General features: G+C 34.7%; 55 protein-coding genes and 1 other RNA gene (2 of these 56 running past the window's edge). 42 read left to right on the top strand and 14 right to left on the bottom strand.

Going from position 1 to position 57,671, the window contains the following annotated elements; all coding sequences use genetic code 11:
* The 10 genes from AC0INN_RS07320 to AC0INN_RS07275 form a co-directional block, all read left to right on the top strand.
* On the top strand, window positions 1-75 hold the final stretch of the coding sequence (locus tag AC0INN_RS07320; RefSeq protein ID WP_306612520.1) for a hypothetical protein. The gene continues 993 nt to the left of window position 1, outside the view; the window shows 75 of its 1,068 coding nt (coding positions 994-1,068); the start codon falls outside the window, past its left edge; its stop codon occupies window positions 73-75.
* Between the two features lie 76 nt (window positions 76-151).
* Window positions 152-538, top strand: coding sequence for a hypothetical protein (locus tag AC0INN_RS07315; protein ID WP_172278454.1), 387 nt, complete (start codon window positions 152-154; stop codon window positions 536-538).
* Window positions 535-954, top strand: a complete 420-nt coding sequence (locus AC0INN_RS07310) for a hypothetical protein (protein WP_306612517.1) — start codon at window positions 535-537, stop codon at window positions 952-954. Before AC0INN_RS07315 ends, AC0INN_RS07310 begins: the two co-directional genes overlap by 4 nt.
* Window positions 955-1,017: 63 nt before the next feature.
* Window positions 1,018-2,196 (top strand): acetyl-CoA C-acyltransferase, encoded by a 1,179-nt coding sequence (locus AC0INN_RS07305; protein ID WP_273648185.1) that lies wholly within the window; start codon window positions 1,018-1,020, stop codon window positions 2,194-2,196.
* 199 nt (window positions 2,197-2,395) lie between these two features.
* Complete coding sequence (locus AC0INN_RS07300) at window positions 2,396-3,886, top strand: MFS transporter (protein ID WP_273648184.1); 1,491 nt, start codon at window positions 2,396-2,398, stop codon at window positions 3,884-3,886.
* 180 nt (window positions 3,887-4,066) lie between these two features.
* A complete protein-coding gene (locus AC0INN_RS07295) occupies window positions 4,067-6,232 on the top strand; it encodes a T9SS type A sorting domain-containing protein (RefSeq protein ID WP_273648183.1) in 2,166 nt (721 codons plus the stop codon).
* Window positions 6,233-6,409: 177 nt separating this feature from the next.
* On the top strand, window positions 6,410-7,336 hold the full coding sequence (locus AC0INN_RS07290; protein ID WP_273648182.1) for a mevalonate kinase family protein: 927 nt from the start codon (window positions 6,410-6,412) through the stop codon (window positions 7,334-7,336).
* A gap of 11 nt (window positions 7,337-7,347) precedes the next feature.
* The gene (locus tag AC0INN_RS07285; RefSeq protein ID WP_172278442.1) at window positions 7,348-8,277 is read left to right on the top strand and encodes a UbiA family prenyltransferase; all 930 of its coding nucleotides are present in this window, start codon (window positions 7,348-7,350) and stop codon (window positions 8,275-8,277) included.
* A 64-nt stretch (window positions 8,278-8,341) separates the two neighbouring features.
* The gene (locus AC0INN_RS07280; protein WP_273648181.1) at window positions 8,342-9,514 is read left to right on the top strand and encodes a proline dehydrogenase family protein; all 1,173 of its coding nucleotides are present in this window, start codon (window positions 8,342-8,344) and stop codon (window positions 9,512-9,514) included.
* 180 nt (window positions 9,515-9,694) lie between these two features.
* Window positions 9,695-10,714 carry a T9SS type A sorting domain-containing protein gene (locus AC0INN_RS07275; RefSeq protein ID WP_273648180.1) on the top strand — a complete coding sequence of 340 codons (1,020 nt, stop codon included), beginning with the start codon at window positions 9,695-9,697 and terminating at the stop codon, window positions 10,712-10,714.
* Window positions 10,715-10,769: 55 nt separating this feature from the next.
* Here AC0INN_RS07275 and AC0INN_RS07270 read toward each other — a convergent pair whose 3' ends face one another.
* The gene (locus AC0INN_RS07270; protein ID WP_306612511.1) at window positions 10,770-11,309 is read right to left on the bottom strand and encodes a helix-turn-helix transcriptional regulator; all 540 of its coding nucleotides are present in this window, start codon (window positions 11,307-11,309) and stop codon (window positions 10,770-10,772) included.
* Window positions 11,310-12,140: 831 nt separating this feature from the next.
* Between AC0INN_RS07270 and AC0INN_RS07265 the strand changes: the two genes are divergently transcribed.
* A complete protein-coding gene (locus AC0INN_RS07265) occupies window positions 12,141-13,250 on the top strand; it encodes a M14 family zinc carboxypeptidase (RefSeq protein ID WP_273648178.1) in 1,110 nt (369 codons plus the stop codon).
* A gap of 64 nt (window positions 13,251-13,314) precedes the next feature.
* On the opposite strand, the gene AC0INN_RS07260 is transcribed toward AC0INN_RS07265, so the two are convergent.
* Window positions 13,315-13,830: a DUF4920 domain-containing protein gene (locus tag AC0INN_RS07260; RefSeq protein WP_273648177.1), complete on the bottom strand. Its 516-nt coding sequence runs from the start codon at window positions 13,828-13,830 to the stop codon at window positions 13,315-13,317.
* A gap of 144 nt (window positions 13,831-13,974) precedes the next feature.
* On the opposite strand from AC0INN_RS07260, the gene AC0INN_RS07255 reads away from it, so the two are divergent.
* The 3 genes from AC0INN_RS07255 to AC0INN_RS07245 all read left to right on the top strand — a co-directional run bounded on the left by AC0INN_RS07255 (window position 13,975) and on the right by AC0INN_RS07245 (window position 17,925).
* Window positions 13,975-15,390, top strand: a complete 1,416-nt coding sequence (locus AC0INN_RS07255) for an APC family permease (RefSeq protein WP_273648176.1) — start codon at window positions 13,975-13,977, stop codon at window positions 15,388-15,390.
* A gap of 189 nt (window positions 15,391-15,579) precedes the next feature.
* Window positions 15,580-16,020, top strand: a complete 441-nt coding sequence (locus AC0INN_RS07250) for a GPW/gp25 family protein (protein ID WP_273648175.1) — start codon at window positions 15,580-15,582, stop codon at window positions 16,018-16,020.
* A 21-nt stretch (window positions 16,021-16,041) separates the two neighbouring features.
* Complete coding sequence (locus tag AC0INN_RS07245; RefSeq protein ID WP_172278428.1) at window positions 16,042-17,925, top strand: type VI secretion system baseplate subunit TssF; 1,884 nt, start codon at window positions 16,042-16,044, stop codon at window positions 17,923-17,925.
* Window positions 17,926-17,976: 51 nt separating this feature from the next.
* Here the strand turns inward: AC0INN_RS07245 and AC0INN_RS07240 are convergent, their stop codons facing one another.
* From AC0INN_RS07240 to AC0INN_RS07230, 3 genes are all read right to left on the bottom strand, one after another.
* Window positions 17,977-18,276, bottom strand: coding sequence for a putative quinol monooxygenase (locus AC0INN_RS07240; protein ID WP_273648173.1), 300 nt, complete (start codon window positions 18,274-18,276; stop codon window positions 17,977-17,979).
* A 19-nt stretch (window positions 18,277-18,295) separates the two neighbouring features.
* Complete coding sequence (locus AC0INN_RS07235; protein ID WP_273648172.1) at window positions 18,296-18,970, bottom strand: type 1 glutamine amidotransferase domain-containing protein; 675 nt, start codon at window positions 18,968-18,970, stop codon at window positions 18,296-18,298.
* A gap of 122 nt (window positions 18,971-19,092) precedes the next feature.
* The gene (locus tag AC0INN_RS07230) at window positions 19,093-19,668 is read right to left on the bottom strand and encodes a Crp/Fnr family transcriptional regulator (protein WP_172278422.1); all 576 of its coding nucleotides are present in this window, start codon (window positions 19,666-19,668) and stop codon (window positions 19,093-19,095) included.
* Window positions 19,669-19,822: 154 nt separating this feature from the next.
* Between AC0INN_RS07230 and uvrA the strand changes: the two genes are divergently transcribed.
* The 3 genes from uvrA to AC0INN_RS07215 all read left to right on the top strand — a co-directional run bounded on the left by uvrA (window position 19,823) and on the right by AC0INN_RS07215 (window position 23,657).
* Entirely contained in the window at window positions 19,823-22,651 is a 2,829-nt protein-coding gene (gene uvrA / locus AC0INN_RS07225; RefSeq protein WP_172278420.1) for an excinuclease ABC subunit UvrA, read from the top strand.
* Window positions 22,652-23,001: 350 nt separating this feature from the next.
* A complete protein-coding gene (locus tag AC0INN_RS07220; protein WP_273648171.1) occupies window positions 23,002-23,397 on the top strand; it encodes a hypothetical protein in 396 nt (131 codons plus the stop codon).
* A gap of 125 nt (window positions 23,398-23,522) precedes the next feature.
* Window positions 23,523-23,657, top strand: a complete 135-nt coding sequence (locus tag AC0INN_RS07215) for a bacteriocin-like protein (RefSeq protein ID WP_172278416.1) — start codon at window positions 23,523-23,525, stop codon at window positions 23,655-23,657.
* A 33-nt stretch (window positions 23,658-23,690) separates the two neighbouring features.
* Here AC0INN_RS07215 and AC0INN_RS07210 read toward each other — a convergent pair whose 3' ends face one another.
* Window positions 23,691-24,230: a hypothetical protein gene (locus AC0INN_RS07210; RefSeq protein ID WP_172278414.1), complete on the bottom strand. Its 540-nt coding sequence runs from the start codon at window positions 24,228-24,230 to the stop codon at window positions 23,691-23,693.
* 143 nt (window positions 24,231-24,373) lie between these two features.
* Between AC0INN_RS07210 and AC0INN_RS07205 the strand changes: the two genes are divergently transcribed.
* The 3 genes from AC0INN_RS07205 to AC0INN_RS07195 all read left to right on the top strand — a co-directional run bounded on the left by AC0INN_RS07205 (window position 24,374) and on the right by AC0INN_RS07195 (window position 25,779).
* Window positions 24,374-24,886 (top strand): DUF421 domain-containing protein, encoded by a 513-nt coding sequence (locus tag AC0INN_RS07205; protein WP_172278412.1) that lies wholly within the window; start codon window positions 24,374-24,376, stop codon window positions 24,884-24,886.
* A 4-nt stretch (window positions 24,887-24,890) separates the two neighbouring features.
* Window positions 24,891-25,391 (top strand): GNAT family N-acetyltransferase, encoded by a 501-nt coding sequence (locus AC0INN_RS07200; RefSeq protein ID WP_273648168.1) that lies wholly within the window; start codon window positions 24,891-24,893, stop codon window positions 25,389-25,391.
* Between the two features lie 148 nt (window positions 25,392-25,539).
* Window positions 25,540-25,779 carry a hypothetical protein gene (locus tag AC0INN_RS07195; RefSeq protein ID WP_172278408.1) on the top strand — a complete coding sequence of 80 codons (240 nt, stop codon included), beginning with the start codon at window positions 25,540-25,542 and terminating at the stop codon, window positions 25,777-25,779.
* A gap of 318 nt (window positions 25,780-26,097) precedes the next feature.
* Here the strand turns inward: AC0INN_RS07195 and AC0INN_RS07190 are convergent, their stop codons facing one another.
* On the bottom strand, window positions 26,098-26,412 hold the full coding sequence (locus AC0INN_RS07190) for a DUF4286 family protein (RefSeq protein WP_172278406.1): 315 nt from the start codon (window positions 26,410-26,412) through the stop codon (window positions 26,098-26,100).
* A gap of 148 nt (window positions 26,413-26,560) precedes the next feature.
* On the opposite strand from AC0INN_RS07190, the gene gyrA reads away from it, so the two are divergent.
* From gyrA to AC0INN_RS07160, 6 genes are all read left to right on the top strand, one after another.
* Window positions 26,561-29,161, top strand: coding sequence for a DNA gyrase subunit A (gyrA, locus tag AC0INN_RS07185; protein ID WP_273648167.1), 2,601 nt, complete (start codon window positions 26,561-26,563; stop codon window positions 29,159-29,161).
* Between the two features lie 24 nt (window positions 29,162-29,185).
* Window positions 29,186-30,211, top strand: a complete 1,026-nt coding sequence (locus AC0INN_RS07180) for a tetratricopeptide repeat protein (protein ID WP_172278402.1) — start codon at window positions 29,186-29,188, stop codon at window positions 30,209-30,211.
* A 170-nt stretch (window positions 30,212-30,381) separates the two neighbouring features.
* Window positions 30,382-31,218 carry a 1,4-dihydroxy-2-naphthoyl-CoA synthase gene (locus AC0INN_RS07175; RefSeq protein ID WP_172278400.1) on the top strand — a complete coding sequence of 279 codons (837 nt, stop codon included), beginning with the start codon at window positions 30,382-30,384 and terminating at the stop codon, window positions 31,216-31,218.
* Between the two features lie 67 nt (window positions 31,219-31,285).
* Window positions 31,286-32,215 carry a 1,4-dihydroxy-2-naphthoate octaprenyltransferase gene (menA, locus tag AC0INN_RS07170; protein WP_273648166.1) on the top strand — a complete coding sequence of 310 codons (930 nt, stop codon included), beginning with the start codon at window positions 31,286-31,288 and terminating at the stop codon, window positions 32,213-32,215.
* A 13-nt stretch (window positions 32,216-32,228) separates the two neighbouring features.
* The gene (locus tag AC0INN_RS07165) at window positions 32,229-32,678 is read left to right on the top strand and encodes an SRPBCC family protein (protein WP_273648165.1); all 450 of its coding nucleotides are present in this window, start codon (window positions 32,229-32,231) and stop codon (window positions 32,676-32,678) included.
* Between the two features lie 97 nt (window positions 32,679-32,775).
* On the top strand, window positions 32,776-33,462 hold the full coding sequence (locus AC0INN_RS07160; protein WP_273648164.1) for a metal-dependent hydrolase: 687 nt from the start codon (window positions 32,776-32,778) through the stop codon (window positions 33,460-33,462).
* A 15-nt stretch (window positions 33,463-33,477) separates the two neighbouring features.
* On the opposite strand, the gene ffs is transcribed toward AC0INN_RS07160, so the two are convergent.
* An RNA gene (gene ffs / locus AC0INN_RS07155) (signal recognition particle sRNA small type) lies at window positions 33,478-33,575 on the bottom strand.
* 132 nt (window positions 33,576-33,707) lie between these two features.
* Here ffs and AC0INN_RS07150 point away from each other — a divergent pair.
* The 11 genes from AC0INN_RS07150 to AC0INN_RS07100 all read left to right on the top strand — a co-directional run bounded on the left by AC0INN_RS07150 (window position 33,708) and on the right by AC0INN_RS07100 (window position 43,855).
* Window positions 33,708-34,286, top strand: coding sequence for a DUF4199 domain-containing protein (locus AC0INN_RS07150; protein ID WP_273648163.1), 579 nt, complete (start codon window positions 33,708-33,710; stop codon window positions 34,284-34,286).
* 17 nt (window positions 34,287-34,303) lie between these two features.
* A complete protein-coding gene (locus AC0INN_RS07145) occupies window positions 34,304-35,254 on the top strand; it encodes a glycosyltransferase family 2 protein (RefSeq protein WP_172278390.1) in 951 nt (316 codons plus the stop codon).
* 24 nt (window positions 35,255-35,278) lie between these two features.
* The gene (locus AC0INN_RS07140) at window positions 35,279-35,989 is read left to right on the top strand and encodes a DUF3667 domain-containing protein (RefSeq protein WP_306612498.1); all 711 of its coding nucleotides are present in this window, start codon (window positions 35,279-35,281) and stop codon (window positions 35,987-35,989) included.
* A gap of 6 nt (window positions 35,990-35,995) precedes the next feature.
* A complete protein-coding gene (locus tag AC0INN_RS07135) occupies window positions 35,996-36,694 on the top strand; it encodes a GIN domain-containing protein (protein WP_306612496.1) in 699 nt (232 codons plus the stop codon).
* A 190-nt stretch (window positions 36,695-36,884) separates the two neighbouring features.
* Window positions 36,885-38,600 (top strand): phospho-sugar mutase, encoded by a 1,716-nt coding sequence (locus tag AC0INN_RS07130; protein WP_273648160.1) that lies wholly within the window; start codon window positions 36,885-36,887, stop codon window positions 38,598-38,600.
* A gap of 136 nt (window positions 38,601-38,736) precedes the next feature.
* On the top strand, window positions 38,737-39,990 hold the full coding sequence (locus tag AC0INN_RS07125; protein ID WP_273648159.1) for a pyridoxal phosphate-dependent aminotransferase: 1,254 nt from the start codon (window positions 38,737-38,739) through the stop codon (window positions 39,988-39,990).
* 96 nt (window positions 39,991-40,086) lie between these two features.
* On the top strand, window positions 40,087-41,052 hold the full coding sequence (locus AC0INN_RS07120; RefSeq protein ID WP_273648158.1) for a phosphatase PAP2 family protein: 966 nt from the start codon (window positions 40,087-40,089) through the stop codon (window positions 41,050-41,052).
* Window positions 41,053-41,108: 56 nt separating this feature from the next.
* Complete coding sequence (kdsB, locus tag AC0INN_RS07115; RefSeq protein WP_273648157.1) at window positions 41,109-41,834, top strand: 3-deoxy-manno-octulosonate cytidylyltransferase; 726 nt, start codon at window positions 41,109-41,111, stop codon at window positions 41,832-41,834.
* A gap of 139 nt (window positions 41,835-41,973) precedes the next feature.
* Window positions 41,974-42,636, top strand: coding sequence for a histidine kinase (locus tag AC0INN_RS07110; RefSeq protein WP_273648156.1), 663 nt, complete (start codon window positions 41,974-41,976; stop codon window positions 42,634-42,636).
* Window positions 42,637-42,684: 48 nt separating this feature from the next.
* On the top strand, window positions 42,685-43,260 hold the full coding sequence (locus tag AC0INN_RS07105) for a glutathione peroxidase (protein WP_172278374.1): 576 nt from the start codon (window positions 42,685-42,687) through the stop codon (window positions 43,258-43,260).
* Window positions 43,261-43,339: 79 nt separating this feature from the next.
* Complete coding sequence (locus tag AC0INN_RS07100) at window positions 43,340-43,855, top strand: VOC family protein (RefSeq protein ID WP_306612490.1); 516 nt, start codon at window positions 43,340-43,342, stop codon at window positions 43,853-43,855.
* A 126-nt stretch (window positions 43,856-43,981) separates the two neighbouring features.
* On the opposite strand, the gene AC0INN_RS07095 is transcribed toward AC0INN_RS07100, so the two are convergent.
* Window positions 43,982-44,638, bottom strand: coding sequence for an NAD(P)H-binding protein (locus tag AC0INN_RS07095; protein ID WP_273648155.1), 657 nt, complete (start codon window positions 44,636-44,638; stop codon window positions 43,982-43,984).
* Window positions 44,639-44,941: 303 nt separating this feature from the next.
* Here AC0INN_RS07095 and AC0INN_RS07090 point away from each other — a divergent pair, with 303 nt between their 5' ends.
* On the top strand, window positions 44,942-45,295 hold the full coding sequence (locus tag AC0INN_RS07090) for an MmcQ/YjbR family DNA-binding protein (protein ID WP_273648154.1): 354 nt from the start codon (window positions 44,942-44,944) through the stop codon (window positions 45,293-45,295).
* A gap of 7 nt (window positions 45,296-45,302) precedes the next feature.
* Window positions 45,303-49,046: a DUF3857 domain-containing protein gene (locus tag AC0INN_RS07085; RefSeq protein ID WP_273648153.1), complete on the top strand. Its 3,744-nt coding sequence runs from the start codon at window positions 45,303-45,305 to the stop codon at window positions 49,044-49,046.
* A 36-nt stretch (window positions 49,047-49,082) separates the two neighbouring features.
* Here the strand turns inward: AC0INN_RS07085 and AC0INN_RS07080 are convergent, their stop codons facing one another.
* Window positions 49,083-50,009, bottom strand: coding sequence for a bifunctional riboflavin kinase/FAD synthetase (locus AC0INN_RS07080; RefSeq protein ID WP_273648152.1), 927 nt, complete (start codon window positions 50,007-50,009; stop codon window positions 49,083-49,085).
* Between the two features lie 321 nt (window positions 50,010-50,330).
* Here AC0INN_RS07080 and atpD point away from each other — a divergent pair, with 321 nt between their 5' ends.
* The 3 genes from atpD to AC0INN_RS07065 all read left to right on the top strand — a co-directional run bounded on the left by atpD (window position 50,331) and on the right by AC0INN_RS07065 (window position 53,108).
* Window positions 50,331-51,839, top strand: a complete 1,509-nt coding sequence (gene atpD / locus AC0INN_RS07075; RefSeq protein WP_172278364.1) for a F0F1 ATP synthase subunit beta — start codon at window positions 50,331-50,333, stop codon at window positions 51,837-51,839.
* 89 nt (window positions 51,840-51,928) lie between these two features.
* Window positions 51,929-52,210: a FoF1 ATP synthase subunit delta/epsilon gene (locus tag AC0INN_RS07070; protein ID WP_172278362.1), complete on the top strand. Its 282-nt coding sequence runs from the start codon at window positions 51,929-51,931 to the stop codon at window positions 52,208-52,210.
* 79 nt (window positions 52,211-52,289) lie between these two features.
* Window positions 52,290-53,108 (top strand): hypothetical protein, encoded by an 819-nt coding sequence (locus tag AC0INN_RS07065; RefSeq protein ID WP_306612486.1) that lies wholly within the window; start codon window positions 52,290-52,292, stop codon window positions 53,106-53,108.
* Between the two features lie 113 nt (window positions 53,109-53,221).
* On the opposite strand, the gene AC0INN_RS07060 is transcribed toward AC0INN_RS07065, so the two are convergent.
* From AC0INN_RS07060 to AC0INN_RS07045, 4 genes are all read right to left on the bottom strand, one after another.
* Window positions 53,222-55,411 carry a B12-binding domain-containing radical SAM protein gene (locus AC0INN_RS07060; RefSeq protein WP_273648149.1) on the bottom strand — a complete coding sequence of 730 codons (2,190 nt, stop codon included), beginning with the start codon at window positions 55,409-55,411 and terminating at the stop codon, window positions 53,222-53,224.
* 74 nt (window positions 55,412-55,485) lie between these two features.
* Entirely contained in the window at window positions 55,486-55,953 is a 468-nt protein-coding gene (locus AC0INN_RS07055) for a glucosaminidase domain-containing protein (protein ID WP_273648148.1), read from the bottom strand.
* A 130-nt stretch (window positions 55,954-56,083) separates the two neighbouring features.
* Window positions 56,084-57,355 (bottom strand): aminotransferase class I/II-fold pyridoxal phosphate-dependent enzyme, encoded by a 1,272-nt coding sequence (locus tag AC0INN_RS07050; protein ID WP_172279656.1) that lies wholly within the window; start codon window positions 57,353-57,355, stop codon window positions 56,084-56,086.
* 80 nt (window positions 57,356-57,435) lie between these two features.
* Window positions 57,436-57,671 carry the end of a PLP-dependent cysteine synthase family protein gene (locus AC0INN_RS07045; RefSeq protein WP_273648147.1) on the bottom strand. The gene runs 802 nt beyond the window's last position, so only the last 236 of its 1,038 coding nucleotides appear in the window; its start codon lies beyond the right edge, outside the window; it ends in the stop codon at window positions 57,436-57,438.

Below are 57,671 nucleotides of genomic sequence, written 5' to 3'. Positions count from 1 at the left end.
TTTAATGATGATGCCCTGATGAAAAACAAAAACGGAATACAAATAGGTTTAGAAATTTTCAATTTAATGTTTTGATTTTTAATAGGATATCATGATATTGAACACGCTTTTATAAGTGTGTTTTTTTTTGTATTTTGGCATTTTAAGAATTATGAAAAATATTCAGTTAATAGGATCATTATTAGTAATCGCAGGAAGCTTTTTACCGCTGGTTCATGTTCCTGTTATTGGAAACTGGAATTACTGGAAGCTGGATCACTCACTGGCAATAATTTGCTGGATTTTGGGTGTTTGTGCTCTTTTTGGAGTGGTCAATAATCGTTTTAAGATGGGGCAAATTCTAGGCTTTTTACTTATCCTTTTGTTTATATTTACGCTGGTTGCCATTAAAATGCAATCTTTGAATTATTTCAGTTTTCTTCCTTTTGCATCATGGAGAGAGACATTTGCGGGTGTGGTTAAGCTAAAATGGGGATGGATTATAGAGTTTTTAGGAGCATTTTTATTATTAATTAAAAAAAACACAACAAAAATATGAAACATCTCAACATTTTATTCATTTTGCTTTTTATCTTAAGTTTATCACAGGTAAGAGCCCAGCAAAATATTTTTCTGACTTCAGATCAACCTGCAAAATGTCAGAATATCAAAACAGGAAAATTCTTACGTGTGGATATGCCTATTGACGAATGGGTAATGACTGTACAAGACAATATTCAAACAGAATATTATAACAAAGGTAAAGACTATATAAAATCACGATTAGATTTCGTAGATGATTGTAATTATAAAGTTACGCTGATAGCCAAATCTGAAGAAAGCTACCCTATGAAGCTGGGAGAAGTGATGGTAAACAGGGTTTTAGAAACTGATCGTAATTTTATTAAAATTACTTCAGAATATAATAATAAAACGACAGAATTTATAATTAGTAAAGTCGAAGAAATGAACTAATTACTATCAAATAAAATGAAGCCGTAAGGTTACATATATCAATAAAAAAAATAAATCATACACATGAAAGAAGTATTCATCGTTTCCGCAGTAAGAACACCAATGGGGAGTTTTATGGGAAGTTTATCAACTGTTCCTGCTACAAAGCTGGGAACTGTTGCCGTAAAAGGAGCATTAGACAAAATTGGTCTTGATCCGAAATTGGTTCAGGAAATTTACATGGGGAACGTATTACAGGCAGGAGAAGGGCAGGCACCTGCCCGTCAGGTGGCATTAGGAGCAGGACTTTCTATCGAAACTCCGTCCACAACAGTAAATAAAGTTTGTGCTTCAGGAATGAAAGCCGTAACAATGGCGGCACAAGCTATTAAAGCAGGTGATGTAGATATAATCGTTGCCGGAGGAATGGAAAATATGTCTTCAGTACCTCATTATTATAACGCAAGAATAGCAACCAAGTTAGGCGATGTTAAAATGCAGGATGGAATGGTTTTAGACGGTCTGACAGATGTTTACAATAAAGTTCACATGGGTGTTTGCGCAGAAAAATGCGCAACAGATTATTCTATCTCAAGAGAGGAGCAAGACCAGTTTGCTATCGAATCTTATAAAAGATCAGCTAAAGCATGGAGTGAAGGTAAATTCAACGATGAGGTTGTATCTGTTGAGATTCCTCAAAGAAAAGGAGAACCTGTAATTTTTGCTGAAGATGAAGAGTATAAAGCTGTTAATTTTGACAGATTGCCAACACTTCCAACAGTATTTAAAAAAGAAGCAGGAACTGTAACTGCAGCTAATGCCTCAACTTTAAATGACGGTGCTTCAGCTTTGATTCTTGTGTCTAAAGAAAAAATGGAAGAATTAGGACTTAAGCCTTTAGCGAAGATCGTTTCTTACGCTGATGCAGCTCAGGAGCCTGAAAACTTTACAACAGCACCTGCTAAAGCTTTACCTATTGCGCTTAAAAAAGCGGGGTTAGAACTTACAGATATCGATTTCTTTGAATTTAATGAAGCATTTTCAGTCGTTGGTTTGGCTAATAATAAGATCTTAGGATTAGATTCCGCCAAAGTAAATGTAAATGGAGGGGCTGTCGCTTTAGGACATCCACTGGGAAGCTCTGGTTCAAGGATTATTGTTACTCTGATTAATGTTTTAAAACAAAACAATGCTAAATATGGGGCTGCTGCTATCTGTAATGGTGGTGGAGGTGCTTCAGCTATTGTTATTGAAAATATCTAGTATTCAAATTCTTTTTAAATATTTGAATTGGAGCTTTAAAGGCTCCAATTTTTGTTTTAAAACCTGTAATTATAATTCAAGACCTCTACATATCAATAGTATTTAAAGAATTGATAATATATCAGGATATTCTAATTAATAAAAAAAACTGCTGAATATTCAGCGGTTTTTCTATTTTTGTGCATCTAATATATTTGAAATGTCCGAAACAGAGAATCAACGACCAAAAAATATTAAGAATAATCCAAAGATAATGAAGGCTTGGGCAGTGTACGACTGGGCCAATTCTGTTTACTCTTTGGTTATTACCTCTACCATCTTTCCTATTTATTATTCTATTCTTACTACCGCATATGAAAAAAAGGAGTATGTAACTGAGACAAAACAATGGATTGATGTTCCTGTAAGGCATTTAATAAAGATTTTTGGAAAAGAATATCAACCTGATGCAGTGTATGGATATTCACTTACCATATCGTTCTTTATCGTAGTATTATTATCTCCATTTTTATCTTCTTTGGCAGATACGATCGGAAATAAAAAATCATTTTTGCAATTCTTCTGTTATCTTGGAGCTACTTCATGTATGGGATTGGCTATGTTTACAGGAATGCATAATGTATTTTTAGGATTACTTTTCAGTATTACAGCAAGTGTAGGATTTTGGGGAAGTCTGGTATTCTATAACTCATTTTTACCCGATATCGCAACTCCGGATAAGCAGGATGCTCTTTCAGCAAAAGGTTATGTCTACGGTTATATTGGTTCTGTAGTTTTAGTTGTTATTTGTTTAGTTCTGATTCAGGTTTTCGCTAAAGGTGCTGCCCAACAACTTTTATTTACAAGAATAAGTTTCTTATTAACGGGAGCATGGTGGTTTGGTTTTTCCCAGTATACTTTTAAACATTTGCCACAATTTGGAAATGTAAAAGATAACCTGCCAAAGGATCTGGTTTTATTAAATTATAAGAATATATTCAAAAAGCACGCAGAACAAGGAGGTTTTTTTGAGGTACTTAAAGATAATATGAGCTTTTATAAAGATATTGCCAAAGAAAGCTTTCATGAACTTTTTAAGGTAGGAAATGAGCTTTTTAAAGATAAAAATCTGAAATTTTTCCTTTCGAGTTTCTTTTTTTATAGTGTGGGAATGCAAACCATTTTCCTCATGGCTACGCTATTTGGTAAAAGTGAAATTAATCTCGCACAGGATAAGCTTATAGGGACTCTTCTGGTAATCCAGATCGAGGCAATTATAGGAGCTATAATTTTCTCCAGATTATCAAAGAGAATAGGAAATAAAAATGTAATTTCTATCGCTATTGTGTTATGGATTGTAGCCTGTCTATGGGCCTATTTCTTAAATAAAGAAAATCCAAATGTTGAATATCAATTTTATGGAGTTGCAGCAGTTGTAGGTTTAGTGATGGGCGGGCTTCAGGCCATGTCCAGATCAACATATTCAAAACTGTTACCTGAAGATTCAATGGAAAATACAACCTATTTTAGTTTTTATGATGTATTGGAAAAAATAGCCATTATTATCGGAACATTTATTTTCGCAACATTGATTGAGCATTTTAATAATATGCGTATTGCTGCCCTTTCAATGACTTTATTTTTTGGGGTTGGCCTTATACTGATTAGGTTCCTGAAGGTCAAAATGCTGAAAGATCGTGATACATTGTAGACGACATAAATAAAAAAGACGCTTATAAGCGTCTTTTTTATTAAAAAGGTCTAAAAAATGATAGAAGCATATTGTTAATTAATTAGCCTTTTTGTTATATTGTACTTATCATTTTAATAATTTTCATGACGATTAATCACTAGGTGTAGATTTTTTTGTTTATTTGTATAAAAATTAATAATGATAAAGAAAATTCTACTTTTTAGCATTTCGTTATGCTTTGTCTTAAATTTTGCTCAGAATTTAAGGCCTGTCTCGCAGAAAATATCAGAATATCATAAACAAGGTAAACACTTTGAGAAATATGATCTTTTCAATATTAATAGAACTTCACCTAAAATGGAGGAATATAAAAGGGCAGCCACAGATATTACTGCAATGACTATCCATTCTGTAAATCTAAAAAAGTTGGTCAGAGACAAGCCTGAATCTATTGAAATTTCATTTCCTTTCGAAGGAGATAAAAAGCTTACCGTAGAGCTTTACAAGCATCAGATTTTTACAGATAACTTTAAAGTAACCACCAATACAGGGGAAATTGTGCCATATAACCCTGGAGCGTATTACAGAGGTATCATTAAGGGAGATAATTCTTCGATCGTTGCTTTTAGCTTCTTTGAAGATGATGTAGTTGGAGTAGCTTCATCCTCTGAATTAGGAAATGTTATTGTCGGAAAAATAAAGAATTCGGAAGATTTTGTAAGCTATTCTGAGTCAAAACTTACAGACACGAATCCTTTTGTTTGTGGAGTAGACGAGTTAAAAGAAAATCAGGTTCAAAAGACATCATTTGATCCTGCTACTGTTAATAAAGCTGTTACTGAAAACTGTGTCCGGATTTATTATGAAGTTTGTTTTGCTCCTTATCAAAATAACGGCTCCAATACAACAACGGTAACGAATTGGCTTACGGCTGTTCATAACAATATCGCAACACTTTATAATAATGATGATATAAAAGTAGCCCTTAATGAAATTTTTATCTGGACTACTGCGGATCCTTATACAGGAACTCCTGGTGCTAATCTTAGCAGCTTCAGAACAAACAGGCCTACTTTTAATGGAGATCTTGCTCATTTAGTAAATGCTCCGGCTACAACGAGTATTGCCTATCTCAATTCACTTTGCACGGGAAACAAATATGCATATTCGGGCATCTCTCAGACCTATTCCAATGTTCCTGTTTATTCATGGACTATCCAAGCAATGACTCATGAAATGGGACATAGTTTAGGTTCTCCCCATACCCATGCTTGTGCATGGAATGGTAATGGAACAGCAATAGACGGATGTGGTGCACAAGCTGGGTATAGTGAAGGCTGCACAGGCCCGATTCCGGCCACCACGGTAAAGGGTACGATCATGAGTTATTGTCACCTGGTTTCAGGGGTGGGAATAAGTTTTAGTAATGGATTTGGTCCTCAGCCTGCAGCACTAATCAGGAATACCGTCGACTCCAAACCTTGTCTGGGAACCAACTGTACAACACCTTGTGCGCTTAGCATTACGGCTATGAATATTTCTAATGTTACTACAAATACAGCAAATGCTACTATTACGGATGGAACTTCTACTTCATGGAAGTATAAATTGACAACAATGGACGGGACAGTTGTAACATCAGGAAATACAACCACTCAAAATATTAATTTAGCGAACCTTCAACCGGCCACTTACTACAGACTTTTTGTAGGATCGGGTTGTTCGGGATCAAATGCTTTTCAAAGATCCCAGTTATTTCTAACAGATGCCAATTGGTGTGGAGGTATATTATTTACGGATACAGGAGGGGTGAATGGTGCTTATGGTAATAATGAAACTATTGTAAAAACTTTTTATCCGAGTTCCGGTTCGGCACTCAGCATGACTTTTACAGAACTTGAACTGGAAGAAGACTATGATTATATGTATATTTATAATGGTCCTTCAACGACTTCACCTTTGTTTGCTAATGGGACTTTAACTGGGAATACATTGCCGGGAGTATTTACTTCTACTCATGCTACAGGTGCTATTACTGTAAGGTTTGTATCGGATCCTGCTGAAACAGGAAGTGGTTGGAAAGCAGGTTTTTCATGTGCTGTTCTAGGTATTGAAGATGTAAGTACAAAAGACAATACCGTGAATATTTATCCTAACCCAGCAAAGAATATGATTGTCATTTCAGCCAAGGAAAACCTCAGATCCTATAAAATGTACGATGAAGCAGGAAGGTTAGTATTGTCATCCGATTCATTAAAGGGAAATAAATCAGAAGTTAATATTTCATCAATACAAACAGGAAATTATGTAGTTTCTGTAGAAACGGAAAAACAGACGGTAATAAAGAAATTAATAAAACAATAATACCCAATAAAAAAGCCTGATCAAATCAGGCTTTTTTATTGGGTTGATCAGGTTGGAAGTATGAATAAGGCTTATGGTTACAAATCCATTATTGTTCAAAAAATATTGTAATTCGGCCCGGATTTTGATTATATTCAGCAGAATAATCTTAAATTTGCAAAAAGATTTATTGTCAAGATGACGAACCCTCTATTTTACGCAAAAATAATTCTGTTTGGAGAATATGGGATGATAGAAGATTCCCAGGGGCTTGTGGTACCTTATAGTTTCTATAAAGGAGCTTTAAAATTCTCTGATCTGAATTCTGAATTTGAATTGAAATCAAATCAGCATCTGCAGAAATATTCTGATTTTCTTGCGGATCTTAATCTTTCTGATGACTTCCAACTTAATATAGAAAGTTTTAAAAAAGATATTTCAAATGGACTTTTCTTTGATTCTAATATTCCTCAGGGATATGGGGTAGGAAGTTCAGGGGCTTTAGTAGCTGCTATTTTTGAACGTTATTCTATGAATAAGCTTAACCCGGAGAATATTTCCAAAGAAAATCTTAAAAAACTGAAAGCTGTTTTTGGAGAAATGGAAAGCTATTTTCACGGCAAAAGCTCAGGAATGGATCCTTTAATCTGTTATATGAATCTTCCCATCCTTATCGAAAACAAAGAAAATCTCGATAGGGTTGCTATTCCTGAAGGGGAAGAAGGAAAAGGAGCAATCTTCCTTATAGATTCCGGAATGACCGGAGAAACCGGCCCGATGATTCAGATTTTCTTTGAAAAAATGAAGACAGAAGGTTTCCGTAAAACATTAAAAGAGGAGTTTATCCGTTATAATAATGCCTGTATCGAGGCTTTTCTGAAAAAGGATATGAATCCTTTCTTTAGAAACTTGAAAAAACTTTCACACTGGGCTTATGAACATTTTCGACCAATGATTCCGGAAAGTATTTTCAACATATGGAAGAAAGGTCTGGATTCCAATGCCTATTATCTTAAGCTATGCGGAAGCGGTGGCGGAGGATATATACTTGGATTTACCAAAGACTATGAAAAGGCGGAAAAAATGCTTGATGGTTTTAACAAAGAGGTTATTTACAGATTTTAAACAGATTGGGAATGAATTCTGAAAAAGAAACTTTCCAATCAAAAAACTATATATCTAAATCTTTATTTTATAGATTCTCACAGTTCGTGGGCTTTCTTTTAGGCGCAAGGTTTTTTGTAGCGATCTTGCTTACATTTGCGCTTTATGTATCTACTTTTTTCTTATTTAATCAGGAGGAAAGTCTTCGAAATTTTGTCTTCGATTTTAAGGTTCACGGTATTATTTTCTGTACGGTACTGAGCATTCTAGCGGGAGGAATTATCAACCAATTCTACGATTTTGAAAAGGACCATGTGGTGAAACCTTTTCGTACAAGAATTCAAAGTTTTATTGCCCAGAAATATTTCTTGTACGCATATCTCGCATTAAGTGTTATTTCCCTGGGAGTTGCTTGGTTTATTTCACATAACGTATTTATTTTTTTTCTGATCTATCAGTTTTTTATGTGGTTTTACAGCCATAAGTTAAGCCGTGTATTGCTGCTGAATAACCTTACTTTTGTAAGTCTTACATTATATCCTTTCTTTGGGATGATGGTATACTATGAAACTTTTTCCAAAAAGGTTCTTTTAATGGCCATTTTCCTTTTTTTGATCCTTTTATGCATTGATATTGTAAAAGACACACTGACCAAAAGCGTTGATAAAGCGTTTGGATATACTACAATTCCTAATTATTTCGAAAATAAAACAACTAAAATCATTATCGTATCTCTGCTTATTGTAACGATGGTGGTGTCTATGAAGCTAATTATGAGAACCGGGGTCTCCGGTTTTATGGCTTATTACTTTGTCGGCGGGATGTTTATTATGATTTTATGTATTTATTTACTCCTCAACTACTCCCGGAAAAGCAAGTTCATAACATTGAATATATTAAGACTTTGGGTCTTCGTAGGAATTATTGCGATGCTTTTGAACGGGATCGAAAGTAAATTTTAAAAAATATTTTTTAAAAAGACTAAGGTTATTATTACCTTTGCAAAATTAAATTTAATAAAAAGGAATGCCCATTTTTAACGATACTAAAGTTGCATTTGCAGACAAAACAGATGCCCAATTAAGAAAAGCATATTGGATGTTTAAAATGATTGAACAACCGGCTTTAACCAGTGTTGGAACTTCTATTCTTAATTTTACCGTTCATCATAATTTTCCTTTTGTAACCGGGATTGTAAAAAATACTTTATTCGAACAATTCTGTGGTGGCGAAACACGGGAAGAAAGCATGAAAGTGGTAAAGCAATTATTCAAAAGAGGGGTTGGAAGTATTTTCGATTACTCAATTGAGGGAAAAGAAGATGAAGAAACTTTTGATGCAGTATGTAAGGAAATCAAGGATATTGTAAGATTCTCCGTAGGAAATCCGGCAATTCCATTTATTGTTTTTAAGCCTACAGCTTTTGGAAGAATTGATCTGTATGAAGCAGTTGGTAAAAACGCAGAGCTAACGACCAGCCAGAAAGAAGAATGGGAAAGAGTGGTAAGAAGGTTTGATGAGGTTTGTAAGCTTTGCCATGAGAATGATAAGAAAGTAATGGTTGATGCAGAAGAAACATGGATGCAGGATGCTGCAGATCATCTTTGTGAAGAGATGATGGAAAAGTACAACAAAGAAAAACCAATTGTTTGGAATACGATTCAGATGTACAGAACCGGAAGGCTGGAATACATGGAAAGCCATTTGCAAAGAGCCCGAGAAAAGAATTATTTTATAGGCTATAAAATAGTACGTGGAGCTTATATGGAAAAGGAAAGAGCCAGGGCAGAACAAAAGGGATATGCAGATCCTATCCAGCCTAATAAAGAAGCAACTGATAGGAACTATAATGCAGGAATTGATTTTGTAATGAATCATTTAGATAAAGTTTCAGCATTTTTTGGAACCCATAATGAGATCTCTTCCGAGTTGGTTATGGATAAAATGAAAACAAAATCTCTGGAAACGGGTAATCTTCATGTATATTTTGGACAACTTTACGGGATGAGTGATAATATTACATTCGCTTTATCAGATAAAGGCTATAATGTGGCTAAATACCTTCCTTATGGTCCAGTAAAAGACGTAGTTCCTTATTTGACCAGAAGAGCTCAGGAAAACACTTCTGTGGCCGGGCAGACCGGTAGAGAACTGGGACTGTTAAAGAAAGAATTAGAAAGAAGAAAAAACAGTAAATAATTAATACCAATTATTTAAAAATAATAAACCTCACCAATTGTGAGGTTTTTTTATTCGCATTATTAAGGTATATTCAGTGTTATATGACTTTTTTGTGAAAATAATTTAATATTATTTTGTTTTCATTGTTAATTATTTATTAATTTAATATATTTGGTTAACACATTAAAAATAAAATAAATGAGAAAAATTTTACTTATTGCTATCATCACAATAGCAAATTTTACCTTAGCACAAACCTACACTAATGGAGGTTTAAGTACGGGAACTACTTCGAAAAGTGGTGTTACTGCACCTGCTGGATACACATGGTCTGAAGTTCAGAATAATACAGGAAATACAACAGAGTCCAATACAAGTTCGGGCTATGGAGGGACTTATAGTTCAACAACAAGTAGCTTTTTTATTGCAGATGATTTTACAATTCCTCCCGGTGCTCAATGGCAAATTAGTACGATAGATTTTTTTGCTTATCAAACCGGATATACAGGAACAACGTCTCCTTTTAATACAGTGAGGGTAAATATATTCAGTTCTGATCCTTCTGTTTCAGGTGCGGTAAGTGTTTTTGGGAATGATACAACCAATAGGTATACTACAGGGGTAGATTATAATACATATAGAATATTTAATAGCGCAGTACCTACTTCAGCTTCTGTACCGGGGACAACAAGGAAAATTTGGAAAATTACGGCAAGTACACCTGTTACCTTAAACGCTGGCACTTATTGGATAAAATATCAATTACAAAACGCAATTACAGCAAATGCAGGTTTTTTACCTTCTGTTACTATACCAGGAAGCAGAGGGCTTGCCAGTTTTAATGCTAAACAAAATAATGCCGTAGCAGGAACATGGATTTCATTAATAGATGATGGAAATCCTACAACAGCACCTGATTATACTGTTGATATGCCCTTTATAATAACATTTACATCAACAACATTGGGAACTAATGAAGTGATGCAATATGATAACAGGATACAGGTTTATCCCAACCCTGTAAAAGATATTTTTAAAATTAGTAATCCCGAAAAGATTAAGATCAGCAGTGTGGAAGTAATTGATGTATCAGGAAAGTTAGTGAAAACACTAAAAGGTTCAGAAGAATATAATGTTTCTGAACTTCCTACAGGAAATTATATTTTAAAAATTAAAAGTAATGAGATTACAAAAATGACTAAACTTTTAAAACAATAGGTTTAGTTTTTTCTTAAACTATTTTCAGCCTGATCAATTCTTTGATCAGGCTTTTTTATGGCTCAAAACTTTCGAATTTTCCGTTTTCATAAAACAAAACGATTCTTTTTATCTTACTTTTTTGATTTTCAATTACTTGATTAATAATTCTCTCATTTGAATTCTCTAATCGCTGAGAATCGTTTATTTTTTCCTGAGCTTTAACCTTGTACGGTACAGGAGATTCTCGAAGGGGTTGTTTTTGGGGAACAATTTCATCTTCATCAATGCCGAAATCTTCATCATCGTTCATCATGGTAAACAGATCAGGGAGGGAAGTAGGCTTTAACTTTTCTTCATCCGGTTCATCTGGTTCGGGAACTGAAGTTTCGGGTAAGGCTGATTTGAGCATTTCACCTTCGCCATTGACTAACCAATCCCAAAGGATCTCAGGGAAATGAGATTTTATTTTTATAATAAATTCCAAAGAAGGTTTGTTCCTTCCGGAAGTGATATGAGAAATGGAAGATCGCTGTACATCGATCTCATCTGCGAATTCAGAAGGAGTAAGTCTTGAATACTCGATAACTTTGGAAATTCTTTCATTTAAACTCATAAAAATAAGCTTTTAATTGTTTTACAAATGTAAATAATAAATTTACAAATGCAAAATACAAATGTAAATAATTATTCACATTCATAATATACAAAAGTAAATAGGTATATTGTTGATAAACAACATATTATATTACTCATAAAATTCTACTGTAATTTTTATTCAACAATTTATCCTCATATCTGATTTTAGTGATATATACTTAAAATAAGAAGTCAATAAATTTTCTGTTAATAGGATGCTGTTCAAAAATTAGTATTAATCTTCTGATAAGGCTCTATTCATCACTATTTATTGTCTTTTTGAATGACGCTGGAGTAGGACCAATGATAAATGCCTGATTTCAACCATATATAATATGAAGTTATACTCAAATTTAAACGCTAAGTGTCTATTAATGGCAATTTCTTATGAGAAACTGATTAAGATTAATCTGAAAATTCCTCAATGCATTACTATATAATAAAATGACTTTTTATCTGTCCTATTTAATGACGGAAATCAAAAAAAATAAGAAAATAATCCACAATTTACATTTGTATACAAGGCGGGAAATTTATGTTTTCCACATCTTACTGTGTTTAATCACATTACCCTCAATTGAGGATAAATAGGGAATTGATCACTTCAAGTAAATTTAAAATAAGCATTTAGATAATCATAGTAAATATTTGATTTTAAATTACTTAATAATATTATATTAAATTATTAGCAATCCACAATTTTATCCACAGACATTATGGCAATTTACATTGTTTAATAAAGTTACAAATGTTAATTTTATTTTCTCTTTAAAAATGGCTAATTTTGACTCATGTAAATTATTATGAAATGAACTTTGAACAGATCTATCTTCAAAATCCAAATTTTCCTAATCGCTATATTTCCCCTGAAAAATTATTTTTTTACCTACAGACGAATCTCAGCGAATATATTACAGAGATAGGAAGATCGTATTTGGAGAAGCCCATTTATAAATTAAGTATTGGCAGTGGACCTATTAAAATACTGGCATGGTCGCAAATGCATGGAAATGAATCAAACGCTACCCATGCTATGCTTGACTTACTGGTAAGTCTTGATAAATATCCTGAAATGAAGGAAGATTTATTCAGCAAGATCAAACTTGACTTTATCTTTATGCTAAATCCTGATGGCTCTGAAAGATGGACAAGGCTAAATGCAAAGGATATAGACCTTAACAGGGATTTTCATAATGAGGCCAGTAAAGAGATTAAGTTCCTTAAGAATATAGTATCTGCAAACCAATATGATTATGCTCTGAATTTACATGAGCAAAGGACTATTTTTACAACAGATGGAATCCATCCAGCCACACTTTCGTTTTTGGCTCCCTCTGAAAATGAAGAGCGCACCGTTACGGACAACAGAAAAAAATGTATGGCAGTGATTGGAAGGATATACAATCATTTAAAAGATTTAATTCCTAATCAGATTGGAAGATATTCTGATGAGTTTTATCCAACATCAACTGGTGATAATTTTATTAAAGCAGGAATGCCTACGATTCTATTTGAGGGAGGACACTTTGTAGATGATTATACAAGGACAGGAACAAGAAAATATTATACTATAGCATTATTCTATGCTTTAAAAGCCATCAGTGAACTTAATTCTGATATTACAGGCTGGGAATCTTACCTCGATATTCCGGAGAATAAAGAAAGCCACTACGATATTATCTACAGAAATGTAAAACTGAATACAGATCATCATTGTATTTTAGATATCGCAGTTCAGTACAGAGAAATTAAAGAAGAAGGAAAAGATGATTTGTCTTTTATTCCATTTGTTATGGAGGTGGGAGATGTAAAGAAAAGAAAAGGATGGCTTGAAATAGATTGTACGGGAAAGAAATTTTTGTGTGCTACCAAATACCCTAAGCTGGATGAAAAAGTAGATTTTAGTATTGAAGATTAAAAAATGAAAAATAAAAAGCGGAACATTTGTTCCGCTTTTGTTTTATTAGATGAGGTTTGCAGGATTAATTAATAACTTTGATTCCATTAGCTACAAATCTCACTTCCTCTTTTGGTTTTGTGATAGCGTCGATCTCTGATTGTGGTTTTTTAGCATCTTCAGCATAATGCTTTTGTTCATCTACAGAGATTACTTTTCTTTCGGCATTTCCTTCCAAAACAACGTTTTTCCCTTTCAGAGCAGTAGGAACGAAGAATGCATAATCTTTCATTTTTACAAAGAACTGAGAATTATCTTCAGTCTGAATAGTTAGCCAGCATCCTTTTTTCTCACATACATCGGTTACTTTTCCTTTGATGGCTACATTCTCAAGTTTTTTATTTTCTTTTTTCAGTTTTTTACCAAGTTTTTCAACCGTAATCGCCTTAGATTCTACAGATGAGTCAACACCAGCACCATAAGTATCTCCCACGATAGCATTTCCTGCCGGCGGAGCGAACTTTTTCTGTGATGTCTCCTGAGCGAATGCTACAGCAGAAGTACTGATTGCAACCGCAAGTAATATGGATTTGAATTTCATTTTTAATATTTTTTTCAAAAATAACAATAAAAATTGAATTAATAAGTTAGATATACTTGATAAAAAATAGGTGTATTTGTAATTTTTGCATAAAATTCAAAATCAGAAACTTATTTGTTTATATTTGGAAATTCTAAATAATCTATGCAGAAAAAATTAAAACTTTGGGATGCCATTATGTTGGTAATGGGTTCTATGATTGGGAGTGGAATCTTTATTGTAAGTGCCGATATGATGAGGAATCTGGGATCCGGATACTGGTTGATCGTAGTATGGGTTATTACAGGAATAATGACAGTGGCAGCAGCGATAAGCTATGGGGAACTGTCTGCATTGTTTCCTAAAGCAGGAGGACAATATACTTACCTTAAGGAGATTTTCGGTAAAAGGATGGGGTTTCTATATGGCTGGGGGCTTTTTACGGTTATTCAGACGGGTACTATTGCTGCCGTTGCAATGGCTTTCGGTAAATTTACTGCTTACCTGATTCCAGCACTTAATGATGCTGAAGCAATTTTTCAGAGTGGTGAGTTTAAGATAACGTGGATCCAGATATTAGCAATTGCCGTTATTCTTCTTCTTACATACATCAACACAAGAGGAGTAGAAAGCGGGAAGATTTTACAGAATATCTTTACAGGCTCTAAAATTATAGCATTAATAGGTCTTATTGCAGCCGGATTTATTTTAGTTGATGTTTCCCATCTTTCTGAAAATTTTGGATTTGGTTATGACTCATTTAACAATCTGAAAAAAGATATTAGCGGAAATTTTCTCAAACATGGATGGGAACCTATTGGAGGAATGACCTTACTTGGAGGTGTTGCCGCAGCTATGGTAGGTTCCGTTTTCAGTTCTGTAGCCTGGGAGAGTGTTACTTTTGTATCCGGCGAAATTGATAATCCTAAAAAAAATGTGGTTAAGGCAATGATCTATGGTACTTCTGCCGTAATGCTTCTGTATATAGCAGTAAATTATGTATACCTGAATGCTTTGGACCGGGATTCCATTGCTTTCGCGGCTAATGACAGAGTAGCGGTAGCTGCTTCGCATCATATATTTGGAAGTGCCGGAACAATTATTATTGCTTTACTGGTTATGATTTCTACTTTTGGGTGTAATAACGGACTGATCCTCGCAGGAGCCAGAGTTTTCCAGACAATGGCGAAAGATGGTATGTTTTTCCAGTCGGCAGAAAAAAACAATAAAAATGCAGTTCCCGGAAATGCACTTTGGATGCAGGGAATCTGGGCTTCTTTATTATGCCTGAGCGGGCAGTATGGAAATTTACTGGATATGATTTCTTTTGTGATTGTTTTATTCTATATGATTACTGTTTTTGGTGTAATCTATTTAAGATTTAAACAGCCTAATCTTGAGAGACCTTATAAGACATGGTTATATCCTGTTACTCCTCTTATTTATTTATTAATAGGAACCGGATTTTGTATTTTACTATTGATCTATAAGCAACAATATACCTGGCCGGGGTTTATAATGGTGATATTAGGGCTTCCTGTCTATTATTTTATCAACAGGAACAAAAAAACAGATCAGTAGTACGATCTATTTGCTAAATAAAAAAAATCCTGGCAACGGAGGTAAAAAATAGTTTACGGCTTTCAAGATACTTTGAAAGCCGTAATTTTTAAATGATATTTTTATTTCTTATTATTTCCTGAAAATGTTTAAATTGGTATTTTGTTTTATGCGAATGAAATAATACTGTCAAAACAAAAAAGTTGATATATGGACACACCAAATTACAGAATGCCTTTTGTTCCGTCAACACTAATGTCCGAAGGAGGAAGTATTGATACCTGCGACATGGGAGAGAGTATAGCCCATAACATTATGTTGCTGATAACCACTAAAAAAGGAGAAAACAGATATGATGAAAATTACGGAAATGATGTTTGGAACCTTGAATTCGATAATGGAGTTACAAGCGCTGTTTGGGAGAATATATTCATTAAAAGTCTAAAAAGACAGATACAGGAATATGAACCAAGAATTGTTCAGCCACAGATTGACGCCCACATACAAATTGTAGAACATAGCTACGATACCAAAGAGCACACGGAAATAAAGAAAAAAGTAAGAATTGCCATTAATGCCAAAATGGAGGCAACCGGTGAGCGGTTTAGCTTTTCTACAGAACTGTTTCTGAGCCCTATGTCTATTGATTAATGCTTATTGTAATTGAAATTTATGAATCTAGATCAAAATATATATTCCAAAGAATCTGTAAAGGCAAGAATGCTTCAAAACGCAACGAAAGTATGGGGATTGAAAAGTCCACAATCTTTGGACCCGTTTGTGAAATTACTGATAGATGCCTTCAGTACTGAAATTTTTAAAGCAAATAATGAAATACAGACCGTAAATGCCCGTATTTTAGAGAAACTGGCAAAATTACTGACTCCTTCTATTTATACACATCCAATTCCATCGCATGCTATTGCCTTTACTCAACCTTCAGAATCTTCAGAAGTATTGCTTGAGCATACGGAGTTTTTCTTTAGAAAGCAGATGACCTCTACGGTTAAATCAGAATCGGATAAACAGGTTAACATTCCTTTTACGCCAATCGGTAATGTAAGAATCAATAGAATTCAAACTTCTATTATGTTTGTAGGGAATACATGCTATAGTATCGATGACCGACTGAATAAAATACCTATTTCAAGATTTCAGGGAAAACCGGAAGATTACCGTAAGGTAACCATTGGAGTGGATGTCTCTAAGTACGTAAGTGAGAATTTTCCTAAATATTTAAGTATATTTTGCTCCAATCCTGCCTTTGAACATCTGGATTTTGTTTATAAGCTATTGCCTTATCTTACGGTTACAAGCGATGGCAATCCATTATTTGTGAGGGAAGGCTTATCATATCTTAAAAATGCTCAGGCAGAAGGATATGAACAAATGTTCCGTGAACAATCGATCAGGACAAAAACAATTGAAGATATTAAAAGCATCTACCATCACAAATTCATTGAAATAACAGGATTATCAAACAGCTTGTTTTCGGAAGCCGGTAAACTCCCACAGAATCTGAATTTTCTTGAAGGAAGAGAAGAGATAGAAAAATATATTGATGGAAAACAATATCTATGGCTAACTTTTGAATTTCCGCCACAGTTTTCTTCAGAAATTCTTGATAATTTCTCATTTGTTTTCAATGCTTTTCCTATTTATAACAGAGGATGGAAAAAAACGGAATACAGCCTTGATATCATGGGAAATAATATTCCTTTGGTAACAGATGAGGGAGAACATTTCTTATATGTTGATGAGGTACAGGATGGAGAGGGAAGGAGATATACGGAAATTCCTTTTACTCCGACCGACGACCTTAAAAAAGGACTTTATACGGTAAGAAAAGGAGGAATGGAACGCTTTACCAACAGAAATGCAGTCGATATGATTGCCAATGTTCTGGAACTCACAAGAGACGAGATTGCAGCATTTTCACTTTTAAACAGGGACAATGTAAAAGGGATGTTGAGCGAGATGTCTGATAAAATGAAATCAATGGTACAAAAGGTTAATAATGCTAAAAGAAGTATCAAGCAGGAACTGAATTATGTTATTATGGAACCTGTTGAAAAGACTGATCATACATATGCATCCTTTTGGATTACTCATTGTACTCTGGCCAATCATATGCGTCCGGGAACCGAATTATCCAATCAGCTGAAATCGCAGTCTTTAGTGCTTCTTACAGAAACAATCGGAGGAGCTGAAGAACAAAAAGGAACAGACAGCATTCAGGCCTATAAATATGCACTTACAACCCGTGATAAGATAATCTCATTGGAAGATGTGAAAAATTATTGCAGAATGGTTCTTAAAGATGAACTGAAAGAGGTAAGGGTAAGAAGGGGAACTATGATCAGTAATAAGCCTAAGGAAGGTTTTGTACGAACAGTTGAGATTGAAATTATCCCTCAGAATTATTCTTTTTACGGAAGAGCGTATTGGGAGAATATGTCCAACATGCTTCGGAACCAGATCATTTCTAAAGCAATAGATGGTATAGAATATATTGTCAGTATCAGTAACGAAGATGTTGACTTTTTTGAAAACTAAATTAAAATTCCGGAAAAACATAATTTCCGGAATTTTAATTTTATAAGGGCATCATACAATTTTATCCATAAGGATCACTTCTCTGCTTTCGAGTAAAGGAACAATTTGTTCCAACACCAATTTCTTAAAATATTCAGAATTACGATGTATCTCTACAGCCTCTGAATCTTTGTATCCTTCAAATAAAATCAATGTATTCTTATCCGATTGACTCTGATGGAGTTTATAAAATAAATTTCCATCTTCCCGGGAGCTTTGTTCAGCAACTTCTTTCATCATATTCAATACGGTAGGTAATTCTCCCTCTTTTACCTGCCACCTCGCATATACATAAACTTCTTTCTGGCTCATTTTTTTAGATTTAATTAGATTATTTAGCTTCTAAAGCAGCAACTATTTTTTCACCCACTCCTTTTGCGGAGGCGGGGTTTTGTCCTGTAATCAGATTCCCATCAGCAATGCTGTTGGCTGACCATGGTTGTGCAGCGTGGAAAATAGCGCCTTGTTCCGTTAAAGCAGATTGAAGGTCAAAGGGAACATCTTTTCTCGCATAGTTGTCTTCTTCTTTTGTGGTAAAGGATGTAATATTTTTTCCGGCTACCAAATAGCTTCCATCGCTTAATTGTACATTGAGAAGAGATACAGGACCATGACATACGGCTCCTACAATACCATTTTTTTCATATATCTCAGCTATAAATTTCTTGAGAAGAGGTGCTTCCGGCATATCTACCATTGGTGCTAAACCACCGGGTATGAACACAGCATCATATTCATTACTATTAAAATCTGATAACGAAGCTGCTTTTTGCATATCTGACCATCCGGTACCTGTAAGGAATTTTAAATTATCAGGATCATCAGCTAAATTTAAGGCATCTAAAAATGGTGTCTCTCCTGTCAGACTGGCAAAATCAATCTGATAACCGGCTTTTAAAAATTCTGCATACGGATGTGCTACTTCCGGAAGGAAAGTTCCTGTTCTTCTGTTTTCCGGCCCGATTGAGCTGGCATTGGATACAATGATTAATACTTTTGGTTTCATGACTTGAATTATTTGTTATTTTGCTTCGTCGGAATTCTTCCGATTGATATAGCAAATTTATGGTGATAAGACATGCTAAAAGAAGGATCGGAGTCACAAAAAAAGTGTGATTTCGATCACACTCAGTACTTGTTATCATTGGTATACAATCTGCTTAGAGTCTCCCTGCTTACGCCCAGATATTCCGCAACATATTTTTTCGGGATCTGGAGGATAAGATCTGGGTATAATCTTGAGAATTCTTCATATCGCTGTTGAGGTGTACTGGATAATAGTAATGTAATCCTTTGCTGTAAAGCAATATATCCATTGGTAAGTTTTACTCTGAAGAAATGTTCCATTTTATGAAATTCAGCCGCCAGTTTCTCTCTTCCTTCAAGGGTCAGGCATACCACTTCACCCTCTTTCAGGCATTCCACAAACATAGTTGCATTGTTTTGTTTAAAAAAACCGATGTAATCGGTCATCCACCAGTTCTTTTTGGCAAACTGTACAATATGTTCTTTTCCATTTTCATCGATGTAAAAAACTTTATAAATTCCATCTAAAGCCAGGAATTCAAATTTTACTTCATCACTTTCGTGAAGCAGGAATTGATTCTTACGGACTTTCCTGAGTGTAAAAAATGTTTTGATATATTCGAATTCTTCATCAGTAAGGGACGTTATCTCTTCAATATGGTCGCGTAGTCTTTGCATTGATTAGTTAGGGTTAAAGCAATGTAAATTTAAACTTTAAAAAACAAAAACAGGACTTTTAGAGTTAATTAATCTAACACTTTTTAACATAAAAAATTCCATAAAATTCCGTAATTTTGCACATTGTGATTTTCAGGTAAAGTCACGCCAAATTATGAGTAAATCAACAGAATATATAGAAATTTACGGCGCACGCGAGCATAACCTTAAAAATATCAATGTCAAAATTCCACGCAATGAATTAGTGGTTATTACGGGGCTTTCCGGTAGTGGAAAATCTTCATTGGCTTTTGATACCATTTTTGCAGAAGGCCAGCGTCGTTATATAGAAACATTTTCTGCTTATGCACGACAATTTTTGGGAGGATTGGAACGTCCTGATGTCGATAAGATAGAAGGATTATCTCCCGTAATTGCTATCGAGCAGAAAACAACAAATAAAAACCCACGATCTACGGTAGGAACGGTTACGGAATTGTATGATTTCCTTCGTCTGTTATATGCAAGGGTTTCTGACGCCTATTCCCTTTCTACGGGAAAAAAATTGGTTAGCTATACGGAAGACCAGATTCTTGAAACTATTAAAGAAAACTATAAAGGGGAAAAGATCATGCTTATGGCCCCTGTAGTCCGTTCAAGAAAAGGGCATTATCATGAGCTTTTCGTACAGATGGCGAAAAAAGGGTATGGGCAGGCAAGAATTGATGGTGAACTACAGGATATTGAATATGATCTAAAGCTTGATCGTTATAAGACACACGATATTGATATCGTTATTGACCGTTGGATCATTGGAGAAAATGCATCTGAAAGCAGAATGGAGAAGTCACTCAGAACTGCTATGGAGATGGGAGAGGGAATTATCGGAATTCAAAAATTAGGAAGTACGGAAATTGAGTACTTTTCAAAAAACTTAATGGATGCAGAAACAGGACATTCATTAGCATTGCCGGAACCCAACACATTCTCCTTCAACTCACCGAAAGGAAGCTGCCCGGACTGTAAAGGTCTTGGTACTATTAAAAAGATTAATACGGATTATTTTGTGGAAAATCCTAAATTATCCATTAATCAGGGAGGTCTGTTGCCTTTAGAAGATATTAAATCGAATAAATGGATTTTAGCACAGATTAAAAATATCCTGGAGATATTTGGTTTAGGTCTTACAACTCCCATGAAGGATATTCCTGAAGAAGCTTTGGAATATATATATTATGGATGTCATAAAGAATTTAACAAAGACCTTAAATATGCAGGGATCACTAAAAAGATAAAGATTAATTTTGATGGATTGATTCCTTTTATGGAAGAAATTATTGATGAAAAAGAATCTTATGAAGGGGTTTTATTGGAAAGACATTTTACTACTGAGGAAACATGTCCTGAATGTAACGGAACCCGCCTGCAGCCATCAAGTCTGAGCTTTAAAATTGATGGTAAAAATATTGCTGAGGTTAATGGATTGAGTTTGGCTGATCTGAAAGATTGGCTCCATGATGTTAAAGATAAATTCTCAGAAAAAAATAAAATTATTGCTTACGAAATCTTAAAAGAAATCGAAACCAGGCTTCAGTTTTTGCTGGATGTGGGATTAGACTATTTAAGCTTAAGCAGAAGCTCAAAAACGCTTTCAGGGGGAGAATCCCAAAGGATCCGTCTGGCTACACAGATCGGTTCTCAATTGGTTAATGTTCTTTATATCCTGGATGAACCCAGTATCGGACTTCACCAAAGGGATAATGAGAGGCTGATCAATTCATTGAAGAACCTGAGAGATATCGGAAACTCTGTTTTAGTGGTAGAGCACGATAAAGATATGATCCTTGAAGCGGATGAGGTTCTGGATATTGGTCCTAGGGCCGGGAAGTTTGGAGGTGAAATTCTATGGCAGGGAAAACCTAAAGATCTTTTGAAAGCCGACACTATCACAGCGGATTACATTAATGGGAAAAGAAAAATCGAAATACCAGCCGAAAGAAGATCTGGAAATGGTAAGAGCATCGTTTTAAAAGGAGCTACAGGAAACAACCTTAAAAATGTAAATCTCAATATTCCTTTAGGAAAGCTTGTGGTGGTAACAGGAATTTCGGGAAGTGGTAAGTCTTCTCTGATTAACGGAACATTATATCCTATATTGAACAAGCATTTTTACAGAGCGGTTCAGGAACCTTTGCCATACAAAAAAATAGAAGGGCTTGAGAATATTGATAAAATAGTAGATGTAGATCAAGCTCCGATTGGAAGGACTCCTAGATCTAATCCAGCAACCTACACAGGAATGTTTACTGATATCAGAAATCTTTTTGCAGAGCTGCCGGAAAGTAAGATTCGCGGTTACAAGCCGGGAAGATTTTCTTTCAATGTAAAAGGTGGAAGATGTGAAACATGTCAGGGAGGTGGATTGAAAGTAATTGAAATGAACTTCCTTCCGGATGTGTATGTACACTGTGAAACATGTAATGGGAAAAGATTCAACAGGGAAACCCTTGAAGTCCGTTATAAAGGTAAATCAATTTCTGATGTACTAGATATGACAATTGATGAAGCAGTAGAGTTTTTCCAACCTATTCCTAAGATCTACAGTAAAGTTAAAACTTTACAGGATGTAGGTTTAGGGTATATTACAATGGGACAGCAATCAACTACACTATCAGGAGGAGAAGCCCAGCGTATTAAACTGGCTACTGAGCTTGCCAAAAGGCAAACCGGAAATACACTCTATATTCTTGATGAGCCTACCACGGGTCTGCACTTTGAAGATGTTAAAATTTTGATGGATGCGATCAATCAATTGGTAGAACTCGGAAATTCATTCATTATTATTGAACACAATATGGATGTAATCAAATTGGCCGACCATATTATTGATGTGGGACCTGAAGGAGGAAAGCACGGCGGACAGATTGTTGCCCAGGGAACTCCGGAAGAAATCGTGAAGTCTAAGAAAAGTTTGACCGGTAAATTTCTGAAAAAAGAACTATAGATATCCAATATTTATACTCCATTGGAATAGATATTTTTATTTACAGAATTCATTTTATAAAGAGAGGATAGAGTACTATCCTCTTTTTTATTCCTAAATCTAAAAGATTCTTGATTATCAAAGCCAATTGGATAGGAAAGATTTCGATAAAATAGGGTATAAAAAGGTGGTTTTCTCAACTCCAATATTAAATTTTCACATTGTTAATCTATTTAAATGTCTGTTATTTAGTGTTTTATGTTTTAATATTAACTGAATGTTAATTAAATATGAACTAAATATGAATTATTTTTAATAACTTAGAGTAGCAATTATAAATGGAATATTACAATATTTAAAATCAAATAGTTATGAAAAATAAAATTCAAATAGGTTCCCTATTCCTGTGCATTATAGGATTTGTTTCATTGAGTACTTTAAAAGCACAGACTACAAGTGGTAATGTCATTCCTGAAATTCAGCTGAGCAAAAATGATACGTTCAATAAAATACGAAAAGAGCTTATCAATAATTTCGACTTTACTAATTATGAATATAAACAAGGTGTTGTGAATTCAGAAGTGAAATTTGATATTACAGAAAATGGAAAAATTGTGAATGTACACTCAACAGGTGATTGCAAGAACGTAAGTAAAGAGATTGAAAATGTTTTAACGAATCTGAAAATAAATCGTAAAGATTTTAATAACAACATTATTGCTTATACCTATGTAATGCCTGTAACAGTTGAGATTGATAACAGGTAATAAATCTTTTCATAAAAGAAGTTTTGATAGTTTTTAAGTGTAAATAGTGAAAATTTTCTGCAAAAAACTGTAATAAATTAATTTGTTCTTCGTTTTAAATTTACCAAACATTAAAATTAAAAAGTATGAGAAATTTAAAGAAACTTAACAAGGAAGAATTAAAATCAGTGTATGGTGGAGAACCTAAAAAATACTGCGTATACTGTGAAAGATTGAATAAGACAGTATGTAGCGAAGTTCCAATCGCTCAGTGTCCTTAAAATAAAAAAAAGCTGCTTGACGAAGCAGCTTTTTTATTTGTTATAGCACAGGGCCTTTTTTGTTTCAATAATAAAAGCCTTGAGTTGCTCTTTGAGGGTAGACCTTTGAGTAAAAATGATATTGTCAATTTTCCAGCCCTTATCATTGATCAGTTGAATTGTATTTTCCCAAACCAGAGTAGGATATATTTTATCGTCTGCTTTATATTCACTGATTTCCATTTCCACGATGGCTTCTGCTGTATTTCCGGTTACATTTATGCTTTTTATTTTTTGATTTGTAGCATCAGGTACTCCTGTGAAAATAAAGCTTTCTACTGCTGCAGGTTTATCAGTGGGATAGTTGCTGTTTTTTATTCTTTGGGCATCCGCATCAGCTATCCTGTTTGCTTGATCAAGTATATTTTTTAGATCAGGAGAAAAAAGTTCCTTTGAAGAAGTAGAATTGGACGGTGAAGTGTATTTATAGAGTTGGTCTATTTTAGCTGTTATTTCCTTTTCATTGCTGCTTTTGCTTGTTACACAGCTGTTAAAAAGTAGCAGTAGAGAGAGGAAAAAAAGCAGTCGTTTCATAATATTGTGTTTGATGCTAACAGATGCTCAAACTTTATGCCAATCTTTTATAATTTTTCATAATTGAATTCGATAGGACTCTATTAAAAAATACTCATCAGAATCATAAAAATTTATACATTTGATAGATATAAATATAATTGGTGAATCCTATCCTAGATGTTGTAGTCCGTTCGCTTTGCGTATACCTGTTTATGGTCGTAGCGATCCGTCTGTTCGGCAAAAATCAGCTATCTCAGCTTAACGCGGGAGATGTAGTCTTGTTATTATTAATCTCCAATGCAGTGCAAAATGCAATGGTGGGTCAGGATACTTCCTTGCAGGGTGGTCTCATTGCTGCACTTGTCCTTTTTGCCGCCAATTTTATACTAAAAAGATTAATGTTTTCTAACCGTTCTTTTGAAACGTTTATGGAAGAAAATCCTGTAATCCTGGTAAAGGATGGTAAGATCGATGAAAAAGCTTTAAATACAGTAAAAATTACCAAAGATGAGCTGGAGGAAGCGATCAGGGAGCATGGAGTAGAAAGAATAGAAGATGTAAGGTTATCGATTCTGGAAGTGGATGGGAATATCAGTGTTGTTTCGGAAGATAACCAGACAAAGCAGACTCATTATTCGAGGATAAAAAGAAAAAATAAAAGAAAATATCAGTAATAAAATGAACTACGAGATCAGAGAAATGCTTCCCAGTGACGAAGTACGTGTATTAGAAATATTTCAACAGGGAATTGATGGTGGGATTGCCACTTTTGAGACAGAGGCTCCTAACAGAGAAGTTTGGAATACGGAATTTTTCAATGATTGCAGGTGGATATTGGAGAATGAAAATAATGAAGTAGTAGGATGGGCGGCCTTGAAGCCTGTGAGTAAAAGAGAATGTTTTAAAGGTGTTGCTGAGGTGAGTATTTATTTCGATAATCAGTACCAGGGAAAAGGGCTGGGATCTGTGCTGCTTAAAAAGATGATTCTGGATAGTGAATATCATGGATTCTGGACTTTACAGTCTAATATATTTCCGGAAAATGAAGCTTCTATAAAATTTCATCAGAAGAATGGATTCAGAACAGTGGGAGTTCGTAAAAAAGTGGGAAAGCTCAATGGAGAGTGGAAAGATCTTGTCATGCTTGAAAAAAGAAGTGAGACAGTTGGGTTTGATTAGGCAGTGTCCGCTTTAAAAAACGGCAACGCATTCCTAAACTTTAACTTTGTCCTCTAACCTCTAACCTCTAACCTCTAACCTCTAACTTCTTTTTGCTTTTGGCATCAACCTTGTTTATATACATTTCGAAATTCGAAACAATGAAAATATGAACGGTTTGATAAAAATGCTAGGTGTGGTTTCTTTGACTTTAATGCTAAGTAGCTGTACAGTGCAGGAATACCACCATGGAAGGAGAGGATTACCTCCGGGCCAAGCTAAGAAAGTGTATGGCGGAAGTGCAAGATACTATGCACCGGGTCAGGTTAAAAAAAGAGTGTACTATTACGAATATGATGATGATAGAGGACGAGGACACAAGAAACATAAAAAACATCACAGAGATTAACATCTCTTGAAAAATTAAAACCCTGTAAAAGCAGGGTTTTTAATTTTATAAGGTGTTTTAGAATTTATTATGTATGAAATAAATATCTGGCATTCAGATTGTTGTTGTTATGGTAATCATAAAAAGAAAAAATATGAAAACCCTGACTAAAACTATCGGCATACTGGCGTTGGTTTTCCTGCTGACTTCTTGTCTGCATCATCCACCTCCACCGCCAAGACCACATGGACCCCCGCATCATTCGAGGTAATGAAAGCGATTTATAATTAATTTTTAATACAACAAAAAAGCTCTGAGATTTCAGAGCTTTTTTTATGATTACATTCTTGTTTTTTTGGGGTTCAAGAAAGTATTGAATATCATGACCTCTTGCCCGAACTGTTTTTCAACTCTTTCTCTAATGTTTAAGAGCTCACTCTCGATAAAATCTGTCCGAAGCTCATCATTATCAAAGATCAGCAAGAGATTATAATTCTTCCCTTCGTCGATATAATCACTTTCGATCTCAGAAAGAATATATTTGTTTACATCCATAAGATTTTCAGTCATTAAAACCAATGTCTCATCCATATAATTTTCCCACTCTTCAAGATTATTTTTTGTGCAATGGAAAGTTATACTTAATAGGCTCATATTTTAAGAATTTTTAAGATTTTGTGGATAAATTCTACCACAAAAATCGGTAAAAATTTCGTAAATTAGCCCGTTATTAAAAAACCAAAATAAATAATTTTCAGACTCACAGCTAAAAGTCTGACTGTCATTATAATAAAATTTGTTTATGCAAAAAGAAGGAGAAAGACTAATTCCTATCAACATTGTTGATGAAATGAAGTCATCTTATATCGATTATTCGATGTCGGTTATCGTTTCAAGGGCGTTACCTGACGTAAGAGATGGCTTAAAACCCGTTCATAGAAGAGTGCTTTATGGTATGTATGGATTAGGGGTTTTTTCTAATAGAAAATACTTAAAATCTGCGAGAATTGTTGGGGATGTTTTAGGTAAATATCACCCTCACGGAGACTCTTCTGTATACGATGCAATGGTAAGAATGGCGCAATCCTGGAGTTTACGTTATCCACAGGTTGATGGTCAGGGGAACTTCGGTTCAATGGATGGAGATCCACCTGCAGCAATGCGTTATACTGAGGCAAGATTGAAAAAAATCTCTGACGACGTTCTTGCTGATCTTGACAAAGAAACAGTTGATTTTCAGAATAACTTTGATGACAGCTTACAGGAACCTACTGTAATGCCTACTAAAATTCCTAATCTTTTAGTTAACGGAACTTCCGGTATTGCCGTAGGTATGGCAACCAACATGGCCCCGCATAACCTGTCTGAGTCTGTTAATGCTATTGTTGCTTACATCGATAATAAAGAGATTACCATAGATGAGCTGATGCAGCACATCGTTGCTCCGGATTTTCCAACAGGAGGAATTATTTATGGATACGATGGAGTAAGAGATGCATTCCATACAGGAAGAGGAAGGGTAGTTCTTAGAGCAAAAGTTAATTTCGAAGAGATAGGAAACAGAAATGCTATTATCGTAACTGAAATTCCATATCAGGTAAACAAAGCTGAAATGATTGCCAGGACAGCTGAGCTGGTTAAAGACGAGAAAATTCCAGGAATCTATGAGATAAGAGATGAGTCCGACAGAAACGGACTTCGTATTGTATATGAGCTGAAAAATGATGCGATTCCGAATGTTGTATTGAATTTATTATATAAATATACTTCACTTCAAACATCTTTCAGTGTCAACAATATTGCTTTGGTACACGGAAGACCGGAACAATTAAACTTAAAGGATATTATCCATCACTTTGTAGAGCACAGACATGATGTTGTTATAAGAAGAACTCAGTTTGAGCTTAAGAAAGCCAAAGAAAGAGCACATATCCTTGAAGGATTCATGAAGGTGATCGGTACGCAGGACTCTCTGGATAAGGCAATTTCTATAATCCGTCACAGTGTAAACCCACAGGCTGCTAAGGAAGGATTGATTCAGGAGTTTGATCTTTCTGAAATCCAGGCCCAGGCAATTCTTGATCTGCGTTTGGCTCGTTTAACGGGAATGGAACTGGATAAGATCCGTGATGAGTATGACGCGATCATGAAAGAAATTCTGAATTTAGAAGATATCCTTGCTAACGAAAGCAGAAGGTTTGAAATCATTAAAGAGGAATTACTTGAAGTAAAAGAAAAATATGGTGATGAAAGAAGAACTGAAATCGATTATTCAGGAGGTGAAATGTCAATTGAAGACATTATTCCTAATGAAGCGGTAGTTCTTACTATTTCTCACGCAGGATATATCAAGAGGACTTCCCTGTCAGAATATAAGATCCAGAGCAGGGGTGGTGTAGGAAACAGAGCGGCAACAACAAGAGATGAAGATTTCCTTGAATATATTGTTTCTGCGACCAATCACCAGTATATGTTGTTCTTTACAGAAAAAGGAAGATGTTATTGGTTAAGGGTATTTGAAATCCCTGAAGGTTCTAAAACGGCAAAAGGAAGAGCTGTACAAAACCTTATCAATATCGAACCGGACGATAAGATCAAAGCATATATCAGAACCAATGATCTGAAAGATGCTGAATACATCAATCAGATGAGTGTGGTTATGATCACTAAGAACGGTACGATCAAAAAGACATCTCTTGAAGCTTATTCAAGGCCAAGAGTTAATGGTATTAATGCTATTGAAATCAGGGACAATGACCAATTGTTAGGAGCATGGCTTACGAACGGAACTTCTCAGATCATGATTGCTACTAAAAATGGTAAATGTATTCGCTTCCCGGAAGAAAAAGTAAGAGAGGTAGGTAGAGGATCTATCGGGGTTCGTGGTATTACCATGGAAGATAATGACGAGGTAATTGGTATGATTGTTGTGAACGATGTAGAGAATGAAACCGTTTTAGTGGTTTCTGAAAAGGGTTATGGTAAAAGAACTGCTGTAGAAGATTACAGAATTACCAACAGAGGAGGAAAAGGAGTTATTACCTTAAACATTACCGAAAAAACAGGAAATCTTATTGCCATCCAGAATGTAACGGATGAAGATGGATTGATGATCATCAATAAATCCGGTGTTGCTATCCGTATGAATATGGATGAAATGAGGGTTATGGGTAGAAATACACAAGGGGTTCGAATGATCAACCTTAAGAAAAATGATGAAATTGCGGCGATTGCAAAAGTGGAGATGGATAAGGATGTAGAAGAAGAGTTAGAGGAAGGAGAAGAAGGAGCAGAATCTACACAAAGCAGTGATGCAGATGCAAATGTAACACCACAATTAGAAAATAATTCGGAAAATGAAGAGTCTGCCGATGAAACCGGAGATTCAGATTCTGAAGAATAAATGTAAATAAAATAAATTCTGATTATGAAAAAGCTAATTTTAAGTATAGCGATTATTTCTTCAGCTTTTGTTTTCGGACAGAAGAAGGATGTAAATGCTCAGCTACAAGATGCTAACAAAGCAGCTATGGATGCATATAATGCGAAAAACTATGCTGTTGCGGCTCCTAAGTTTTTAGAGGTTTATAACCTGTTAAAAACGAATGGCCAAGATGATAAAGTGTATATGTATTATGCAGGACTTAACTATGCTTTGGCTAACAACGTTGATGAAGCCATTAAGATCTATACTGAATTGATTAATTCAGGATATACAGGAGTTCAGACCAACTATACGGCAAAAGATAAAAAAACAGGTCAGGTTGCTACTTATGATAAAGGAACTTGGGAGATGCTGAAAAAATCTTCAGATTATTCAGACTTCAAAACAGAGCAAACTCCAAGTGTAGAGCCTGATTTATATGAGACTTTATCTACATTGCTTTTAAATGCCAAGAAGAATGATGAGGCTGTAGCTATCATTGAAAAAGGATTAGCTAAATTTCCTAATAATGCTAAGCTGAAAGACTTCCAAAGTACAGCTTATTATCAGTCAGGAAATACAGATAAATTTGTGGCTACTTTAAAAGAGCAGTTAGCGAAAAATCCTAATGATGCTACCAACTGGTATAATTTAGGAGTTATGCAATCTAAAAATCCTGCTACCGGTGCAGATGCTGAAGCTTCTTTTAAAAAAGCAATTGAGTTGAAGCCTGATTTTGCCAATGCTTATCAAAACTTAGTGTATACAATAATCGGAGAAGATGATAAAGCAGTAAATGAAATCAACACGCTTAGAAAAACTAAGCCGGATGATGCAACGAAGCTTATCGAAGCCAGAAAAGAAAGATTTAACAAAGCTTTACCTTATGCTGAAAGCTGGTATAAGGCTCTTCCTAATGATGTAAATGCGGTTACTATGCTGAAGGAGATTTACAGCATTACTAAGAATCAGGCTAAGATGGCTGAAATGAAAGCTAAAGAAGCTGAACTTCAGGGAAAAGCTAAATAATATTCTTTAAAAGGATTGATATAGAAAACCGAAACAATTTTGTTTCGGTTTTTGTTTTTTAATCCGAAAATGAGCTTCCTCAGTTTCAATGTTTTTTTACATGATAATCCTTGTTTTTGGAACGTTAAAATTCTCTGCAATTCCGTATCTTTGAGAAAAATTTTTACAAGATGATTGAGTGGAAAACCGCTAAAGAATACGAAGATATTACCTATAAAAAATGCAATGGTGTAGCTCGAATTGCTTTCAACAGACCGGAGGTTCGTAATGCTTTCAGACCTAAGACAACTTCAGAATTATATGATGCTTTTTATGACGCTTATGAAGACTCTTCAATAGGTGTTGTTTTGCTTTCAGGAGAAGGACCAAGTCCTAAAGACGGAGGATGGGCTTTCTGTAGTGGAGGAGACCAAAAAGCAAGAGGACATCAAGGGTATGTAGGTGAAGATGGAAGACATCGTCTGAATATCTTAGAAGTTCAGCGTTTAATCCGTTTTATGCCTAAGGTAGTAATTGCCGTTGTTCCGGGTTGGGCAGTAGGTGGAGGACATTCGCTTCATGTGGTTTGTGATCTCACGCTAGCTAGTAAGGAACATGCTATTTTCAAACAAACGGATGCTGACGTTACAAGCTTCGATGGTGGTTATGGTTCTGCATATCTTGCAAAAATGGTAGGCCAGAAAAAGGCCCGTGAAATTTTCTTTTTAGGAAGAAACTATTCTGCCCAGGAAGCTTTGGAGATGGGAATGGTGAATGCCGTTATTCCACATGAAGAATTAGAAGATACAGCTTATGAATGGGCACAGGAAATTTTAGCCAAATCTCCGACTTCCATCAGAATGCTGAAATTCGCAATGAACTTAACTGACGATGGAATGGTGGGACAACAGGTTTTTGCAGGAGAAGCTACCCGTTTGGCTTATATGACTGAAGAAGCTCAGGAAGGCAGAAATGCATTCCTGGAAAAAAGAAAACCTGACTTCGGGGAAAATCAATGGATATCATAAAAATATAAATGATAATTGATAAATGATCACGGTATCATTTATCAATTATCGCTTATCAATTATAACTATGAAAGATTGGATAAAAGCCGCAAGGCTAAGAACGTTACCGCTTTCTTTGAGCGGAATTATTATGGGTAGTTTCATTGCAAAATGGAAATTATACGGTGAAGGAGGGACCTGGGATTGGAAGATTTTTGCTTTAGCCCTGCTGGTAACACTTCTGTATCAGATCTTATCAAACTATGCCAATGATTATGGTGACGGCGTAAAAGGTACAGATGCAAAAAGAATCAGTGAGGCCGAAAGTCGAGCAGTAGCTTCAGGAAAGATTACAGCAAAGCAAATGAAAAATGCAGTGATCTTATTTTCAACCTTGTCCTTTATAGCAACTGTTGTTTTACTGTACGTTGCATTCATTCCCGATTATATGAATGAGTTTTACATTTTTATAGGTCTGGGAGTTGCAAGTATTTTAGCGGCAATCGGCTATACTGTAGGTAAGAAACCTTACGGGTATATGGGATTGGGAGACGTTTTTGTATTTATCTTTTTTGGTTTGGTTTCTGTTTGCGGAAGTTATTTTCTGTTCACAAAAACATTCAGCTGGGATATCTTATTGCCGGGAACGGCAGTTGGAATGATGAGTATGGCTGTTTTAAATCTTAATAATATGAGGGATATTGAAACGGATCGATTATCTGGGAAGAACAGCTTTGCCTTAAGATTAGGTTTCAGGAATGCAATGATTTATGAGATGATCCTTTTGCAGCTTCCTCTGATTTTAATCCTTATCTTTTTAGGAATAAACGGTTTCATACAGTCGCAAAATTATTATGTATTCATTGTAATGATCCTGTTAATCCCGTTTGCTAAACTGAGAAGGAAAATAATGTCTGTAAAGGAGCCTAAAGAACTTGATCAGTATTTGAAACAAGTGGGTATCCTGACGTTTACTATGGCTGTACTGACAGCAATCGGACTTAATTTTTTTAACTAAACAAATTATCAGTATGAGTAATTCTCCTGCATTCGTTGAAGCTCAAATGCTTATCAGAAAACCTGTTCATGAGGTGTTTGAAGCATTTATCAATCCTGAACTAACCACTCAATTTTGGTTTACGAAATCGAGCGGAAGACTTGAAGAAGGTAAAACAATTACCTGGGAATGGGAAATGTATGGAGTGAAAAATAATGTCACTGTTCATAAAATCATTCCCAATCATCTTATCAAAACAGAATGGGGTGATCCCTCATCTAATGTGGATTATGAATTCAAAGAAATGGAGAAAGGGACTTTGGTTGTGATTAAAAGCTATGGATTTACCCAGACAGGTGAAAATCTTTTAAAGACAATTAATGATAATACGGGTGGTTTTACGACAGTTTTAGACGGTTGTAAAGCATATCTGGAACATGGCATTAACCTCAGGCTGATTGAAGATAAATTTCCCCAAAAATAAATGATGTATTCTTTGTTTATTCAATATCAACAAATCTTTGAAACATTATTTAGAAATACTTGACAATTATATTTAACATAATTAAAATAAAATCAAAATGAAAATACAATTCTTAGGACAAAATTGTTTTTTGTTCACATACAAGGATAGGACTATTTTAAGTGATCCTTTTTATAATTATAAAAAAGCAGAGTCCGGATTTGATATTTCTGCCCAGAAAATCGATTATATCCTGCTGACCCACGCTCATGGTGATCATATAGCAGATGTGGCGGAAGTTTTGGAATATCATCCAGAAGCTACCGTTATCGGGGTGCCTGAAGTGTGTGGATACTTCAAGGCTGCAAAAAACAAAGATGATGTGAACTTAGGAGGATCGGCAAAAATCGACGATCTTAAAATTTCCATGGTTCCGGCTCACCATACTAGTTCTTTCCCTGATGGAAGCTATGGAGGTGTTCCCGTGGGATATATTTTCAGATTACCTGAAGGTAAGAATATTTATCTGGCAGGGGATACAGGAGTAATGGCAGATATGGAATTATTTCCAAGGCTTTACGGAAATATTGATTTGTCCATTTTACCAATTGGAAGCCATTATACAATGTGCCCGAGAAAAGCGGCCTTTGCAGCATCTGAATTGCTAAAAACACCAAAAGTAATAGGATGTCATTTTGATACTTTCCCGGCTATTGAAATAAATCATGAAAGTGCCTTAAAACATTTTAATGATAAAAATGTAGAGCTTGTTTTACCGAAATTGGGAGAGGAGTTTGAATTTTAAACTAAGGGAAATAAAAAATGGCAAGCTACCTACATCACACCGCTACGACCGATTACCTTTGCTGTGTTCCCACCCTGGAGGATTCTCAGGAGCTGGTTGTGTAGGACTTGCCGGTGCAAAGATAGGAATTAATTATAAATTTGAAAATAATATTACAGAAAAATGAACGAAAAAAAGCTTTACTGGTGCTAAATTGCTGAAATTTAGGGTAATAATTTTTCTAAAATTTTTCTAAAAATAAGAATATGACGAAAAGTCCATCCACTATAGGAATTATACTATTTATCGCTACAATGATTGTTTTTTTTGTAGCATACTACTTCTTCTCAGGAATTCATTATTTTGATACATCCCTCAAAATCAATGCTTTCGTATTGCCTGTTATTTATGCAGGAGGAGCATTCTGGTCTGTTAAATCACGTTGGAATACCCATAAAATGGGTTTCAGAGAAGCTTTCAAGAGATCTTTTGTGCCCATGTTTATTGGTGGAATTCTTTCCATATTTAGCATTTACCTGTTCCTGAATTTTGTTGATACAGATGCTAAAAAACTGTTAAATTACCAGTATGTTGAAAGACAAAAATCTGAATTAGATTCTGAATATCAGTCTGCAAGAAAGATTTTGAAACATCAGAAAGACATTAATGAATTAGATCAAAAATACAAAGAGAGAAGTCAAAGCTTTTCTCCACAAGCTGTAAAAGGAAAAGATATGCTTACTGCAAGTCATTTTTCAGGATATTTTGCAGCAATTCTTATATTTTACGTAGTTTTGTCCCTGTTTTTCGGAGCGTTTTTCAGAACAAAAACGATTCATCAATAAATCTTTATAAAAATTAAATGAACTTATCTATAATTATTCCGCTACTTAATGAAGAAGACTCTCTTGAAGAGCTGTTTTCAAGGATTGATCTGGTTTGTGCAACGAACAATTTATCCTATGAAATCTGGTTTGTAGATGATGGAAGTACGGATTTGTCCTGGAGCATTATCGAAAATCTGAAGGTACAGCATCCACAGATTCATGGAATTAAATTTTCCAGAAATTATGGGAAATCCCAGGCATTGCATGCAGCGTTTGAAAGAGCACACGGAGATGTGATCATTACAATGGATGCTGATTTACAGGATTTTCCTGAAGAGATTCCTGATCTTTATAAAATGGTCGTTGAAGATAATTACGACATTGTTTCAGGGTGGAAAAAGAAACGGTTTGACAATGTAATGACCAAAAATGTTCCGTCTAAACTTTTCAATGCTGCTGCTAGAAAAGTTTCAGGAGTGGAGCTGCACGATTTCAATTGTGGTTTGAAGGCATATAAAAAACAGGTCGTTAAATCTATTGATGTATATGGAGATATGCATCGATACATTCCAGTTCTGGCTGCGAATGCAGGATTCAAAAGGATTACGGAAAAAGAAGTCCGTCATCAGGCCCGGCCTTACGGGACTTCCAAATTTGGTACTGAAAGGTTTATCCGGGGATTTCTGGATTTAGTAACACTTTGGTTTGTAAGCCGTTTCGGAGGAAGACCTATGCATTTTTTTGGAGCGGTGGGAACCACTATGTTTATTTTTGGATTCCTTTCAGCATTTTGGCTGGGTGTTTCGAAATTAATTGATGTTTCCAGAGGAATTTATGGTCACCTGATTACCAATAATCCATGGTTCTTTATTGCTTTAACCATGATGATTATGGGAACATTGCTTTTTATTGCCGGCTTCTTAGGAGAAATGATCATAAGGACTAATAGAGAACATAAAAATTATAATATTGATGAAGTGATTTAATAGGATATGGTTAAAAAGACTTGTTTGAACTGCGGTTATACAATCTCCGGTGAGTTTTGTGCTCATTGCGGACAGAAGACCGACACAACAAGAATAACTCATATCTCACTTATTAAAAATGACATCTTAGGATCCATCTGGCATGTAGAAACCCGTTTTTTCAAAACAATAAAGAGTATTTTGTTTCGGCCCGGAAAAACAGCAATGGATTATATAGCAGGAAAAAGAATCAGATATTACAACTTTATTTCGTTGTTGCTGATTCTTTTTAGCTTTAATGTCCTGACCTTACATTTTTACGAAAAATTTGCAACGAAAGAAGCAATTCCTGAATCTTCTGAAGTAAGAACTTTTTTTGCGAGATACTCCAAAACAATCCTCTTTGTTATTATCCCAATGCTCGCAGTTAACTCTTTTTTTATTTTTAAAAAGGTAAAATTGAATCTTGGGGAGCATTTTATCCTTGGAACAGTAAGTCTTTTAGGAATTTTAGTTATATTTTTGCTAGATGATATCGTAAGTTTTATGGGTTTATGGAAGCCTTTATCAAAAATTACTGATATTGCTGATAAAATTTTATTCGTTCTTTTTATTCTCTTTCCTGCAATCACTTATTGGAATGCTTTTAAAAAATCATACTCAAAACCAGGTTTAATGGTGAGAGTATCAATTCTTTATGTGGTAATGGGAATAGAAAGTCTTGCAATAATTGCTGTTTTATATAAAATATTTTAAGTAAGTATGAAAAATATATTGTACATATTTGTGCTTGTAGCCGTAATTTCTTGTGGAAAAGTTTCCCCCAAAGGAAATATTGAGAGAAAAGATGTGGATGTTTCGGAATTTGTCAACCTGGACCTTAACGGGAAGTTTAGGGTATTTTATGCGAGAGGTCCTAAAAATTTTGTTGAAATAGAGACTTATCCAAATGTTGCCAATAACTTAGATGTAGATGTGAAAGACAAAACTCTTTCAATTAAAGAAAAAAGAGGAACAAAGGGAGTTGATTTTTATAATGTGACCATTTATTCAAAATATAATCTTGAAAAAGTTTCCATTTCAGATTCTGTAGAAATGAATATTTCGAGTGAAATAAAAACAGATAATTTTAAGCTTAATTTAAAGAATAACGCTACATTTATGGGTTCAGTGAACACAAGAAGAGCGGAAATAGAGATGGTGAACAGGAGTAGAGCCAATTTTTTAGGAGAAACTAAAAATGCAGTAATAAAGATTTCTGATACGGCTAGCCTGATTGCTCCGTATTGGAAAATCACCAACCTGAATATTGATTCTAAAAACGGGAATTATGCTGAAGTTAATGTAAAAGATTCTCTTAAAGGACATATTCAGAATACAGCAAAGTTTTTATATTATAATGATCCTATCCGCGCTTTCAAAATTGATAAAACAACAAAGGTTGAAAATAAGACGCTATAATAGAAGCTGAAAGTTAGGAGAGCATGTAATTGTTTATAAAAAAGAATAGAAAATATATTTCTGAATAAAGTTGTAAAGAAATGTATACAGAAATGCAATAAAAGAATAATAAATATACGCTGCAAAAGTTGATATGGAGACAGCTGAAAGGCCTCCGACATCAGACTTCCAGCTTAAATAAGATACAAATATGACAACATTAGAAAAAGCGAAACTTTGGTTAAGTGAAACGTTTGATCAGGAAACGAGAGATGCTGTGAAATTATTAATTGATAGTAATTCTCCTGATCTGGAAGATTCTTTTTACAGGGAACTGGAATTTGGAACCGGAGGTATGAGAGGAATTATGGGGGTTGGAACGAATCGTTTAAATAAATACACTTTAGGTCAAGCTACACAAGGACTTGCGAACTATATGTTAAAGCAATTTCCCAATGAGGAAATTAAAGTAGCTATCGCTTATGACGTTCGTCATAATTCCAAAGAATTTGGAAAACTGGTAGCTGATGTTTTAACGGCTAATGGAATTAAGGTATTGCTTTTTAAAGATCACAGACCTACGCCGGAATTGTCTTTTACCGTTCGTGATAAAAAATGTAACGGGGGTATTGTACTTACGGCTTCTCACAATCCACCGGAATATAATGGATACAAAGTATACTGGAATGATGGAGCTCAAATTGTTCCGCCTCATGATGAAGCAATTATCAATGAGGTGTATTCTGTGAAATTTGATGAAATTAAATTTGACGGGAACGATGATCTTATTGAATGGATCGGGGCAGAGCAGGATGATGTTTATATTGATGCCTGTATTGAGAATTCCACGTATCAGAATGTTGGAAAAGAGAACCTGAATATTGTCTTTACATCCATTCACGGAACAACTTATACAACGGTTCCGAAGGCTTTGGAAAAAGCAGGATTCAAAAAAGTGGATCTTGTAAAAGAACAGATGATTCCTAGCGGAAACTTTACTACTGTAGCTTCCCCAAACCCTGAAGAGCCTGCTGCATTGGAAATGGCAATGGATCTTGCAAAAATTACCAATGCTGATATTGTGATTGGAACAGATCCGGATGGTGACAGATTGGGAATTGCAGTGAGAAACCTTGATGGAGAAATGCAACTGCTGAATGGTAATCAAACCAATACTATTCTTACGTATTATATTCTAAATGAATGGAGAAAACTGGATAAGATCACTGGAAAAGAGTTTATTGGTTCTACGATTGTTACGTCAGATATTTTCTTTGATATTGCCCAAAAATTTGGGGTTGCCTGTAAGGCAGGTCTTACCGGTTTTAAATGGATCGGAAAAATGATCCGTGAAGCTGAGGGAAAAGAAAAGTTTGTTTGCGGAGGAGAAGAAAGCTTTGGTTTTATGACCGGGGATTTTGTTCGTGATAAAGATTCTTGTGGAAGTATTCTTTTGGCGTGCGAAATTGCAGCATGGTGCAAAGCCAATGGCAGAACGATGTATCAATATATGATTGAGATATATCAGGAGACAGGAATGTACTATGAGGGATTGGTGAATCTTGTCAGAAAAGGTAAGGACGGAGCTGAAGAAATTCAGAACATGATGAAAAATTTCCGAGAAAACCCTCCAAAAGAAATCGCGGGGTCTTTGGTTGAAGATATTAAAGATTTTAAGGAACAAACCCATTTTATTGTTTCTAAAAATGAAAAACAGGTTATGAATGAGATTCCAAAATCCAATGTATTGATTTACTATACTCAGGATGGAACTAAAGTTTGTGTAAGACCTTCCGGAACAGAACCAAAGATCAAGTTTTATATTTCGGTAAAAGATATGATTACTTCCGAAGCTGATTTCAGAGATAAATTAAAATCTTTGGATGAGAAAATTGATCAGGTAAAAGCAGATCTTAAACTAGACTGAAAATGAAAGTTATAAATTTGGTTTATACATTTATAAATGAGAGTATTAGGAAAGAGCTCTCTAATTAAAAACAAAATTTATAACTTATACTTAATAACATATAACATTAGTCAAAAACAATAAATATTTAAATAAAGTGAAAGTTTCAAAATTAGCGGCGAACCTGATTGGTTCTGAAATTGTAAAAATTGGTAATGAAGTAAATGATTTAAAGGCAAAAGGAGCGGAGATAGCCAATCTTACTATTGGTGACCTGAATTCTAATATCTATCCGATACCTGCAAAGTTAAAGGAGGAGATTCAGAAAGCTTATCAGAATAATCTGACGAATTATCCGCCTGCAAACGGACTTTTATCTTTAAGAAATGAAGTTTCAAAAGATCTTAAATCAAGATGGAATCTGGAGTATTCAGCCAATGATATTTTAATTACTGCAGGATCTAGACCTTTGATTTATGCAGTGTATAAGACAATTGTGGATGAAGGTGATAAAGTTATTTATCCTATTCCTTCTTGGAATAATAATCACTATGCTTATCTTACTTCTGCAGATGCTATTGAGGTGAAGACAACCCCTGAAAATAACTTTTTACCTACTGCTGCTGATCTTAAACCTCACTTAAGTGGTGCTGTTTTATTAGCGCTTTGTTCGCCATTGAACCCAACAGGAACGATGTTTACAAAAGACCAGCTTTCTGAAATCTGCGAACTCATCATCGAAGAAAACAAAAAAAGAGGCGCTGATGAAAAGCCTTTATATCTGATGTATGACCAAATCTACTCGAATCTTACTTTTGATGCTAAACATTATGATCCCGTTTCTCTATTCCCTGAAATGAAAGACTATACGATTTATATTGATGGGATCTCAAAATGTCTTGCTGCAACAGGAGTGCGTGTAGGATGGGGGTTCGGGCCATCTCATATTATCGATAAAATGAAAGCTTTGCTTACACACGTAGGAGCTTGGGCACCTAAGCCGGAGCAGGAGGCAACAGCTAAATATTACCAGAACTCTGAAGATGTAAATACTTTTGTTGATGAATTTAAAGGAAAACTGGAAGAAAGCCTTAAAGTTCTTCATAAAGGAATCCAGGATTTAAAAGGCAAAGGATTAGCGGTAGAAAGCATTGAGCCTATGGGAGCCCTTTACCTTACGATCAAGTTGGATTATATCGGAAAAACGAAACCGGATGGGAACACTATAGAAAATTCATCTGATCTTGTTTTTTATCTAATCAATGAAGCGGGTGTAGCTTTAGTTCCTTTCTCTGCCTTCGGAGAAGAAAAATCTGAACCTTGGTTCCGTGCTTCTGTAGGAGGATTAGCAGTAAACGAAATTGAAGTAATGATGCCAAAATTAGAGCAGGCATTAAGCAATTTAAAATAAAATAAATACCCGCAATCAGTTGTTGTAATGAACTTTTGTTTCTGTTGAAAGTCTCATGAACCGGTTAGCTGATTGCGGGTATCAAAAAAACACAAAGTGAAAAAAATTAAATGGCTGTTATTACCCATATCAGTAATGGTATGGTCGCAGAAAAAAGACAGCACCATCGAAAAATCGTTAAAATCACAGAGCTATATTCTCAAAGACGGTTCTGTGCGAACCTATCATAAGCCTAAGCTTTTCGAATTTATTACCAGGGCTCCGAAAGATTTTATAGATACTAATAAGGACTTTGTTGCAAAGGATCATGCTTATTACTTAGGAGGTGCAATAGCAAGTACTTTGGTGCTTATTCCATTCGATCAGAAATTGATTGATAATTCAAGAGAGCTGGGTGAAAAATGGGGGATGAGTGCCGATAATAATTACAGTAAAATCGGAGGAGTTATAAAAATACCGAAAGATATCGGCTCAGGCTTATATCTCATCGGTAATGGCTCTACAGTTGTATTGTTAGGGATAGGTTTTGCGACGTATGGTTGGATAAAAGATGACTACAGGGCTCAGGCAACCGCCAGTGGTTTAATGGAAAGTTTATTGCTTTCCGGTGTTTTTTCACAAACAATAAAAAGGATTACAGGCAGGGAAAGTCCTTTTATAGCAATAGAAAATGGTAATTCCGGAGGACACTGGACTCCTTTTCCAAGCTTTGCAGCTTTTGCTAAAAACACATCAAGTTATGATGCGATGCCATCGGGACATTTAACAACATTTATGTCGGCTATTACAGTGATTGCAGATAATTATCCTGACGCAGTATGGATTAAACCAGTAGGATATACATTGGCAGGAGCGATGGCTTTTCAGATGATGCAAAGCCAGGTTCACTGGGCATCGGATTATCCTTTAGCCTTGCTCATGGGATATTTTATAGGGAAAACCATTTCGAAAAACAGATATACAGTTTCAGGAGCAAGTACAGGAAAAGTAAAATATAAATTGAATTTTATTGCTTCTACGAATCTAGGCTATAATATGGTGGGAGTAAACGTTTCTTTTTAAGAAGAAGTCCATATTTTGCTTATATTTAAAAAAAATTAAATAATAAGAATCGTTCAATGAAGATCATAGCAGTTATTCCCGCCCGTTACGAAGCAAGCCGGTTTCCCGGAAAATTAATGCAGATTTTAGGTGGTAAAACAGTAATTACGACCACCTATCAGAATGTTCTGGAAACGGGTTTATTTGATGAAGTTTTTGTAGCGTGTGATTCTGAGATTATTTATAATGAGATTATTAATAATGGAGGAAAGGCCGTAATGACCGGGCAGCATGAAACAGGAAGTGACCGTATTGCGGAGGCAGTTCAGCATATAGATTGTGATATTGTGATCAATGTGCAGGGTGATGAGCCTTTTTTAAAGACAGAACCTCTAAAACAGCTGATTGAAGTTTTTAAAGAAGACCAGAATCAGGAAATTTCATTAGCTTCCCTGAAGATAAAGCTGACTGAAAAGGAGGAAATTGAAAACCCAAATAATGTGAAAGTTATTACCGATAATAATGGTTTTGCATTATACTTTAGCCGCTCAGTTATTCCTTACCACAGGGAGATCTCGTATGCTGTAGATTATTTCAAGCACATTGGAGTATATGCATTCAGGAAGCATGCACTGCTGCAGTTTTCTAAACTGGAAATGAAACCTTTAGAAATTTCGGAAAAAATAGAATGTATCCGTTACCTGGAATATGGGATGAAAATTAAATTAATAGAGACCAACTTTATTGGAGTTGGAATTGATACACCTGAGGATTTGGAAAAAGCAAGAAAATTGATCAACTAAATTGCCAACAGGCAAAAAGGAAGAAGGGCTGAATTACTAAATAGCAAATTTGTAAAATTGTTAAATGAGCACGATTTTACATTTTCACAAATTTGCTTTCTTACAAATTCGCCTTATATTTGAATTATAAATTGAATTAATGAAGAAATTACTTTTAGTATTCGTACTGATTTATTCACAAATTACTTTTGCACAGACCGCTAAGGAAATTATCGATAAAAATATTGAACTATCAGGTGGACTGACAAATTGGAAGCTGTTAAATTCAGTATTACTTCAAGGGAAAGTAATTTTGGGGATCAAAGATGAATATCCGATAAAAATTTATCAGCAACGCCCGAATCTCACTAAAACAGTTCTTACCATTAATAATAAAGAAACTGCGATTGAAGGCTATGACGGAAGTAAAGGATATGCTATGAACTATGCCACAAATAAAGTTCAGGAATATCCGAATTATATTCCCGAAAGTTTTGATAATGATTTCATTGACTGGGAGAATAAAGGTTTTGAAGCTAAATATCTGGGAAAAGAGAAAGTGGGAGATATTTATTGCCATAAAGTAGAATTAACAAAAAATGTCAATAAAAATTTCTATTATTTTGATACCAATACCTATATGCTTCTTAAGGAAATAAAAAAAGATGAAACATTAACGTATTCGGAGTATAGAAAAGTGGGAAATCTATTAATGCCTTTCAGAATTGAATCTTCAAGCCCTAAAAAAGATGGGGATTTTGTAATGCAGATCAATAAAATAGACATCAACAAAGTTTTTCCTGCCAATATCTTTAAATTTTAATAGTCTATATAAATAACGCAGTGAAAACTGCCACTAATCATATTACTCATGAAAAAGATCTTCTTATTGCTACTTTCTTTTGTAGCGTTCTTACAGAGTTGTACCAACCAAAAAAGTGAAATTTCTAAAGCTAAAACCAATGAACTTATGGGAAAAACAATATATGATTTCAAAGTAGAAAGCCTTGATGGCAAAGAGATCAATTTTGCAGACTTTAAAGGGAAAAAGATCCTGATTGTAAATACGGCTTCGGAATGTGGATTTACCCCACAATATGCGGATCTGGAAAAAGTTTATGAAGAATATAAAGATAAATTGGTAGTAGTGGGTTTTCCTGCCAACAACTTTGGAGGTCAGGAACCGGGAACCAATACCGAGATCGGTGCGTTTTGCCAGAAAAATTATGGGGTAACTTTTCCATTGGCTGCTAAAGTTTCTGTAAAAGGGGATGATACAGCACCTATTTTTAAATATCTGACAGAAAAAGAACTAAACGGAGTTAAGAATACTACGATCCTTTGGAACTTCACTAAATTCCTGATCGATGAAAACGGTAAATTAGTAGATAGCTTTGTAAGCACTACGAAGCCAACTGATCAGGCGATTACAAAATATTTTAAGTAAACAAAAAAAAGTATATTTTTACAAAGTGGGTGTTTTCACCCACTTTTTTTATATGGTTAAATAAATAAAAACGTAACTCATGAAAAAGATCATTTTTGCGCTTTGCATTCTAATTTCTTTTATATTAGGATTTGCTTTTAAATCTGCTACTGATGGCAGTGAGGACCGTCTTAAAAGAGTAACAGGGATTGGTGGAATTTTTTTTAAATGTAAAGATCCTAAGAAAATGAGAGAATGGTATAGCGATCACCTGGGGCTTCACACCAATGAATATGGAGCGGTATTTGAGTGGTACCAGGGGACTGATAACTCTAAAAAAGGATTTAGCCAGTGGAGTCCTTTCAGTGAAAAAACAAAATATTTTCAACCGTCAGAAAAAGACTTCATGATCAATTATAGGGTAGAACATCTTGATAAACTGGTTGAAGAGTTAAAAAAAGAAAATGTAACCATCGTGGATAAGATCGAAAGTTATGAATATGGAAAGTTTGTACACATCATGGATATAGAAGGAAACAAAATCGAACTCTGGGAGCCTAATGATGTTGAATATGAAAAATTAGGGAAAAGTATGAACAGTAAAACGACGAAGTAAAAGTCTGAGCTTCGGCTCAGACCAAAAAATATAAGTTTATCACCTCAAATTATTATCTTCCTCTAACCTCTAACCTCTAACCTCTAACCTCTAACCTCTAACTTCTAATCTCTAATTTCTAACCTTTCATTCATTCGTTTTCTCCGCAAAACAAAATATATTTCCCAGTTTTATACTGGAATACCCATAGCTTTTGATTTTAGAAGAATTGATCATGGCTTTGGCTAAAATATGAGTTGGCAATGGCTTCTGGCTTTCCAAAAGTCCGATTTTGTTGGCAAATTTTATAATTCGGCTTCCGAGAACTTCTCCCGTTCTGTCGGAATCCTTTCTTTCCAGCATGCCAGGTTTAAAGATGGTTATTTTATTAAAATGCAGTTGCTTAACAGCTTCTTCAAGTTCGCCTTTCATTTTGGAGTAGAAAATTTTGGATTTAGGATTTGCCCCGTATGCAGAAACAAGAATGTAGTCATCCACATTGTTTTCCTTCGCAGCTTTTGCAAATTCATACTGATAGCCGAAATCTACTTTTCTCTGGGCTTCTTTACTTCCAGCTGTTTTCAAAGTGGTTCCCAGGCACGAAAAAGCAACATCACCTTTTACTGCTTTTTTCCATTCTTCCGGTGCATCAAAGTTTACGATGTGAACGTTTAATTTATCACTCCTGATATTAAGAGGTTTTCTGACAAATACATCAACTTCATCGAATTCCTTATCGTTAAGTAATTGATTGACTAAATCTTTACCGGTAGCACCTGTAGCGCCAATTACCAAAGCTTTCATAATAAATGTGATTAGTGATGATGTTGTGAACTTTTCTTTCCTACCTAAATTTACTAAATTTGAAATTAATAATAAAGATTAAAAGATTAAAAGATTAAAAGATTAAAAGATTAAAAGATTAAAAGATTAAAAGATTAAAAGATTAAAAGATTAAAAGATTAAAAGATTAAAAGATTAAAAGATTAAAAGATTAAAAGAACTTGATAAACACTAATTTTGCACTTTCAACTATCAACTATCAACTATTAAACTCTCATTTTCATCTTTTAACTAATAACCCATTAAAACAATCAGCTATTAAAAATGGATGCCAACGAAATATTGGATTACTGTCTTGCAAAAAAAGGAGTCACCGAAACTTTTCCTTTTGACAATGAAACGCTTGTGATGAAAGTAGGAACGAAAATGTTTTTATTAATGGGACTGGAAAGACAGCCTTTAGCAATCAACGTAAAGACCGATCCTGAATGGAGTGCCGAACTTCGGGAGCAATATCCACAGATCACCGGTGCTTATCACATGAATAAGACCCATTGGAATTCAGTTTCTTTGGATGGTTTAAAAAGAGATCTTATTTTTAAAATGATTGATCACTCCTATGATCTTGTTTTCTCTTCATTAACGAAAAAATATCAAAATACCATTAATAATTTATAAACTAACTATGAGGAAAGTACTAATTTCCGCTATCTACTTTTTATCAGTCAGTGCCTTTGCACAAACTCAGGAAGAGACTAAAACATGGAATCTTTTATTGAATAATAAAAGAGAGGAGGCCAGAAATTTTTATGATAAAAATTTAAAAGACAAAAAGCTAAATGGTTTTGAATCTTTATTTTTAGATGCTTTAATAGATGAGGAATTGGGGGAAATGTCTTTTGATGAAACATTTATTAAAAATTTCGTTAATTTCAAACTGGATGAAGCCTATTTGTATCCTATTTTCAAAAGAAGATTTGTATTGGGAGATAATGAAAGATCAGGATTGGACGATAATTCTTATAAGAAAATAGATTTTTTAGCTCAAAATGAAACCTATGCAAATACAGTTACTATTTTAGAATATAAAGCGACCCTGGACAGGATAAGAAATAACTACAAATCCGCCGATGAAGCTTTAGCAAGAATAGGCAGGATCGATAAATGGCAGTATGCAGGTGTTTTTGAAAATCTTAACGGAAGCGGTTTGTACAACGAATATGATCCGGAATCTTATGCGAAAAATGATAAACTTTTCAATGCTAATAGCTTTGGAAATGTAGGGTGGTATAATAAGAAACTTCCATCAAATGATGGATTTGAGTTTTTTATTAACGAAATAGAGTATGGAAGAGGAATTATGTATGCCCAAAGTTTTGTAGAAAATCCTACAGAAAGGAAAATTTTGCTTGAAGTAGATACAAACACTGAATTCAGACTGTTTTTAAATGATTCTGAAATACTATCAAGTACAAATGACGGATATACAAACCTAGGAGCACATCTGGTAGAAGTAAATCTACCTAAAGGAATGAATAGAATTATGTTAAAATTTGACATGAAGAACTCTAAGAATGCCTTTATGGTGGTGCCTTTTGATCTGAATTTTAATAAAATTTCTGACCTTAAATATTTTGATACTTTTAAGGATTATCAGAAAACCCCACTTAATCAGTTACAAGCTAAAGAAGTTCCTTTGAAATTTGAAAAAGCTTTAAAAGAAAAGCTTAGACAAACTCCAAATAGTTTTTTTTATAAATATTTATTAGCCTCAGCCTATCTTAGTAATTTTCAAAATGAACAAGCGAAAGAGTTGATTGATGAATTGTTGAAATCTTACCCTAAGTCTTCTCTTATTCAATCTCTGTTTACAATCTATTATACGAATGTAGAAGATGATAAAAAAGTCAATGAAGTTTTTAAAAATATTGAGCTAAATGATCCTGAATACTATATAGTACCGATGATCAAAATGGTAGAAAGCGAAAAGTTTGAGAGTATGTCTATCGAGGAACTTGAAAAGTACAGGAACATTTTATATAAAACAAAAGCAAAACCATTAGGCGAATTTTTTGATGTTGTAATTGCAATGAGAAATCGTGATGTTGTTAAAGCAAAAATGCATATTGCAAACCTTAAAAAATATTTTGCCAATAATGAGAAGTTTTTTACAGTTTTTACAACATTAGAAGATTTTGATAAAAAGGATCAAAGCTCGACCATTAAAAAACTTGAAGAAGTATATGAAAAGAAGAATAGTAATGATGTAATGTCAACTTTATATTCTTACTATGAAAAAGCAAATAGGGTAGAAGATCAGAAGAAAATTTTAAAGAAATATATTGAACTGTATCCTACGGTAAATTCTTTCAGATCACAATATTTAGGCATTTTAGACGGAGATTACCAGAATCCTGAATATGCTACTGAATTAGAAAATGCTTTAGAAAACTTTCCTTATTCTTATTCAATCTTAGCTACAAAAGCAGATTATTTGGCAAAATTAAATAAAAAACAGGACGCTATAAAATTTGCAAAACTTTCCCTTTCTCATAATACGCAAAATGAACAAATGCATAAGTTGTTAAGGGATCTTGATAAAACCCAGGATGAAATTACACAAGTATCTAAAAAGGAATTGTACCAACTTATCAGTGAACGCAGAAATAAGGGGATAAAAGGAAAAAAGGGAGTTACAACACTTTTGGATGAGTACATTGTAAATGTATTTGCAGAAGGGGGACTCAAAAAAAGAAGTACATATGTTTATGAAATTACTTCAGAAAAGGGAATTGAAGAATTGAAAGAGTATTATGTTGATTATGATGATGATGTAATAAAATCTGAAATTATTAAGCAAAATGGAAGTATAATTCCGGGAGAAAAATCCGCAGATGAGATTGTATTTACAAATTTATCAGTAGGAGACGTAATTCTTATTCAAAAAGAAAGCTTGGAAAGAAATGGAGGACGATTCTCTAAAGATTTTAACCTAAGTTCTTATTTTGATTCTGAATACCCTGTGGTAGAATCTATTTTTACTGTTATTACTCCTGAAAGTCTAAATTATCAGGTAAAAAGCAATAATAAAGAAGTAACGTCTACGAAGAAGAAAATTGGGGATAAATTATTCCAGACATGGAAATTAGATAATCTTCCCGAAGTAGATCTGGAAGAGTATTATGGTCCAAGTTTCTATGATTCGACTATTTCGGTAACAGTGAATTCAATTAAAACATGGCAGGAAATAGCCAAATGGTATGCTGATCTGATCCAAAAAAGTGTTGTTTCAGACAAAGTTGTTGAGAGATCTTTTAAAGAAATTTTTCCTGCAGGAACTTCAGGAATGAATGATATGGTAAAGGCTGAGAAAATCTATAACTATATTGAAAAAAACATAAGTTATAGTTCAGTCGACTTCCGTCAAAGTGGGTATATCCCTCAAAAACCATCTAAAACACTTTCTACTAAATTAGGAGATTGTAAAGATCTTTCTACTTTGTTTTTGATTTTAGGAAATCAGGCAGGATTGAAGTCAAACCTTGTATTGGTTCAAACTAATGACAACTCCTCTCAGCGTCTCTTATTGCCCAATCTTAGTTTTAATCACTGTATAGTAAAAGTTAATCTTGACGGAAAAGAAACTTTTCTCGAAATGACAGGAAAATATTTACCTTTTAACTCTGCAGTTAAACTTAATTATAATGCAAAAGCTCTTGTTATTGATAAATCGAATACATCCACAGATCTGATCAGTTTATCGAGCGATAATAATGTTAAAAGTGTTTTTAGAACAGTTAGTGACGTTACCATTAATGGAGACAATCAGAACTTTTCTACAAAACAGTATGTATTGGGAGAAACGAAAAGTTATTTTAATGAATTTTTTCAAGATGATCAAACAGATGATTACAGGAAGAAAAGTATGGAGGAACAATACGGTTCTGTGCTTGATAAGATCATTAATGTAACAACTGTGAAGTTGATTGATGGAAAAGACCTAACATCAAAACCTCTTAGTTTTGAAGTACAATTTAGTATTAATGATAAACCTCAGTCTGTGGGAAGTTTAAAGATTATGAAGATTCCTTTTGTGACAAAACCATTTACAAAGGAAGTTGTAGCAACAGAAAACAGAAATACAGATATTCAATATACCAAATATGAAAAACATAACGAATATGTAGAAGAAGTGTATCTCAATATTCCGGAAAGTATGAAGTTCATTGAAATTCCGGAAAATAAAACACTGACTTATAATAATTTTAAGTATTCGATTAATTATGAATTACAAAAAAATAACAAATTGAAAATTACCCGGACAGCCAATACACCTTGGGATAATATTAAAAAAGAACAGTATCCGGAATTTAAAAAATTTGTTGAAGATTCAGTAAATACGGAAAATCAAATTTTAGGATATAAATAAATCAAAAAGAAAGCTTACAAATTTTGTAAGCTTTTATTATTTTTTAAAATCAAATTCTTCAGTAAGTCTTTTATCTTCATCCAATCTTTCGATCAATTTTTCAAGACCTTCGAATTTGATTTCATCATGAAGAAAATCCCTGAATTTTACAGTGATCTCCTGATCGTAGATGTCCTCGTTGAAATTTAGGATATACACTTCAACCGTTAGTGCGTCGCCGTTTACAGTAGGATTGGTTCCTATACTGAGCATTCCTTTATATGGCTGTCCTTTAATATAAACTTCAACAATATATGCTCCTTTTTTAGGCAATAACTTAATAGATTCGGTACTGATATTAGCGGTAGGATAGCCAATAGTTCTTCCTATTTTCTTACCATGAACTACTTTTCCTGAAACAGAGTAGGAGTAGCCAAGCATTTCATTAGCTTCTACAATATTTCCCGCTAAGAGAGCATTTCTGATTTTGGTAGAACTGATATTATTTTCGTGGATATTGATGGCTTCCATTTGTTCCACTTCAAAATCCAATTCTTTAGACAGTTTTTGGAGAAGTTCAAAATTTCCGCTTTTATTTTTTCCAAAAGAGTGGTCGTATCCTATAATAAGGTATTTTACATTCAATTTATCTATAAGGATCTGGCGAACAAAATCTTCTCCTGTAAGATTTCTGAATTCTTCATCAAATTCTTTTAAAAACAAATTATTGATCCCATATTTATCAACCAACAATTTTTTTTCTTCCAGGGTATTTAAAAGTTTTAAATCTTCATTGGGATTAAAAACAAATCTTGGATGTGGCCAAAAAGTAAGGATCGCAGTTTCCAACTGGTTTTCTGCCCCTATTTTTTTTAGTTCATCAATAATGCATTTATGTCCCAAATGTACCCCGTCGAACATTCCTAAAGACAGTGCTAAAGGCTTTTGCGCGGAATAGTCATTAAAATTCTTGAAAACTTTCAAAACGGAAAAAATTTGACTGCAAATATAAAACCTTTAAAATTATCTATTATTATATAGTAAGAGTTATTTTCAATGAACAATTTCGATAATTTGCTGTCTGAGAATTGTTGTCAATTTTAATTTTTGTGAATGAATAACAGTATAAATTATCAATTATTAAATTTTAATCAGTCTGTTTGAGATTTTTAACAGTGAATTTTGTACCTGAATTTTGATTTCCGATTCTGTTCATCTGATCAGAAAAGCATGATAAAAATCTTTTTTTTACCAATTGTGGGTTTATGAAGAATCATTATATTTGCACCAAGAAAAAATTTAGCAATGGCAAACCAAATTAAAGGAAAAATTTCTCAAATTATTGGTCCGGTAATCGACGTAGTTTTTAATAATGTGGAAGCAGTTCCAAGTATTTATGACGCGTTAGAAATTACTAAAGGAAACGGTGAAAAAGTAGTCTTAGAAGTAGAACAACATATTGGTGAAGATACGGTAAGATGTATCGCAATGGATGCTACAGATGGTCTTACAAGAGGTCAGGAAGTAATCGGATATGGAAATCCTATTACAATGCCGATTGGTGAGGCTGTAAACGGAAGACTATTCAACGTTGTTGGTGATGCTATCGACGGGCTTCAGAATATCTCTAAAGAAAATGGATTACCTATCCACAGAGAAGCTCCGAAATTTGATCAGTTGTCAACTTCTGCAGAAGTTTTATTTACAGGTATTAAAGTAATCGACTTAGTTGAGCCTTATGCAAAAGGAGGTAAAATTGGATTGTTCGGTGGTGCCGGTGTTGGTAAAACAGTATTGATCCAGGAGTTGATTAATAATATTGCAAAAGGACACGGAGGTCTTTCAGTTTTTGCCGGAGTAGGTGAAAGAACGAGAGAAGGAAATGACCTTTTGAGAGAGATGTTGGAATCAGGAATTATCAAATATGGTGATGATTTCATGCACTCTATGGAAAATGGTGGTTGGGATCTTTCTAAAGTAGATTTAGAAGCGATGAAAGATTCAAAAGCTGCATTCGTTTTCGGACAGATGAACGAGCCACCAGGTGCAAGAGCGAGAGTAGCCCTTTCTGGTCTTACATTAGCTGAGTACTATAGAGATGGAGGAGAAAGCGGACAAGGTAGAGACGTTCTATTCTTCGTAGATAATATCTTCCGTTTTACACAAGCTGGTTCAGAGGTATCTGCACTTCTTGGACGTATGCCATCTGCGGTAGGTTACCAGCCAACGCTTGCTTCTGAGATGGGAGCGATGCAGGAAAGAATTACATCTACTAAAAACGGATCTATTACTTCAGTACAGGCAGTATATGTACCTGCGGATGACTTAACTGACCCGGCTCCTGCAACTACATTTGCTCACTTGGATGCAACTACAGTACTAGATAGAAAAATTGCTTCTTTAGGTATCTATCCTGCGGTAGATCCATTGGCTTCTACTTCAAGAATCCTTGCACCGGAAGTTATCGGAGAAGAACATTATAACTGTGCTCAGAGAGTAAAAGAAATTCTTCAGAGATACAAAGCTCTTCAGGATATCATTGCGATCCTTGGTATGGAAGAACTTTCTGAAGAAGATAAATCTGTTGTTTACCGTGCAAGAAAAGTTCAGAGATTCTTGTCTCAGCCTTTCCACGTTGCTGAACAGTTTACAGGTATCCCTGGTTCATTGGTAGATATTAAAGACACCATCAAAGGATTCAACATGATTATGGATGGAGAACTTGATCATTTACCAGAAGCCGCTTTCAACTTGAAGGGGACTATTGAAGAAGCTATCGCAGCAGGACAAAAAATGTTAGCTGATAACGCTTAATAAGTTAGACATGAGATATCAGATACTAGACATGAGACTTTAAAGGTTGTCTGAAATCTGAGATCTGAAATCTTTTAATCTAAATTAAAATGAATATAAAAATTTTAACACCAGAATACGTAGTTTTTGAAGGCGAGGTAAACTCTGTTTTACTTCCGGGAAAAAATGGTGAATTTCACATCATGAAAAACCACGCAGGAATCGTTTCTTCATTAATTAATGGTAAAGTAAAGCTGTTTGTGAATTCTGTCGATGAAGCTTATGCCAAGAACCTTACCAGAGAGAATGAAAAAGATTCTGTTTTTTCTTATTCTATCAAAAGCGGTGTTGTAGAATTTAATCATAATAAAGGAATTATCCTTTGTGAGTAATTAAATGAAAAGCTAAATATATTTTCAAGAAAGTGTAACTTTGGTTACACTTTTTTTTATGTAATGTAAATCTGATTTTATGAGGAGTATGATCATGTTGTTTATGATGATGGGAATTGTATTAAACGCCCAGAATTTTAAAACCAAAAGGGGTATTATAAGTCTTGATGGAGTACATGTTGCTAAAATTTCAAATAAATCAAGTGAGTACACTTTTATGGACCTGAAGGAGACGCCTATTTATACAATAGAATTTGTTGATAAAAGCGTCGTGGATTCTGTAAGAGACAGTTACATAAAATTGAACAGGGTATACAACAGGGATAAGACCATTGAGTTGGATTACAGCTCTCCTTCAGCCTTTTCCGGTGAAGAAAGATCTGCAGTATATACTTGTATAAAAGACCTCAAGATCATTGATAACAAAGGCATTAATGTTAAGAATTTAGATGAGCTTTTTCAAAATACACCCAAAAGAAAGCTTGATACTAAAACCAAGGATGCTTATTCCATACGGAGTAAAATTGACAAGATGAAAATTGAAGTCAACAATGTAGGGGAAATTCTCAGCAATGGTGTCCCGGTCGGATATTTTACGAATTTGCCGGTAAGCTTCGGATCTGATGATAAGATTGCCGAGAAAACATTTGTAGATATTGAAATCTATGATGCTAAGAGCAAATATATTGGCAAATACATTACCACTACCAAGCAGATCAAAACAGCTGGTGGAAAAAGTTTTACATTGTACAGGGAAATGTCCGGAAGGGCTTCAATTTTAAAATTTCCGACCTATAAAGCTATTGCAGAACGGATGGCAATTTTAGATCCGAATTTTATTAAAATTCAGGAAAAGGTTGTTGTAGGACAGGTCGTAAAAGATCGTGTAGAGAAATAAAAGTTTAGTGTTTAATAATTTAATTGTCTATGGAATGCCGGGTTTGATTCATTTATAAAAATCAATCAAAATTTGGATCAGCTAAAGATCCCGGTAGACTTCTCAATTAGAAACTACAAACTTAAAATGACACCATTATCTTTAAGTTGCTGTATAGGTTTTGAAAACCAGAACAGTTCAAAATCCTCGAAGTTCTCTTCAAACTGAATTTTAAGCTGTTGCAGGGTTGTCTTTTTTGCATTTTCAATGGCGTTTTCCGCAAGCACTTTCATGAGCCATTCTGCTTTTGGCTGCTCCAGATCTATTTTTACGATATTTGTTTTTAAATGGAATGTCAGTTGCGTATATGCCCACGAATTTTGTTTCTTTGTTTTTATGTAATTCTCGGCAACAACATTTCTGTCCATAAAAATAACCTTTGAGTTTCCTTTAAAAACAAAATGATCTTCTTCTAAAAGGCAATCGTGGATATAATCGGGGTGAATGGTTGTTTTGGGAATTTTAAAATCAAACCAATCCTGTAATGGGATATCAAAATTGATTCCGTGCATATAATTGAAAAGCGATTTTTTTAATCCGAAACTGAATTTACTATGGTCAATTCCTGTTTTATCTGTAAAATCAATATCGTTATTGGCAAATAAAATTTCCTGTTTAATAGGAGTAACGCCAAATTCTTCAGGATGTAAACCCACAGGAGAATGAGCCGTCATGGCAAACTGATGCCAGAATCCACTTTGCAGAATTCCCATTTCAAAGAGCTGCCGTACCATTTCCAGTGAATCAATTGTTTCCTGTACAGTTTGGGTAGGGTAGCCGTACATAAGGTAGGCATGGATCATTATACCGGCTTCAGTGAAATTTCTTGTAACCTGAGCCACCTGATCAACGGAAATCCCTTTATCAATCAATTTTAAAAGACGGTCACTGGCTACTTCCAGTCCTCCTGAAACAGCAACACAACCCGAAAGCTTCAGTAAAAAACAAAGATCTCGGGTAAAACTCTTTTCAAAACGGATATTGGTCCACCAGGTCACCACGAGATTCCTGCGCAAAATTTCCAGCGCAACTTCTCTCATTAAAGCAGGTGGGGCAGCTTCATCCACAAAATGAAAACCGGTTTCTCCAGTTTCTTTAATAAGCTCCTCCATCCTGTCGACCAGGATTTTTGCAGAAACAGGTTCGTAGATTCTTATGTAATCCAGCGAAATATCACAAAAAGTACATTTTCCCCAATAGCATCCATGAGCCATTGTAAGCTTGTTCCATCTTCCGTCGCTCCACAGACTGTGCATTGGGTTGGCAATTTCAATGACTGAAATATATTGATCGAGTAAAAGATCTTTATATTCCGGTGTTCCGACCTGTGCCTGTTTATAGTCGTGTCGTTTAGAGTTATTCTTATAAGTTACCGTATGGTTCTCAATGAGGAAAGTTCTTTTAAATTCGGCTTCTTCAGTTGGGTTATTTAGATGGTTATAAAGAAGCTCAATTGGGAGTTCGCCATCATCTAAAGTAATAAAATCGAAGAATTCGAAAACCCTGGGATCTTTTATTTCTCTTAATTCCGTGTTTGGAAAGCCACCACCCATCGCTGTTTTAATGTTTGGGAAATTTTTCTTGATGTATTGGGCACATCGAAAAGCGGAGTACAAATTCCCCGGAAAGGGGATAGAGAAACAGACAAGTTTGGGTTGTACGGTCTGTAGCTTTTCCGCTAAAATTTCTAATGTGATATCATCAATAAATGTTTGCCGGTCTGATAATTTGGAATATAGCTCGTCAAAAGAATTGGCACTTTTCCCCAGGCGTTCTGCATACCGGCTGAAACCAAAATCGGAATCTATATTTTCAACAATATAATCAGATAGATCCTCCAAATACAATGTGGCCAAGTGTTTTGCTTTATCCTGAAGCCCCATGTTTCCGAAAGCAAATTCCATATCATCCAGCTGATTGAACCGGGAAGCTTCCGGTAAAAAATTCATGCTACAGATCTGGCGGGCCAAAGTGGCATTTTTACCTTGCAGGAAATGAATGACCTGATCAATGGTTTTTATATATTCATCCCTTAGAGCGAAAATCCTTTGGGTATTTTCTGACAACTTTTCAAGATCAATTTTCCTGGAAAAAATGTTCTGAAGACCCTCTTTTGAAAAAAGTTCCAAAATAACTTCAATCCCCAAATCGATCTGATAGCTGGTAATATTTTTGGTATTTAAAAAACCTTTAATATAAGCCGTGGCAGGATAAGGAGTATTAAGTTGGGTAAAAGGCGGAGTAATCAGAAGAAGATCTTTCAATAGGAATTTTTTTGCAAAATTATCACATCTATATCATACAAAAAAATTAATGGCCTGTAAAAGATGAATTGAACTTATTTTTGTAAGCCGAATTTAGCAATGGTAGAATTTATTTTCTTTATCCATTCATTAGGTTTGGTAGAATAACCTGTGGAAGCAATAGCTTTAACCCAATCGTTACTGTTGTTATTATCTTTTAACCGGGTATAAATTTTCTTTTTGGAAAGCATACGGCAAAAAGCTTCATAGCTTTCGCGAACGGTACTAAAGCTTTTAAATTTAGAATTATTCACATCGTTCTTTCCCAAAATACCAAAGTGATTATTAAGGGTTTTGCTAGCCTTGCTGGTTCCGGCTCCAGACTCCACAATAGCTATCGCGAGTATGATCGAGCTTGGAATCCCGTATTGTTTTGAGAGATCTGCTGCAATATCTTTATGGTTATCTATATAAGAATGCTGGGCATTAGCTGTTGTAAAGAAAAGCGTAAGAAACAGGCCGATAATTGCTGTTTTAATATTTCTGGAATTTCTAATATACATCTATTTTGATATCAATCTATTACATAAAATAATGACTTTTAAAAAATTAAAAGACAGATATTTACCACTCATTCAGAAGTGGATTATAGATAAAAAGGCCATTGTATTTCAAATGGCCTTTTGTATTGTTTTAAATTTCTTTAAACTGAACGTTGTTCTCCTTCAGATAATTATCAGCTTGCTCCTTATAATGACCACCCACCAGTTTATCGTGAATAGCTTCAAAGGCAGCTAATGTTTCATTGATCTCAGCATCTGTATGAGACGCCGTTGGAATCAATCTTAGTAATATCATTCCTTTAGGAATTACCGGGTAAACAACTACAGATGTGAAAATTCCGTAAATTTCTCTTAAATCTTTAACCAAAAGAGTTGCTTCTACCGGTGTTCCCTGCATCATTACTGGCGTTACACAAGTATTACTGTCTCCAATGTTGAAACCTCTTTCTTTAAGACCGTTTTGCAGTTTATAGGTATTTTCCCAAAGTTTAGCTTTAATTTCAGGTCTTGTTCTTAAAAGCTCTAATCTTTTAAGCCCTCCGATAACCATTGGCATCGTCAGGGATTTTGCAAAGATTTGTGATCTTAAGTTGAATTTTAAGTATCGGATGATTTCTTTATCTCCGGCAATGAAAGCTCCGAAACCGGCCATTGACTTAGCGAAAGTAGAGAAATATACATCGATTTTATCCTGACATCCTTGTTCTTCACCAGCTCCGGCTCCTGTTTTTCCAAGAGTTCCGAATCCATGAGCGTCATCTACAAGAAGTCTGAAGTTATATTTTGATTTCAGGTCACAGATTTCCTTAAGCTTCCCCTGCTGACCTCTCATTCCGAAAACCCCTTCTGTAATTACCAGAATACCACCACCGGTTTCTTCAGCTACTTTTGTTGCTCTCTGAAGGTTTTTTTCAAGACTTTCGATATCATTGTGTCTATAGGTAAATCTTTTTCCGGAGTGAAGTCTTACCCCATCTACGATACATGCATGTGAATCTACATCATATACGATTACATCATTTCTGCTAACCAAAGCGTCAATGGTAGAAACCATTCCCTGGTAACCGAAATTTAATAAATAAGCAGATTCTTTCTGAACAAAATCAGCAAGCTCCCTTTCCAGTTGTAAATGCTGTTCTGTTTCCCCGGACATTGCTCTTGCTCCCATTGGATAAAACATCCCGTATTCAGCAGCGGCTTTTGCATCGGCTTCCAAAACTTCAGGATGATTACATAATCCTAAATAATCGTTAGCACTCCAGAAAATGACTTCTCTTCCCTGAAACTGCATTCTAGGTCCGATTGGCCCTTCAAGTCTCGGGAAAATAAAATAGCCTTCTCCATAATCTGCAAATTGTCCAAGAGGTCCTGGATTTTCTTTTATTCTTTCAAAAATATCCAACATTTTATAAGTGATTTTATTTAATTAAAAAAAGCCTTTTGTGATCTACAAAAAAGGCTTGATTTGTATGGTAATTATTTCTATTTGATGAATTCTGTCTTGAAAACTTCATCGTAGTTGTGAACACAATTGTTTACAAAACCTTGTTCCGCCATCCATTTGTCGCTGTATACCTTGGTAATGTATCTTGATCCATGATCAGGATAAATTAATACAACCAGGTCATCTTTTGAAAATTCGTTAGATTGGGCATATTGTATAAGCGCCTGGGTAACAGCTCCGGTCGTATAACCTCCCATGATCGCCTCTTTCAGAG

The sequence above is a fragment of the Chryseobacterium subflavum genome, assembly GCF_055762745.1.
Note: the sequence above shows the minus strand (reverse complement) of the source record. Positions and strands in the feature narration are given on the sequence as shown.

Coding starts and splice junctions, on each gene's coding strand:
- AC0INN_RS07100 (WP_306612490.1), top strand. CDS start 43,340: ATGAAAAAGATCATTTTTGCGCTTTGCATTCTAATTTCTTTTATATTA.
- atpD (WP_172278364.1), top strand. CDS start 50,331: ATGGCAAACCAAATTAAAGGAAAAATTTCTCAAATTATTGGTCCGGTA.
- kdsB (WP_273648157.1), top strand. CDS start 41,109: ATGAAGATCATAGCAGTTATTCCCGCCCGTTACGAAGCAAGCCGGTTT.
- AC0INN_RS07255 (WP_273648176.1), top strand. CDS start 13,975: ATGCAGAAAAAATTAAAACTTTGGGATGCCATTATGTTGGTAATGGGT.
- AC0INN_RS07105 (WP_172278374.1), top strand. CDS start 42,685: ATGAAAAAGATCTTCTTATTGCTACTTTCTTTTGTAGCGTTCTTACAG.
- AC0INN_RS07260 (WP_273648177.1), bottom strand. CDS start 13,830: ATGAAATTCAAATCCATATTACTTGCGGTTGCAATCAGTACTTCTGCT.
- AC0INN_RS07195 (WP_172278408.1), top strand. CDS start 25,540: ATGAACGGTTTGATAAAAATGCTAGGTGTGGTTTCTTTGACTTTAATG.
- uvrA (WP_172278420.1), top strand. CDS start 19,823: ATGAGTAAATCAACAGAATATATAGAAATTTACGGCGCACGCGAGCAT.
- AC0INN_RS07295 (WP_273648183.1), top strand. CDS start 4,067: ATGATAAAGAAAATTCTACTTTTTAGCATTTCGTTATGCTTTGTCTTA.
- AC0INN_RS07175 (WP_172278400.1), top strand. CDS start 30,382: ATGATTGAGTGGAAAACCGCTAAAGAATACGAAGATATTACCTATAAA.
- menA (WP_273648166.1), top strand. CDS start 31,286: ATGAAAGATTGGATAAAAGCCGCAAGGCTAAGAACGTTACCGCTTTCT.
- AC0INN_RS07290 (WP_273648182.1), top strand. CDS start 6,410: ATGACGAACCCTCTATTTTACGCAAAAATAATTCTGTTTGGAGAATAT.
- AC0INN_RS07250 (WP_273648175.1), top strand. CDS start 15,580: ATGGACACACCAAATTACAGAATGCCTTTTGTTCCGTCAACACTAATG.
- AC0INN_RS07315 (WP_172278454.1), top strand. CDS start 152: ATGAAAAATATTCAGTTAATAGGATCATTATTAGTAATCGCAGGAAGC.
- AC0INN_RS07150 (WP_273648163.1), top strand. CDS start 33,708: ATGACGAAAAGTCCATCCACTATAGGAATTATACTATTTATCGCTACA.
- gyrA (WP_273648167.1), top strand. CDS start 26,561: ATGCAAAAAGAAGGAGAAAGACTAATTCCTATCAACATTGTTGATGAA.
- AC0INN_RS07200 (WP_273648168.1), top strand. CDS start 24,891: ATGAACTACGAGATCAGAGAAATGCTTCCCAGTGACGAAGTACGTGTA.
- AC0INN_RS07230 (WP_172278422.1), bottom strand. CDS start 19,668: ATGCAAAGACTACGCGACCATATTGAAGAGATAACGTCCCTTACTGAT.
- AC0INN_RS07065 (WP_306612486.1), top strand. CDS start 52,290: ATGAGGAGTATGATCATGTTGTTTATGATGATGGGAATTGTATTAAAC.
- AC0INN_RS07135 (WP_306612496.1), top strand. CDS start 35,996: ATGAAAAATATATTGTACATATTTGTGCTTGTAGCCGTAATTTCTTGT.
- AC0INN_RS07270 (WP_306612511.1), bottom strand. CDS start 11,309: ATGAGTTTAAATGAAAGAATTTCCAAAGTTATCGAGTATTCAAGACTT.
- AC0INN_RS07300 (WP_273648184.1), top strand. CDS start 2,396: ATGTCCGAAACAGAGAATCAACGACCAAAAAATATTAAGAATAATCCA.
- AC0INN_RS07165 (WP_273648165.1), top strand. CDS start 32,229: ATGAGTAATTCTCCTGCATTCGTTGAAGCTCAAATGCTTATCAGAAAA.
- AC0INN_RS07085 (WP_273648153.1), top strand. CDS start 45,303: ATGAGGAAAGTACTAATTTCCGCTATCTACTTTTTATCAGTCAGTGCC.
- AC0INN_RS07070 (WP_172278362.1), top strand. CDS start 51,929: ATGAATATAAAAATTTTAACACCAGAATACGTAGTTTTTGAAGGCGAG.
- AC0INN_RS07110 (WP_273648156.1), top strand. CDS start 41,974: ATGAAGAAATTACTTTTAGTATTCGTACTGATTTATTCACAAATTACT.
- AC0INN_RS07305 (WP_273648185.1), top strand. CDS start 1,018: ATGAAAGAAGTATTCATCGTTTCCGCAGTAAGAACACCAATGGGGAGT.
- AC0INN_RS07210 (WP_172278414.1), bottom strand. CDS start 24,230: ATGAAACGACTGCTTTTTTTCCTCTCTCTACTGCTACTTTTTAACAGC.
- AC0INN_RS07160 (WP_273648164.1), top strand. CDS start 32,776: ATGAAAATACAATTCTTAGGACAAAATTGTTTTTTGTTCACATACAAG.
- AC0INN_RS07265 (WP_273648178.1), top strand. CDS start 12,141: ATGAACTTTGAACAGATCTATCTTCAAAATCCAAATTTTCCTAATCGC.
- AC0INN_RS07245 (WP_172278428.1), top strand. CDS start 16,042: ATGAATCTAGATCAAAATATATATTCCAAAGAATCTGTAAAGGCAAGA.
- AC0INN_RS07240 (WP_273648173.1), bottom strand. CDS start 18,276: ATGAGCCAGAAAGAAGTTTATGTATATGCGAGGTGGCAGGTAAAAGAG.
- AC0INN_RS07275 (WP_273648180.1), top strand. CDS start 9,695: ATGAGAAAAATTTTACTTATTGCTATCATCACAATAGCAAATTTTACC.
- AC0INN_RS07235 (WP_273648172.1), bottom strand. CDS start 18,970: ATGAAACCAAAAGTATTAATCATTGTATCCAATGCCAGCTCAATCGGG.
- AC0INN_RS07215 (WP_172278416.1), top strand. CDS start 23,523: ATGAGAAATTTAAAGAAACTTAACAAGGAAGAATTAAAATCAGTGTAT.
- AC0INN_RS07285 (WP_172278442.1), top strand. CDS start 7,348: ATGAATTCTGAAAAAGAAACTTTCCAATCAAAAAACTATATATCTAAA.
- AC0INN_RS07145 (WP_172278390.1), top strand. CDS start 34,304: ATGAACTTATCTATAATTATTCCGCTACTTAATGAAGAAGACTCTCTT.
- AC0INN_RS07130 (WP_273648160.1), top strand. CDS start 36,885: ATGACAACATTAGAAAAAGCGAAACTTTGGTTAAGTGAAACGTTTGAT.
- AC0INN_RS07180 (WP_172278402.1), top strand. CDS start 29,186: ATGAAAAAGCTAATTTTAAGTATAGCGATTATTTCTTCAGCTTTTGTT.
- AC0INN_RS07090 (WP_273648154.1), top strand. CDS start 44,942: ATGGATGCCAACGAAATATTGGATTACTGTCTTGCAAAAAAAGGAGTC.
- AC0INN_RS07095 (WP_273648155.1), bottom strand. CDS start 44,638: ATGAAAGCTTTGGTAATTGGCGCTACAGGTGCTACCGGTAAAGATTTA.
- AC0INN_RS07190 (WP_172278406.1), bottom strand. CDS start 26,412: ATGAGCCTATTAAGTATAACTTTCCATTGCACAAAAAATAATCTTGAA.
- AC0INN_RS07220 (WP_273648171.1), top strand. CDS start 23,002: ATGAAAAATAAAATTCAAATAGGTTCCCTATTCCTGTGCATTATAGGA.
- AC0INN_RS07310 (WP_306612517.1), top strand. CDS start 535: ATGAAACATCTCAACATTTTATTCATTTTGCTTTTTATCTTAAGTTTA.
- AC0INN_RS07280 (WP_273648181.1), top strand. CDS start 8,342: ATGCCCATTTTTAACGATACTAAAGTTGCATTTGCAGACAAAACAGAT.
- AC0INN_RS07055 (WP_273648148.1), bottom strand. CDS start 55,953: ATGTATATTAGAAATTCCAGAAATATTAAAACAGCAATTATCGGCCTG.